Origin of the sequence: Bacillus sp. IBL03825, from assembly GCF_024712505.1 — a bacterium.
In the GTDB taxonomy this organism is placed as follows: domain Bacteria; phylum Bacillota; class Bacilli; order Bacillales; family Bacillaceae_G; genus Bacillus_A; species Bacillus_A wiedmannii.
In genome coordinates this window covers 2,397,305-2,454,975 of the sequence record NZ_JAMXKE010000001.1, presented here as the reverse complement: position 1 = coordinate 2,454,975, position 57,671 = coordinate 2,397,305, and the positions used below count along the sequence as shown (strand labels likewise).

57 protein-coding genes and 5 pseudogenes (1 of these 62 cut by a window edge) are annotated in these 57,671 nt (G+C 32.7%); 21 read left to right on the top strand and 41 right to left on the bottom strand.

Features of this window, described 5'->3' with window-relative positions:
- Nucleotides 1-124: 124 nt before the first annotated feature.
- Nucleotides 125-283: a hypothetical protein gene (locus tag NHG49_RS12605; protein ID WP_001100983.1), complete on the top strand. Its 159-nt coding sequence runs from the start codon at nucleotides 125-127 to the stop codon at nucleotides 281-283.
- A gap of 35 nt (nucleotides 284-318) precedes the next feature.
- Here NHG49_RS12605 and NHG49_RS12600 read toward each other — a convergent pair whose 3' ends face one another.
- The 3 genes from NHG49_RS12600 to NHG49_RS12590 form a co-directional block, all read right to left on the bottom strand.
- Nucleotides 319-1,188: a sigma-70 family RNA polymerase sigma factor gene (locus tag NHG49_RS12600; protein WP_064474138.1), complete on the bottom strand. Its 870-nt coding sequence runs from the start codon at nucleotides 1,186-1,188 to the stop codon at nucleotides 319-321.
- Nucleotides 1,166-2,476 (bottom strand): phytoene desaturase family protein, encoded by a 1,311-nt coding sequence (locus NHG49_RS12595; protein ID WP_149173315.1) that lies wholly within the window; start codon nucleotides 2,474-2,476, stop codon nucleotides 1,166-1,168. Before NHG49_RS12595 ends, NHG49_RS12600 begins: the two co-directional genes overlap by 23 nt.
- A gap of 94 nt (nucleotides 2,477-2,570) precedes the next feature.
- Complete coding sequence (locus tag NHG49_RS12590; RefSeq protein WP_002035104.1) at nucleotides 2,571-2,876, bottom strand: luciferase domain-containing protein; 306 nt, start codon at nucleotides 2,874-2,876, stop codon at nucleotides 2,571-2,573.
- Nucleotides 2,877-3,081: 205 nt separating this feature from the next.
- Here NHG49_RS12590 and NHG49_RS12585 point away from each other — a divergent pair, with 205 nt between their 5' ends.
- Both NHG49_RS12585 and NHG49_RS12580 read left to right on the top strand, forming a co-directional pair.
- Entirely contained in the window at nucleotides 3,082-4,470 is a 1,389-nt protein-coding gene (locus tag NHG49_RS12585; protein WP_098110721.1) for an HD domain-containing protein, read from the top strand.
- 280 nt (nucleotides 4,471-4,750) lie between these two features.
- Nucleotides 4,751-5,383 carry a cupin domain-containing protein gene (locus NHG49_RS12580; RefSeq protein ID WP_064474135.1) on the top strand — a complete coding sequence of 211 codons (633 nt, stop codon included), beginning with the start codon at nucleotides 4,751-4,753 and terminating at the stop codon, nucleotides 5,381-5,383.
- Between the two features lie 578 nt (nucleotides 5,384-5,961).
- On the opposite strand, the gene NHG49_RS12575 is transcribed toward NHG49_RS12580, so the two are convergent.
- Complete coding sequence (locus NHG49_RS12575; protein WP_098625555.1) at nucleotides 5,962-7,260, bottom strand: exosporium glycoprotein BclB-related protein; 1,299 nt, start codon at nucleotides 7,258-7,260, stop codon at nucleotides 5,962-5,964.
- 452 nt (nucleotides 7,261-7,712) lie between these two features.
- On the opposite strand from NHG49_RS12575, the gene NHG49_RS12570 reads away from it, so the two are divergent.
- Nucleotides 7,713-8,003 carry a DUF4183 domain-containing protein gene (locus NHG49_RS12570; protein ID WP_001121646.1) on the top strand — a complete coding sequence of 97 codons (291 nt, stop codon included), beginning with the start codon at nucleotides 7,713-7,715 and terminating at the stop codon, nucleotides 8,001-8,003.
- Between the two features lie 60 nt (nucleotides 8,004-8,063).
- On the opposite strand, the gene NHG49_RS12565 is transcribed toward NHG49_RS12570, so the two are convergent.
- Nucleotides 8,064-8,822 (bottom strand): DUF4183 domain-containing protein, encoded by a 759-nt coding sequence (locus NHG49_RS12565; protein ID WP_258126086.1) that lies wholly within the window; start codon nucleotides 8,820-8,822, stop codon nucleotides 8,064-8,066.
- Between the two features lie 209 nt (nucleotides 8,823-9,031).
- Here NHG49_RS12565 and NHG49_RS12560 point away from each other — a divergent pair, with 209 nt between their 5' ends.
- Nucleotides 9,032-9,601, top strand: a complete 570-nt coding sequence (locus NHG49_RS12560; protein ID WP_242289880.1) for a BclA C-terminal domain-containing protein — start codon at nucleotides 9,032-9,034, stop codon at nucleotides 9,599-9,601.
- A gap of 406 nt (nucleotides 9,602-10,007) precedes the next feature.
- Here the strand turns inward: NHG49_RS12560 and NHG49_RS12555 are convergent, their stop codons facing one another.
- Nucleotides 10,008-10,565: a helix-turn-helix domain-containing protein gene (locus NHG49_RS12555; RefSeq protein WP_064474131.1), complete on the bottom strand. Its 558-nt coding sequence runs from the start codon at nucleotides 10,563-10,565 to the stop codon at nucleotides 10,008-10,010.
- Nucleotides 10,566-10,681: 116 nt separating this feature from the next.
- Here NHG49_RS12555 and NHG49_RS12550 point away from each other — a divergent pair, with 116 nt between their 5' ends.
- The gene (locus NHG49_RS12550; protein WP_064474130.1) at nucleotides 10,682-11,266 is read left to right on the top strand and encodes a LysE family transporter; all 585 of its coding nucleotides are present in this window, start codon (nucleotides 10,682-10,684) and stop codon (nucleotides 11,264-11,266) included.
- A 219-nt stretch (nucleotides 11,267-11,485) separates the two neighbouring features.
- Here the strand turns inward: NHG49_RS12550 and NHG49_RS12545 are convergent, their stop codons facing one another.
- A complete protein-coding gene (locus tag NHG49_RS12545; RefSeq protein WP_064474129.1) occupies nucleotides 11,486-12,223 on the bottom strand; it encodes an N-acetylmuramoyl-L-alanine amidase in 738 nt (245 codons plus the stop codon).
- A gap of 278 nt (nucleotides 12,224-12,501) precedes the next feature.
- Between NHG49_RS12545 and NHG49_RS12540 the strand changes: the two are divergent.
- Nucleotides 12,502-12,762 (top strand): annotated as a pseudogene (locus NHG49_RS12540) (hypothetical protein).
- A gap of 294 nt (nucleotides 12,763-13,056) precedes the next feature.
- Complete coding sequence (locus NHG49_RS12535) at nucleotides 13,057-13,842, top strand: sulfotransferase family 2 domain-containing protein (RefSeq protein WP_064474128.1); 786 nt, start codon at nucleotides 13,057-13,059, stop codon at nucleotides 13,840-13,842.
- A 276-nt stretch (nucleotides 13,843-14,118) separates the two neighbouring features.
- Here NHG49_RS12535 and NHG49_RS12530 read toward each other — a convergent pair whose 3' ends face one another.
- The 4 genes from NHG49_RS12530 to NHG49_RS12515 all read right to left on the bottom strand — a co-directional run bounded on the left by NHG49_RS12530 (nucleotide 14,119) and on the right by NHG49_RS12515 (nucleotide 19,837).
- Nucleotides 14,119-15,915, bottom strand: coding sequence for an ABC transporter ATP-binding protein (locus NHG49_RS12530; protein WP_258126084.1), 1,797 nt, complete (start codon nucleotides 15,913-15,915; stop codon nucleotides 14,119-14,121).
- Nucleotides 15,908-17,662: an ABC transporter ATP-binding protein gene (locus NHG49_RS12525; RefSeq protein WP_088046636.1), complete on the bottom strand. Its 1,755-nt coding sequence runs from the start codon at nucleotides 17,660-17,662 to the stop codon at nucleotides 15,908-15,910. Before NHG49_RS12525 ends, NHG49_RS12530 begins: the two co-directional genes overlap by 8 nt.
- Before the next feature lie 342 nt (nucleotides 17,663-18,004).
- Nucleotides 18,005-18,889, bottom strand: coding sequence for a GNAT family N-acetyltransferase (locus NHG49_RS12520; protein ID WP_064474125.1), 885 nt, complete (start codon nucleotides 18,887-18,889; stop codon nucleotides 18,005-18,007).
- Between the two features lie 261 nt (nucleotides 18,890-19,150).
- Nucleotides 19,151-19,837, bottom strand: coding sequence for an MOSC domain-containing protein (locus NHG49_RS12515; RefSeq protein WP_088046635.1), 687 nt, complete (start codon nucleotides 19,835-19,837; stop codon nucleotides 19,151-19,153).
- Between the two features lie 263 nt (nucleotides 19,838-20,100).
- On the opposite strand from NHG49_RS12515, the gene NHG49_RS12510 reads away from it, so the two are divergent.
- Nucleotides 20,101-21,003 carry a LysR family transcriptional regulator gene (locus tag NHG49_RS12510; RefSeq protein WP_098112022.1) on the top strand — a complete coding sequence of 301 codons (903 nt, stop codon included), beginning with the start codon at nucleotides 20,101-20,103 and terminating at the stop codon, nucleotides 21,001-21,003.
- Between the two features lie 97 nt (nucleotides 21,004-21,100).
- Here the strand turns inward: NHG49_RS12510 and NHG49_RS12505 are convergent.
- The 3 genes and pseudogenes from NHG49_RS12505 to NHG49_RS12495 form a co-directional block, all read right to left on the bottom strand.
- A pseudogene (locus NHG49_RS12505) lies at nucleotides 21,101-21,363 on the bottom strand (hypothetical protein).
- 61 nt (nucleotides 21,364-21,424) lie between these two features.
- Nucleotides 21,425-22,531, bottom strand: a complete 1,107-nt coding sequence (locus tag NHG49_RS12500; protein WP_098112021.1) for a C45 family autoproteolytic acyltransferase/hydrolase — start codon at nucleotides 22,529-22,531, stop codon at nucleotides 21,425-21,427.
- A gap of 167 nt (nucleotides 22,532-22,698) precedes the next feature.
- Complete coding sequence (locus NHG49_RS12495; RefSeq protein ID WP_103655330.1) at nucleotides 22,699-23,742, bottom strand: aspartate-semialdehyde dehydrogenase; 1,044 nt, start codon at nucleotides 23,740-23,742, stop codon at nucleotides 22,699-22,701.
- A gap of 105 nt (nucleotides 23,743-23,847) precedes the next feature.
- Here NHG49_RS12495 and NHG49_RS12490 point away from each other — a divergent pair, with 105 nt between their 5' ends.
- The gene (locus tag NHG49_RS12490; RefSeq protein ID WP_098102520.1) at nucleotides 23,848-24,738 is read left to right on the top strand and encodes a LysR family transcriptional regulator; all 891 of its coding nucleotides are present in this window, start codon (nucleotides 23,848-23,850) and stop codon (nucleotides 24,736-24,738) included.
- Between the two features lie 59 nt (nucleotides 24,739-24,797).
- Here the strand turns inward: NHG49_RS12490 and NHG49_RS12485 are convergent, their stop codons facing one another.
- Entirely contained in the window at nucleotides 24,798-25,403 is a 606-nt protein-coding gene (locus NHG49_RS12485; RefSeq protein ID WP_149173313.1) for a PRK06770 family protein, read from the bottom strand.
- Between the two features lie 210 nt (nucleotides 25,404-25,613).
- Here NHG49_RS12485 and NHG49_RS12480 point away from each other — a divergent pair.
- Nucleotides 25,614-26,375: pseudogene (locus tag NHG49_RS12480) on the top strand (arginase family protein).
- 35 nt (nucleotides 26,376-26,410) lie between these two features.
- On the opposite strand, the gene NHG49_RS12475 reads toward NHG49_RS12480, so the two are convergent.
- Together NHG49_RS12475 and NHG49_RS12470 are read right to left on the bottom strand one after the other, a co-directional pair.
- Nucleotides 26,411-27,052 carry an AAA family ATPase gene (locus NHG49_RS12475; protein WP_098112037.1) on the bottom strand — a complete coding sequence of 214 codons (642 nt, stop codon included), beginning with the start codon at nucleotides 27,050-27,052 and terminating at the stop codon, nucleotides 26,411-26,413.
- A 17-nt stretch (nucleotides 27,053-27,069) separates the two neighbouring features.
- Nucleotides 27,070-27,966, bottom strand: a complete 897-nt coding sequence (locus NHG49_RS12470) for a CPBP family intramembrane glutamic endopeptidase (RefSeq protein ID WP_064474118.1) — start codon at nucleotides 27,964-27,966, stop codon at nucleotides 27,070-27,072.
- Between the two features lie 373 nt (nucleotides 27,967-28,339).
- Between NHG49_RS12470 and cspD the strand changes: the two genes are divergently transcribed.
- Entirely contained in the window at nucleotides 28,340-28,543 is a 204-nt protein-coding gene (cspD, locus tag NHG49_RS12465) for a cold-shock protein CspD (RefSeq protein WP_000176365.1), read from the top strand.
- A gap of 86 nt (nucleotides 28,544-28,629) precedes the next feature.
- A complete protein-coding gene (locus tag NHG49_RS12460) occupies nucleotides 28,630-28,815 on the top strand; it encodes a cold-shock protein (RefSeq protein WP_000286202.1) in 186 nt (61 codons plus the stop codon).
- A 38-nt stretch (nucleotides 28,816-28,853) separates the two neighbouring features.
- Here the strand turns inward: NHG49_RS12460 and NHG49_RS12455 are convergent, their stop codons facing one another.
- Nucleotides 28,854-29,405, bottom strand: a complete 552-nt coding sequence (locus NHG49_RS12455) for a GNAT family N-acetyltransferase (RefSeq protein ID WP_064474117.1) — start codon at nucleotides 29,403-29,405, stop codon at nucleotides 28,854-28,856.
- A gap of 523 nt (nucleotides 29,406-29,928) precedes the next feature.
- Here NHG49_RS12455 and NHG49_RS12450 point away from each other — a divergent pair.
- Nucleotides 29,929-30,477, top strand: coding sequence for a hypothetical protein (locus tag NHG49_RS12450; RefSeq protein WP_064474116.1), 549 nt, complete (start codon nucleotides 29,929-29,931; stop codon nucleotides 30,475-30,477).
- A 51-nt stretch (nucleotides 30,478-30,528) separates the two neighbouring features.
- On the opposite strand, the gene NHG49_RS12445 is transcribed toward NHG49_RS12450, so the two are convergent.
- The 5 genes from NHG49_RS12445 to NHG49_RS12425 form a co-directional block, all read right to left on the bottom strand.
- The gene (locus tag NHG49_RS12445; RefSeq protein WP_064474115.1) at nucleotides 30,529-31,929 is read right to left on the bottom strand and encodes a protoporphyrinogen oxidase; all 1,401 of its coding nucleotides are present in this window, start codon (nucleotides 31,927-31,929) and stop codon (nucleotides 30,529-30,531) included.
- 60 nt (nucleotides 31,930-31,989) lie between these two features.
- Complete coding sequence (locus NHG49_RS12440; protein ID WP_098111943.1) at nucleotides 31,990-32,718, bottom strand: alpha/beta fold hydrolase; 729 nt, start codon at nucleotides 32,716-32,718, stop codon at nucleotides 31,990-31,992.
- 113 nt (nucleotides 32,719-32,831) lie between these two features.
- Nucleotides 32,832-32,981, bottom strand: coding sequence for an aspartyl-phosphate phosphatase Spo0E family protein (locus tag NHG49_RS12435; RefSeq protein ID WP_000424361.1), 150 nt, complete (start codon nucleotides 32,979-32,981; stop codon nucleotides 32,832-32,834).
- Nucleotides 32,982-33,146: 165 nt separating this feature from the next.
- A complete protein-coding gene (locus tag NHG49_RS12430; protein ID WP_064474113.1) occupies nucleotides 33,147-34,094 on the bottom strand; it encodes a hypothetical protein in 948 nt (315 codons plus the stop codon).
- Nucleotides 34,095-34,128: 34 nt separating this feature from the next.
- Nucleotides 34,129-34,722: a helix-turn-helix domain-containing protein gene (locus tag NHG49_RS12425; protein WP_306461236.1), complete on the bottom strand. Its 594-nt coding sequence runs from the start codon at nucleotides 34,720-34,722 to the stop codon at nucleotides 34,129-34,131.
- A gap of 138 nt (nucleotides 34,723-34,860) precedes the next feature.
- Between NHG49_RS12425 and NHG49_RS12420 the strand changes: the two genes are divergently transcribed.
- Nucleotides 34,861-35,748, top strand: coding sequence for a DMT family transporter (locus NHG49_RS12420; RefSeq protein WP_149173312.1), 888 nt, complete (start codon nucleotides 34,861-34,863; stop codon nucleotides 35,746-35,748).
- A gap of 38 nt (nucleotides 35,749-35,786) precedes the next feature.
- On the opposite strand, the gene NHG49_RS12415 is transcribed toward NHG49_RS12420, so the two are convergent.
- From NHG49_RS12415 to catA, 3 genes are all read right to left on the bottom strand, one after another.
- On the bottom strand, nucleotides 35,787-36,299 hold the full coding sequence (locus tag NHG49_RS12415; RefSeq protein ID WP_048529052.1) for a GNAT family N-acetyltransferase: 513 nt from the start codon (nucleotides 36,297-36,299) through the stop codon (nucleotides 35,787-35,789).
- Between the two features lie 149 nt (nucleotides 36,300-36,448).
- Nucleotides 36,449-37,375 (bottom strand): GNAT family N-acetyltransferase, encoded by a 927-nt coding sequence (locus tag NHG49_RS12410; protein ID WP_064474111.1) that lies wholly within the window; start codon nucleotides 37,373-37,375, stop codon nucleotides 36,449-36,451.
- A 221-nt stretch (nucleotides 37,376-37,596) separates the two neighbouring features.
- Complete coding sequence (catA, locus tag NHG49_RS12405) at nucleotides 37,597-38,247, bottom strand: type A chloramphenicol O-acetyltransferase (protein WP_064474110.1); 651 nt, start codon at nucleotides 38,245-38,247, stop codon at nucleotides 37,597-37,599.
- Between the two features lie 198 nt (nucleotides 38,248-38,445).
- On the opposite strand from catA, the gene NHG49_RS12400 reads away from it, so the two are divergent.
- Nucleotides 38,446-38,628 carry a DUF4021 domain-containing protein gene (locus NHG49_RS12400; RefSeq protein WP_000998381.1) on the top strand — a complete coding sequence of 61 codons (183 nt, stop codon included), beginning with the start codon at nucleotides 38,446-38,448 and terminating at the stop codon, nucleotides 38,626-38,628.
- Between the two features lie 50 nt (nucleotides 38,629-38,678).
- Here NHG49_RS12400 and NHG49_RS12395 read toward each other — a convergent pair whose 3' ends face one another.
- Nucleotides 38,679-40,910 carry an MMPL family transporter gene (locus NHG49_RS12395; protein WP_064474109.1) on the bottom strand — a complete coding sequence of 744 codons (2,232 nt, stop codon included), beginning with the start codon at nucleotides 40,908-40,910 and terminating at the stop codon, nucleotides 38,679-38,681.
- 116 nt (nucleotides 40,911-41,026) lie between these two features.
- Here NHG49_RS12395 and NHG49_RS12390 point away from each other — a divergent pair, with 116 nt between their 5' ends.
- Nucleotides 41,027-41,650: a TetR/AcrR family transcriptional regulator gene (locus NHG49_RS12390; RefSeq protein ID WP_081257100.1), complete on the top strand. Its 624-nt coding sequence runs from the start codon at nucleotides 41,027-41,029 to the stop codon at nucleotides 41,648-41,650.
- Nucleotides 41,651-41,777: 127 nt separating this feature from the next.
- Here the strand turns inward: NHG49_RS12390 and NHG49_RS12385 are convergent, their stop codons facing one another.
- The 6 genes and pseudogenes from NHG49_RS12385 to NHG49_RS12360 all read right to left on the bottom strand — a co-directional run bounded on the left by NHG49_RS12385 (nucleotide 41,778) and on the right by NHG49_RS12360 (nucleotide 45,782).
- A complete protein-coding gene (locus tag NHG49_RS12385; RefSeq protein WP_064474107.1) occupies nucleotides 41,778-42,431 on the bottom strand; it encodes an MBL fold metallo-hydrolase in 654 nt (217 codons plus the stop codon).
- 66 nt (nucleotides 42,432-42,497) lie between these two features.
- Nucleotides 42,498-42,905, bottom strand: a complete 408-nt coding sequence (locus tag NHG49_RS12380; RefSeq protein WP_064474106.1) for a GNAT family N-acetyltransferase — start codon at nucleotides 42,903-42,905, stop codon at nucleotides 42,498-42,500.
- A 583-nt stretch (nucleotides 42,906-43,488) separates the two neighbouring features.
- Complete coding sequence (locus tag NHG49_RS12375; protein WP_258126075.1) at nucleotides 43,489-43,959, bottom strand: DMT family transporter; 471 nt, start codon at nucleotides 43,957-43,959, stop codon at nucleotides 43,489-43,491.
- Between the two features lie 16 nt (nucleotides 43,960-43,975).
- Nucleotides 43,976-44,670: pseudogene (locus tag NHG49_RS12370) on the bottom strand (Crp/Fnr family transcriptional regulator).
- A gap of 19 nt (nucleotides 44,671-44,689) precedes the next feature.
- Complete coding sequence (locus tag NHG49_RS12365; RefSeq protein ID WP_064474104.1) at nucleotides 44,690-45,115, bottom strand: DMT family transporter; 426 nt, start codon at nucleotides 45,113-45,115, stop codon at nucleotides 44,690-44,692.
- 181 nt (nucleotides 45,116-45,296) lie between these two features.
- On the bottom strand, nucleotides 45,297-45,782 hold the full coding sequence (locus NHG49_RS12360) for a DUF2798 domain-containing protein (RefSeq protein WP_064474103.1): 486 nt from the start codon (nucleotides 45,780-45,782) through the stop codon (nucleotides 45,297-45,299).
- Nucleotides 45,783-45,994: 212 nt separating this feature from the next.
- On the opposite strand from NHG49_RS12360, the gene NHG49_RS12355 reads away from it, so the two are divergent.
- On the top strand, nucleotides 45,995-46,597 hold the full coding sequence (locus NHG49_RS12355; RefSeq protein WP_064474102.1) for a DUF2441 domain-containing protein: 603 nt from the start codon (nucleotides 45,995-45,997) through the stop codon (nucleotides 46,595-46,597).
- A 33-nt stretch (nucleotides 46,598-46,630) separates the two neighbouring features.
- Complete coding sequence (locus NHG49_RS12350; protein ID WP_258126074.1) at nucleotides 46,631-47,572, top strand: nucleoside hydrolase; 942 nt, start codon at nucleotides 46,631-46,633, stop codon at nucleotides 47,570-47,572.
- 166 nt (nucleotides 47,573-47,738) lie between these two features.
- Here NHG49_RS12350 and NHG49_RS12345 read toward each other — a convergent pair whose 3' ends face one another.
- From NHG49_RS12345 to NHG49_RS12335, 3 genes and pseudogenes are all read right to left on the bottom strand, one after another.
- On the bottom strand, nucleotides 47,739-48,602 hold the full coding sequence (locus NHG49_RS12345) for an MBL fold metallo-hydrolase (RefSeq protein WP_064474100.1): 864 nt from the start codon (nucleotides 48,600-48,602) through the stop codon (nucleotides 47,739-47,741).
- Between the two features lie 112 nt (nucleotides 48,603-48,714).
- Nucleotides 48,715-49,345: pseudogene (locus NHG49_RS12340) on the bottom strand (immunity protein Imm33 domain-containing protein).
- Between the two features lie 48 nt (nucleotides 49,346-49,393).
- A complete protein-coding gene (locus NHG49_RS12335) occupies nucleotides 49,394-50,176 on the bottom strand; it encodes a class I SAM-dependent DNA methyltransferase (RefSeq protein WP_081257099.1) in 783 nt (260 codons plus the stop codon).
- 140 nt (nucleotides 50,177-50,316) lie between these two features.
- Between NHG49_RS12335 and NHG49_RS12330 the strand changes: the two genes are divergently transcribed.
- Together NHG49_RS12330 and NHG49_RS12325 are read left to right on the top strand one after the other, a co-directional pair.
- Nucleotides 50,317-51,054, top strand: coding sequence for a ZIP family metal transporter (locus NHG49_RS12330; protein ID WP_064474099.1), 738 nt, complete (start codon nucleotides 50,317-50,319; stop codon nucleotides 51,052-51,054).
- A gap of 81 nt (nucleotides 51,055-51,135) precedes the next feature.
- A complete protein-coding gene (locus tag NHG49_RS12325) occupies nucleotides 51,136-52,836 on the top strand; it encodes a pyruvate oxidase (RefSeq protein ID WP_258126073.1) in 1,701 nt (566 codons plus the stop codon).
- Nucleotides 52,837-52,879: 43 nt separating this feature from the next.
- On the opposite strand, the gene NHG49_RS12320 is transcribed toward NHG49_RS12325, so the two are convergent.
- From NHG49_RS12320 to NHG49_RS12300, 5 genes are all read right to left on the bottom strand, one after another.
- On the bottom strand, nucleotides 52,880-53,884 hold the full coding sequence (locus NHG49_RS12320) for an ABC transporter permease subunit (protein WP_088046882.1): 1,005 nt from the start codon (nucleotides 53,882-53,884) through the stop codon (nucleotides 52,880-52,882).
- 1 nt (nucleotide 53,885) lies between these two features.
- A complete protein-coding gene (locus NHG49_RS12315) occupies nucleotides 53,886-54,752 on the bottom strand; it encodes an ABC transporter permease subunit (protein WP_098102822.1) in 867 nt (288 codons plus the stop codon).
- 54 nt (nucleotides 54,753-54,806) lie between these two features.
- Complete coding sequence (locus NHG49_RS12310) at nucleotides 54,807-56,069, bottom strand: MFS transporter (protein ID WP_374453068.1); 1,263 nt, start codon at nucleotides 56,067-56,069, stop codon at nucleotides 54,807-54,809.
- Between the two features lie 238 nt (nucleotides 56,070-56,307).
- Nucleotides 56,308-57,339: an alpha/beta fold hydrolase gene (locus NHG49_RS12305; RefSeq protein ID WP_088046884.1), complete on the bottom strand. Its 1,032-nt coding sequence runs from the start codon at nucleotides 57,337-57,339 to the stop codon at nucleotides 56,308-56,310.
- A gap of 260 nt (nucleotides 57,340-57,599) precedes the next feature.
- Nucleotides 57,600-57,671, bottom strand: the 3' end of a protein-coding gene (locus tag NHG49_RS12300) for an FtsX-like permease family protein (protein ID WP_258126071.1). The gene runs 1,812 nt beyond the window's last position; only the last 72 of its 1,884 coding nucleotides appear in the window; its start codon lies beyond the right edge, outside the window — the gene reads right to left on this strand; the stop codon is at nucleotides 57,600-57,602.

Genomic DNA, 57,671 nt, shown 5'->3' with positions numbered 1-57,671 from the left:
TCGATTGCAGTTATTAAAAAATACAAACCCCAATTAAATGAATCGGTATTTCAAATTCAATTAAGCGCCCTTTCCGGACGCATTTTCTTTTGTTTATATATTTCTAGAAGAAAGGATGCTTACAATGAATGTGATTAGCTTAGATGCTGCTCGAAAGCGCAAACAACATAAAAAATTAATGATTACTATACCGATTATTTCACGTATTTATGAAGAAGACGGGGAAATTAAATTTGAGGTAGCCGGCGAAAAAGATGTACCTCTTGAAATGTTAGAGAAATAATAAAAAAGACGCACTTCTAAAGAAATGCGTCTTTTTTATACTATTATATTTAAGTGAATAAGTTTTTCCGGATTAACCATCATATAAATGTTTGCGATTTTTTCATTCTCAAATGTAAATGAAAGCACATAGGTCACTTTATTTTTCACTTTAACAAGAACACCTGGGGCGCCATTTACTATCTTATAATCAACATTGTATTCTCCCGGAAACTTCTTCCCAATTCCAAAGAATAAACGTATAATTCTATCTGCAGAATAGATTGGATGGATTGCAGTTGTAGCTTTACCACCACCATCAGCTTTTAATATCGCATCTGTTTTTAATACTTCTAACATGCCTTGCGCATCCCCACACTGCAATGATGATACAAATTTCTCCACATAGGCAGCCATTTTCTTCGTACTTAACTTTGACTGCTTCGGCTTATCTAAAATACTTTTTCGTGCACGTTGAAAGATTTTTCGGCAGTTCGCACTACTCTTATCTACAATTGAAGCGATTTCTCTGTAGTCATAACCGAAAACTTCTCTTAATATGAAAACAACTCTCTCCGCCTCAGACAATTGTTGTAAAAGTAATAAATATGCCGTAGAAATGGATTCTTTCATTACAAATGACTCTGATGGATCATCAGTCTCTTCCACAAATGGCTCTGGCAACCACATTCCAACATATACGTTCCGTTTATGTGCCGCCGAACGTAATTTATCAATTGAGCGATTTGTTACCATTTTACATAAATATGCTTTCATATTTTCTATAGATTGAACGTCCTCTATATTATTTAGCGAGATAAAAACGTCATGAACGATATCCTCAGCATCCATAACACTCCCAAGGATTCTATATGCTAACGAAAATAATAATGATTGATACGCTTCATATAATTGCTCCGTTTCCATGATGAATTGCCTCACCTTCGGATTGCTTTAATATGTGTAACGCTGCACGTTTTCCGCTTGCCACCGCAGCATCAGCTAATATTTCATCATGCCCAGCCCAATCTCCTGCAACATAAACACCTGGCATTCCAGGTATATTAGGGCCTGGTTTTTCAACACGGTCAATATGAGGAAAATCATATACTACCGTTATTTTCGGTAAATATTGCTGTGCAACAACTTCTCTTTTCCAATTCGGATGTAACAATTCCATCATATTTTCTAACTGTTCTTTCTCTTCTTGAATATGATTCAGTTCTAGTACAGGGTTATGGTATTTAATTAGACTCACTACAATTGATCCATCTTCACTTAATTTAGCTGCTCTCGATTGATTCGTGAAAAATATAGATTGATCTAATCCCAATGCAAAATGATGCAAAGGATTCGGTAATTGTTTTAAACCAATATCTAAAGCTGCCACGGTCACTTGTATAGATTGTTCACTCCATTTTTGCAAACTTGTTCCTTCTGTACCTTTTATAATTTTACATGCCTCTTTCGGTGGAGTTGTTACAATGACTGCACCTGCTTCAAATACTTCATCGTCAAAACAATGTATTCTTTGTTTTCCTTGACAATGCTCTATTTTCAAAACATGCTTTTTAGCCAGAAATTGTACACCACTATTATTCGCTATTCCTCTTAAATTTGTTATTATCGTCTCCCAACCACCATCTACATAAAGTACTCCTTCTTTCATAGAAAACTGTATTTGTTTTAGTACGGAAGATGCTAATTGTATTGTAGGAGCATACGTATATGTTGTTGTTCGACATAATGCATAAAATATATTTCGAACCATTGGATCTTTAATTTCATTTTCTGCCCATGTAGTTAGACTCATTTTTGGAACTTTTCCTACATCTAAATTTCCTAAATGAATCATAAGACGAGCAAACTGGACTTTTGCAGACCATGAAAGTAACGGTGTTGATAAAATAGAGCGAAAATCTGTTGGAATGGTATAAATATCCCCTTTCCATATTCCATGTGCTTTTGTAGATTGGATTCCACCTGGAAGATCTACTCCTAGCTCATTAAAAGTTATAAACGCTTCTCCACCTCTATATAAAGCATGTGCACCAAGATTCATACAAATGCCGTTTTTATTTATAGTCATCCCTCGACCACCGAAGTGACTGGACTTTTCTAATACAATAACCTTCCTTCCAGCTTTCGCTAAATATATAGATGCTGTTAATCCAGCAAGCCCACCACCAACAATTGCTATATCAAAATGTTTCATAATAAAATCCCTCCTTATCCGTTCTACATACAAGACGAACGATTAAGGAGGGATGTGACATGAAAATATATTTTTACTTATCTATTTTATTTCATTATTTTTTTATTCTGTCATATTGCATACGAAATAACTCAATTGCAAATGGAATATCCTCCTCACTCTTTATATAATAACTTATCCATCCTGATTCAGGTAATACGTGATGTGGTTTCACCAATCCTTGGCTCACTAATTCATCCCGCTTTACCTTTGGAAATGGTAAATCAACTAACTTATCGCCATGCAAATGACCAAGTTCTTTCTTACCATAATTTATTTCAATACCACCAAATCGATGCGGTTTTTCAGAAACACCTGCCCAGCCAAGTACTTCATTTCTAATCATTTCACTAAATGACATGAACCTTCACCCCTTATTAATGATTGATGTAATATTAAATTAACACGTTCATTACTTTTTTCCATCAATCCAAAGTATGAATGGATATACGAATATAGTTTAATCTCAATATCTTTATTTTTTTACACACTTAAAACAATTTCAAAGGGTATTTATTCTATTATATAGAATTATTATTAAAAATAAATTTAAGGGATGGATATATATGAGCACGGTATTATTACAAAAGGCAAATTATCTACGATCTGATGAATTAAAACTTTTGAAAAAAGCTATACATTTTGCAGAGAAAGCACATGATGGACAATACCGTCAAACTGGAGAACCATATATTATTCACCCTTTCGCGATTACAGAAATACTGCTAAATTATAAAGCTGACATTACAACATTGATTGCTGCTTTATTACACGATGTTGTAGAAGATACCGAATACTCTCTAGAAGAAATTGAATCACATTTTGGTGCGACTATTCAATATATTGTAAACGGATTAACAAAAGGAAAAAAACTACAAGATCAAAACAAAGTATTGTACGAAGCCATTAATTTTAAAAAATTACTAGTATCCTCTCAACAAGATATACGTGTTGGCATTATTAAAGTTATAGATCGCCTTCACAATATAAAAACATTGAGTGTTAAAAAACCCGCAAAACAAGTAGCTTATGCGAATGAAACATTAACACTATTTGCACCACTTGCAAAGCGATTAGGGTTATATACAATCCAGTATGAATTAGAAAATCTTGCTTTTCAATATCTACATAAAGGAAGATATACTGAAGTACATAAATTTTTAACCGAATATGTGCCACATCTTCAAAAAAATATAACTCATTTAAGAAAAGGGATACATTCTTTTTCTAATACAAACCTTTCATTTGAAATAAACTATGAGTTCCCCCCAGTATATACTACATACTCACAATTACAAGAAATACAAAATGTATCAGGTATTTCACAAATTTGTATTACAACTACAAGTGTACTAGATTGCTATAAAATTCTTGGAATAATACATCAATTATATAAACCAACTATAAACTATTTCGAGGATAATATAGCACTTGAAAATAGCCATTTTAATAACAACTTAAAAACTAAAGTCAATATGAATGATGCTGAACAAACAATTATCATTCAAACACAAATAGCAAAAACGTTGAAAGATAACGGGATTTTTTCTTTATTGAATGATAGAACTGCAAATATTCAAGCAATATCTTATAAAATAATGGATGATACAATTGTGAATAACAATTTATTAACTACAGATCCAATCACTTTCCGTAGTTTAGTATCGTATGAACTATTTGAAAATACTATTACAGCTTATACTACAGATTTACAACCAGTTTATTTACCTGATGGTGCTACAATCATTGATTTTTCTTTCTCTGCATTTCCAAAAATTGCACATAAGATGAAAAAAGCAAAAGTAAATGGGATCACTGTTCCACTTAAAACAAAGGTTTCTCATTTTGACATCATCGAAATACATTTTGATTTTAAACTAAACTTGGAATTAGATTGGCTCAATTATGCCAATACCGCTAAAGCACAATTAAATATTAAGCAAAAACTATCTTAAATAAAAGACGACTACCTTTCTAAATGGGAGTCGTCTTTTATCGTAATGAAACCATTTTTTCAAAATTGATGAAATAAATTTCTATATTCTTCAACCCTAACCCAACATCGATATTAACTGTTATATATCCGTATCAATATTAAAGTAAGTACAAAGTACAATCTATATTCTTTATGGGATATGTAAATTTATTAAGCTACGGAAAACGGCACATAACAAAGACTAGACACATATCCTAATTTTGTAACCTAACTTACCTATAGAAAGGCGGGTAATACAAATGACTTCTAATATCGACTACACTTCCCCCACAACTAATTTCACCCATGATTTAAGTAAAAGTAATTTTTTTAAGAAAAATGCCCAAAATTATATAAACGTACTTGGCATGAAACAATTAAATACGTTAGAAAATACTTCTTTATTAGATATCTATTTAAGTACAGGAAATGTTATAGAGCCGCATATTCATCAAAATGCAGCTGAACTTGTTTACTGTATTTCAGGATCTGCTGTTGTTTCCTTACTTAATCCTTTTACAAACCAAATATTAAACTTACCGATAAAACCAGGGCAAGTTGCCAACATTCCACAAGCGTGGTGGCATTATGAAATTGCTACAGCAGATGGTACTCATTTATTAGCTATTTTCGATGCCCCAACCCCAGAAGTTATTTTTGGTTCTGATATTTTAAGACTAACTCCCGCTAATATGATGGCCCATACTTACTGTCTCGATGAACAACAATGGAAACAAGCGATATCCCCTATTCAATCCACTACAGTAATTGGTCCCCCAGCAAACTGTAATCAAAACCGCGGCACGATAAACCCAACAACTCAGCCTCCTAATCCACAACAAAATTTATATTACCAAGATTCATACTATTTCCCTCTTTACTGGGGATATTAATTTATTTCATTAATAGACAATTTTTTATCTCCTCGGAAAATTCGTAGGAGATTTTTTATTGTATATCCACCATTCCTATTTTTTTCGTAACAATTAATAGAGTACATACATATAATATTTATATATTTAATTGGAGGTGATAGTACTATGAGTAATTATAACTATCGAAAAAACTACTCTAATAATAAAAATAGTAGTTCATCAGCATCCTCTCAGTCTTCGAATTCTCAATCTTCCAATTCCCAATCACAAAGAGATTTAGCCGAGCAAGGCTATGTAAAGAAAAAAGGATGTAACTGTAATAAAAACAAATAGTTTATTACTAATTTGAACTATAACATTTCAACGTTCACGATAAATACCTTACTTTCCTTGTATACCGTTTATGTAATGGATGAATTCTATTTTTAATAGAATTCATCTTTTTTATTTATAGGTAATTTTTTCAAATCATTTAACTTATTCCATAAATAATAAAGTATAAATCATACATTTTGATTTATCACCTATCTTCCCATAAAATATAGCCCTTCCTAATAAAATTAGGAAGGGCTATATACAGAATACATTACCACAAGTTATTCGATATTAATACCTGCACTTACAAATCCAGCAACTGCAGCTATTGGACTTGCTGCTGTTAATGAAACATATAACAGTATTTTATCTCCAGCAGCTACTGGAATAGCTTCAGGAATGATTCCCGATGCTGTAGCACCAATCGCTATTACAGCAAATGCTGGTGCTAATAATAAAGGTGCGCCCTGTACTGTAAACGTATTACTCGCTGCTGGTGCAGTTAATATTTGTATCTGCACTTGAACAGGTGATAATGGAGCTAATGCAGCTGTTGCACTAAAGAAACCTGCTAATGACGTAATAGTTCCTGCACGTGGTGCTACAAATGCATAATCACCTATACCTAACGCTAATGTGATACTTGTTCCACCCGTTAAAGCTATGCCAGGCTGACTAAATCCAAATCCAAGAAGAGTTCCTGTATTAGCTATTAATGCGTTAACTAACGCAGATGGTGTTGTACCTGAAGCGAATGGAATAATAGCTCCGCCACCTGTTGCTCCTGTTGCTCCTGTTAATCCTGTTGCTCCCGTTGCTCCTGTTGGACCTGTGTCTCCCGTCGGACCTGTTGGGCCTGTTGCTCCTGTCGGGCCTGTGTCTCCTGTTGGGCCTGTCGCTCCTGTTGCTCCTGTGTCTCCCGTTGGACCTGTTGGGCCTGCTACTCCTGTGTCTCCCGTTGGACCTGTTGGGCCTGTCGCTCCTGTTGCTCCTGTGTCTCCCGTTGGGCCTGTTACTCCTGCTCCTGTCGCTCCTGTCGGGCCTGTTGCTCCTGTTGCCCCTGTTGCCCCTGTTGCTCCTGTTGCTCCGCCTCCTGGACCTGTTGGACCTGTTGGACCTGTTGGGCCACCTCCTGGAGTAGCACCAATTAGTTGAACTAATAAGTTTAATAGAAGTTGTAAGCTTGCAGGATCAATAATTAAAGAGAAGAAGAATGGTGCAAGAGCACTGAAGAATTGTTGTAATAAAGAAAGTAATTGACCTAGGTCTGGGTTAGGAGATTGTAGTAAGTTAATAATACTTTGAATTAATTGTTTTAAGAAATTCCCTTCTGGAGAAGGTGCTAATTCATTTAGTAAATTCAATAGTTGAGTAAACAAATTGAGTAAAGCTAATCTGTTTGCATCACTTGGATTTGCAAAAAACGCTGCAATAGCCGCAATTAAAGAGTTTAGTAAAGTTATTAATCTTCCTAATTGTTCACTAGTAATTGGAACCGTTTGTGGATTGTTACAACAATCTGGAGTGAAAACAATCGGATTATTGCAGTTGTTATGACCAAAACAATTGTTATGTGACATTTATTTCCTCCTTACTTATCTTATATTTGAGTGTTTTCCTATTATAAGAACTATAAAATTGTGTATAGGTTTCATTCACTTAAAATAGGAAACATGAATTATAATTAAACTGAAAAAACGATATTTAATTATGTTCATGACTCACATATTAATTATATGTTTTTAATAATTGACTGCTTAGATTAAACACCTAAACTTAAGAGTTTATTTTAATTTTCCACGTTTATCTCTTAGGTCCAAAAGCACATTTTAATTTAAATCTTAAAACTAAGCATTTGCATATAACCAACAAGTAACAACACCATCTTTTCAGATAAGTAACAATATCTTTACTAAAATTATGTTCTCTCAATAATTAAGAAGCCGTTTCTATTATAGAAAACTCTCATACAATATATCGGACAAGTTATTCTACACTTCGTTCAAAAAATAATGTAGGAGGTGAGAATTAATTGCCAATCATCCAACCATTTATGGCATCTAGAAGATTTACATCTACACTAGGAGCTGGAACAGGAACAGGTGCAGCTTTTGCAATTGCTGCTACAGCTTGTTTAAACGATGCTGGTACTACTGCAACTGCTTTTCCGACTTTTACGTATTACAACTTTTATGTAAACGGTATTCTTCAACCTAGTGTGAACTCCAGTATTACTACTGGACCTACTGGTGCTATTACAATTCCTGGCGGAGATGCATTAGACGGCGGAATTCCAATTACAATCGAATTTATCGTCACTTAGTTTAACTACTTTAATGTAGAACAAAAAGACAGATTCTTGTTATTTAAGAATCTGTCTTTTTTAATTAATAATGATGAATTGCAAAATAATTGAAGAACCTTGCGTTGGTGGTTGATTATCCAATAAAGTTAGCTGACCATTACTAACTTGATATAATGGTTGTGGTTGAAGTATTCCATTAATAAACAAATTAATATAGGAAACCTCATCAGGAGGTAATATATGTGTTGTACCATATTGAGCTATCCCATCTGAATCTGTATATATAAGTTTTTCTCCATCTGAAAAAGTGTAAAATAATAAATTAGTTGTTGTTATGGGACCAATAACTCCCGTTGGACCCGTTGAACCTGTTGAGCCTGTTGCTCCTGTTACTCCCGTTGGACCTGTTACTCCCGTTGTTCCTGTTACTCCCGTTGTTCCTGTTGCTCCCGTTGTTCCTGTTACTCCCGTTGGACCTGTTGCTCCCGTTGGACCTGTTACTCCCGTTGGACCTGTTGCTCCCGTTGTTCCTGTTACTCCCGTTGGACCTGTTGCTCCCGTTGTTCCTGTTACTCCCGTTGTTCCTGTTGCTCCCGTTGTTCCTGTTACTCCCGTTGGACCTGTTGCTCCCGTTGTTCCTGTTACTCCTGTTGGACCTGTTGCTCCCGTTGTTCCTGTTACTCCCGTTGGACCTGTTGCTCCCGTTGTTCCTGTTACTCCCGTTGGACCTGTTGCTCCCGTTGGAATATAAATTGGCGGAAGAACTGGAAAGGTAGGTCCAATATTTTCAGATCTTACCATACCTTTATTCAACGATAATTTGTCATTGCGGTTCAATTTAATACCTCATTCCACATTTTTGTTTACTAATTAACAAAATATAACATCTATCATTTTGGAAAAATTCTATAACTACTTTTTCATACTAAAATGACTTTTACATATAATAAACTTTTTACCGTTGCTATAGCTAGTAGTATTAATATAATAAAATGATAGGTCCATTTCAAAATACTAAATCGGTTACGTTCTAATTTAAAAATGAGGTGATTTATATTCAAGATAAGAATGAAAAAATAAAAAAAGAACTATTATCACTGGCTCTTGAAATTATTCTTCCATACAGACTTACAGGTCCTACTGGTCCCACAGGTAATACCGGTCCCACAGGCATTACTGGACCCACAGGCATTACTGGACCCATTATTACAACAAACTCTATGTTCGCTAATAATACGTTAGGTGGTCCCATCTCAGTCATATTAGGTGGAACTAATATTCCACTTTCTAATAACCAAAGTCTCGGTAATTTTACAGTGAACGCTACAAATGATATATTTACAATTCCTGTTACTGGGAGATATTATTTAACCTACCAAGTTAATACGACAACTGCACTACTTGCTGGTACAAGGCTACTATTAAACTCTTCGACTCCACTTCCCGGATCTATTTTTTCACCCGCAATATCAACTTCAAATTATAATAATAATTTAATAACCAATTTAATTGCTGGTAATACAATTTCCCTTCAACTATTCGGCGTATTATCCATAGTTAATTTAGTTGGAGGTGGTTCAACAGGTGCCTCTTTAACAATTATACGAATCGATTAATAAATGATTCATTCTTTTTTATAATAAACATTCTTAGCTGCTAAAGTAGTAACTATTACGTCATTCCTAAACCTAATAATATTTCAATAATTTCACGACAGTGATTAAGCAATAAAAACAATTTGTACTATATTGATAGTAGAAATTATCTATACTAAATTTTCCGTATATATATTATCAATTTACACTTCTCCCTGCCAATGTTACATTGAGTAAGAAGACAGTTTATCAATTGCGAACCATCTCAATATGTATTTGATAAACCTACTCCAATCCTATACGCGAGAGCAATACTATGTTGACACTCAAACGAGTGTCTTTTTTTTATGAATTCATAAAATAAAACCATCTCTTATAGATGGTTTATCAACACACATTTCTTTATATCCTTAAAGTAATCGCAAGTTTATGAAGTTGGATAATAAATGGTCATACTTAACCGAGTTAGCGTTCGTCCGGAATTATAATACGAGTGCGATTTATCCGCCTTAAAGCGAATTGCATCCCCGCTATTTAATTTATATTGACAATCATTTATTTCAATTGTCAATTCCCCTTCAAACACCGTAATAAATTCTTCGGTCCCTTCTTTATGGCCTTCCGAACTTAATTTTCCTTCTGTTTCAATTTCAACCGTATAGATTTCAAAGTTCCTATCATCTTGAAAAGGAAAGGAAGGATACACTTTATATCTCCCATTGTCTTCTGATAATACTTGTACATCATTTCGTAAAACAACTTTCGTATCTGGTTGCGGATTATTGATTAAAGAAGTAAAAGACACTTTCAAACCATTAGCGATTTTCCATATCGTTGTTAATGTTGGGCTTGACTCTCCTCGTTCAATTTGTCCAATCATCGTTTTACTCACACCTGTTAATTGAGAGACCTTTTCTAAACTCATTTTCTCTTTTTCACGTATTGTTTTTAAATTTTTTGCTAAAATAAGTTGAATTTCTTCCATAAGAAACACCCCTACACTATATACAATATAACGACCGTTATGTATAATAAAAAGCGCACGTTATATTGTTCTTTTCGGTCATTATAACACACACTATATATTTAGGGGGTTTTGAAATGCCTATATTTTCTTTTTTGTTATTTGTTTTTATAAGTAGCTTCACACCCGGACCTAACAATTTTTTAGCTATGACATACGCCAATCAACATGGTTTAAAAAGGAGTATGCAATTTTGTTTTGGAGTAGCTTTCGGGTTTTTCATCCTCACTTCCTTATGTAGCTTCTTTAATATTGTACTAATTAATATCCTACCCATAATCGAATTCCCTTTAAAAATTTTAGGTGTAGCATACATGCTATATTTAGCTTTTAAAATACTCACTAGTAAAACTAGTACAGATCCCGATGAAAAACATAATAAAAACTTATTTACAGTGGGGATTTTTCTTCAATTTGTCAATCCTAAAGGGATACTATTCGGGCTGACTGTAGTGTCAACTTTTATTCTCCCTTACTATAATTCATATTCAAGTTTTCTACTTTCCTCATTATTTCTAGGTGTAGTCGGGTTAATGAGCACATTTAGTTGGAGCTTATTTGGTTCCATGTTCCAAAAACTTTTATTGAAACATACTAAATCATTTAACATCATTATGGCCGTTTTATTAGTTTTCAGTGCTATTTCAATTGTAATCACTTAAATTCAAATTCTAAATTTCTTTTCTTTTTAAAAATATTGCTAAGATGCCCAATGAATTTCCCACTTACATGCATTACTTATCAATTTTCAAGGCGGGCGTCTCCTATATCTAACCTTATTCATACGAGATAAAAATTTTAAAAGAGGATTACTCATTATAAGTAATCCTCTTTTTCGGACTATTGATTTTTAAATATTCTGTTCCACTAAACTAAAATCTTTACTTAACTTCATACCACCAGCCTTTACGATCAAGATAATCTGTCATTCCTTTAAGTTGCGTATCTGAAGTTGGTTCAGAGATAAAATATGTTAAACCATCAGATTGTAAGATGAAGTTAGCTGTCATTTTTAGTGACGTTAATGCTCCCATTACATCGGGTGTTTCATATGGTGAAAAAGCTCCTGATTGAATGATATTTTTTTGGGCTGGCGGAGTTGTCCCACCAGATTGCCCCGTTAATGCATATACAATTGAATTAGCAATCTTATCTGGATCCCATTTTGCCATATCTGCTTCATTATCAATAAATCCAAGTTCAATTAAGATTGCAGGTGCTTTCGTATTCGATAACACATAAAGGTCTTTTCGTTCCTTTGCACCACGATTTGACCAGCCAATATCTTTTGAAAGTTGCGCTGCTATTTTTGCTGATAAAGCTTGTTGGTCATAGTACAAAACTTCAACACCGTTAGCTTTCGTATCATATGAGTTTAAGTGAAATGAAACTACTAAATCTACATCATGTGAGTTTGTTTTTGATACAATATTATTTAAATTTTGAGCTTGCGTTGTCCCTACTTCATCAGTATCATCATACACTGTATGCCCCAATGCTCTTAATTTAGCAACAACTGCATCCTTCACTTGGCGATCCATAATATGTTCTTTCCGATTTCCATAATTCGCACCCTGTACAATACTATTGTGACCTGCATGTAAACTATATCTAGCCATTGTTCAACATCCCCTTTTTTATTACTATATTCAAAGCTCGTCTTATTGTCCGGTCAAATATCCTGTACATCTCCAGCAAACAAAATTTGGGCACTAATCTATTTTTAAATTTTTAATTCAAGATTATTTATTTTCTAAAACAAAGATCTCATAAATACCCCAACTAATATTTTTAAGTTGCGGCATTCACGTATTTAAACTATTCATTTCAAAATCTTTTTATATTAATACACAAAAATAAGCTATAATATAAGTTTCTGTTCTTTAGAAGGGGTTTAATGGCTGATCAATATAAATTTTTGATACTCATTGTTACAGTATTTTTTTCTTTCTTTTCCTAAATAAAAGATTTCCGTAACACTTCAAAAAATTTCTTTTTGGGGAGCTTTGCAATCCTAACAAGCTTTATATTATTATTAACTCACGCTTTAGAATTAACTCCAATACTTCTCTATTCAGCACAGATGGCACTTGAGATTATTACAATTCCGCGTAAATTAATACTTCCATTTGTCACTGAAGCTGCTAGTTTTTGCTAACGAGAGGTGATCAATATAAATTGGAAACAAAAATACAATCCAAAGTATCTCTTTTACCGCATGTATAGTTATATTTATAAAGCCCTTGATGATATATCATGGTCCTTAAAATAATTTAGATTGTTATGAGTACACATTTTTTGTGTGCTCTTTTCATATCCCTATAAAATAACGCTTTCATTTCAAAGTTATATTGTTATTAAATTATCTATTCTACTCCTCTTCTCTTGTTCATATGCCGAGTTGTTTATTCATAAATTAAAAATAATTGACATAACTGAATGGAGGCTAACTATGTATTTTGCAAATATTATTAAATACGGACGCGTTCCGCACTTTAACTCTAACTTCCCTTTGATTTTATTTTGGAGTCAGAAAAGTGGCTGTACTTCACTTGCACATTGGTTTTTTTATCAAATAAATTTATTTAAACAAGCCATAAAATACGATTCCTTCATCCATAATTATGAAAATGAAATATACAAAAACTCCTCCGACTACTTTATTGAACTAGCTGCGGCTTTATATACAAACGGAAAAGATTCCTATAAATTAGTAAGAAACCCCTATACAAGAGCTGTAAGTTCATTCTTTTCACTAATTGCCCCCCCTCACATAGAAAACCCAGCATGGAATCCTATTCGGAATTTTTATTATGGTAATGAATTTTGTAATAAGCCTATTTCATTTAAAATCTTTCTCTACTATTTAAAAGCGCAAATGAAAGATTTACAACAAGTAGATCCACATTTAATGCAGCAATATGAACCAGCTGAGGAGGAGTTTGTTACGAAGTATATCTACCTTGAAAATTTCTCTACTGAAATTGCGCACTTAGAACAAACATATCAATTAAAAACTTCTCCTTTACACATACTAACCAAATCATGGCATCATCAGAAGGAAAGAGCGATTTTTAGAGGTGATTTTGCAGATGCTGATATTACCGATCCTTTATTCCCACGCCTCCCAACATACGATAGTTTTTATGATTATGAAACTATCCAATTAGTACAAGATATTTTTAATAAAGATTTTAGCACGTACAATTACCCATTAACTCCTTTAAAAAATAAGTGATTTTCTAATTGTAGTTTCATATATTATAGAGAAACTTAAATTCACCTATTTAAGTTTCCTCATACAACACTTTTTTGGAACAATTTTTACATCCAAAAATTACAAGTGAACGATTGGGGTCATAAAGGTGTTTTCATAACCTTACGCATGTTTTACCTTGGATGCAAGAATACGCAGGTAAAACATTTAGTGAACAACTATTTGGATAATAATGTTTACAAATATAAAAATACGGTTTCTCTTTCCTAGAGAAACCGCATCATATTAAAGTTTTTATTAAATTTTAAACTGACTCGTATACAAATCAAAGTAAAACCCTCTATCTTCCATAAGAGATTCATGATTCCCTCTTTCCAAAACACTTCCATCTTTTATAACAAGGATTTGATCTGCTTTTTCAATCGTTTTCAGTCGATGAGCGATTACGAAACTTGTTCGACCTCTCATTAAATTGTTTAGTCCTTCTTGTATTTGTAATTCTGTTCTCGTATCAATATTAGATGTCGCTTCATCAAGAATTAATATATCTGCATCTGCTAAAATCGCCCGCGCAATCGCAAGAAGTTGTTTTTGTCCTTGACTTAAATTCGATCCTTCTGAAGCAATTTTTGTTTCATATTGATTCGGTAAATGTTTAATAAAAGAATGTGCAGATGCTGCCTTAGCTGCATTGATTACTTCTTCATCACTAGCATCTAGTCGACCATAACGGATATTATCCATAATTGTCCCAGCAAATAAATACGTATCTTGTAAAACTACCCCTATTTTACTCCGCAACGAATTCATATCATACTCTTTTATATCTTTTCCATCGATATGAATTTGCCCTTGTTGTATATCGTAAAAGCGAGTTAGCAAATTAATGATTGTTGTTTTGCCCGATCCAGTTGGACCAACTAAAGCAATTGTCTCCCCTGGCTGTGCCTTAAGACTCACTTCTTTTAAAATCGTTTTATTTTCCTCATAACCAAATGAAACATTCTCGAGTGCAACATGCCCTTGTAAATTTTGTACAATGCATGCATCTTTTTTATTTTGAATTTCCGGTACTTCATCCATAATTTCAAATACACGCTCTCCACCAGCAACTGCCGCTTGAATTGTATTCATTAAAGTTGCGAATTGACTGAGTGGTCTTGAGAATTGACGAGAATAATTAATAAAAGCCGCAATGACACCTACTGTTGTCATTCCATTTAAAACCATAACTGAACCAGTCCCAATTACAAGCCCCATACCTAAGTTATTTATAAAGTTCATACTTGGAAAAATAAAAGCTGAAAATGTATCCGCCTTCGTAGCTGAAACTCTTAGTTGTTCATTAATTTTATTGAAATTTTGTACGGTTTCTTTTTCTTTCCCATATAACGTTGTAACATCCGCTCCTGTTATAGCTTCCTCAATAAAACCATTTAATTCTCCTAAATCTCGTTGACGCTTTGCAAAGTTTTTACCACTATAAGTAACTAGTTTTTTTGTAACGAAAAACATAATAGGTACTGTAATTAAAGTAACAATTGCTAAAATCCAATCTAATGCGAACATCGCAATCGTTACACCTATAAAGGTTAATGCTGATGAAATAATTTGTACAACACTTTGTGTCAACGCTTGATTCAAATTATCTATATCATTTGTAACACGGCTCATTAAATCCCCTTGAGAACGTACATCAAAGAACCGTAAAGAAAGCGTTTGGATTTTCTCAAAAATATCTTGTCGTATTTTTTGTATTGTTTTTAATGCAACGTTAACCATGACAAATGTTTGTAGCCAAGTTAACAATACTGTTACACCGTAAATCGCGATAAGTAACATACACATTCTTGCAGTTCCACTTAAATCTTTCGGTACAATATATTGATCTATAATTACTCCCATTAAATAAGGACCTAATAATCCAAGTAACGTCGTAACAAATACTAAAAATATAACGAACGTAAGAGCAGCCTTTTGATACCCCATATAGTTCCATACTCGCATTACTGTTCCTTTAGTATTTCTAGCTTTACCCATCTTAGGGGCTTTACGTCCACCTTTATTAGCAAATTGCCCTTGAAAATTACGCATGTTCTTTCCCACCTTCTTTATGTAAATTGCCACCTTGGGAAAGATAGATTTCTTGATATACCTCACATTGTTCTAACAATTCTTCATGTGTACCATCACCAACTAATTCACCGTTATCTAAAACGAGAATTTTATCAGCATCTATTATAGATGAGATTTTAGAGGCGATTAATAATGTTGTTGTTCCTTTATATTCTGTTCTTAATGCCGATTGAATGTTAGATTCTGATTTCGCATCAACTGCTGATGTAGAATCATCTAATATAAGAATGGATGGCTTTCTCACAAGTGCCCTTGCAATTGATACACGTTGTTTTTGTCCACCTGATAAATTCGTCGCACCTTGTGTTAAATGATATTGATATGAATCTTCCAACTTGTTAATAAACTCAGTCGCACAAGCTGATGAAGCCGCTACTTCCAGTTCGTCATTCGTTGCATCTTCTTTACCATAACGTAAGTTCTCTTCTATGCTACCTGAAAACAATAATGCCTTTTGAGGTACAAACCCGATTGAAGCACGAAGTTTTTGTAAATCGTATGCTCTAACATTTATTCCATCAATGCATACTTCCCCATGATCAACATCGTATAAACGCGGTAACAGTTTTGCTAAAGTAGATTTACCACTTCCTGTAGAACCGATAATTCCTACTTTTTCACCTTTACATATGTTAAATGAAATATCTTTTAAAACATATTCATTATTTTTCGTGTAACTATAACTAACATTTTTAAAGTCAATTTGTCCCTCAATTTGATTAGGTGCAACTGCATTTGTTTCCGTCGTAATATCAACCTCAGTATTTAAAACTTGCTGTACACGATCCGCAGATGGAAATGCTCGCGCGATTTGCATAAATACCATACTTATAGACATAAGTGACATTAAAATAATATTCAAATAGTTTATAAACGCTAAAATAGCTCCTACTTGAAGCGTTCCATCAAATACTTTTTCTCCACCAATCCATAATGTTGCGACAATCCCACCGCTTACAACTAACATAATGATTGGCATCATTAAAGAAATAAGCTGCACCGCTCGAATATTTATCTTCGTTAAATTTGTATTAACATTTCCAAACTGAGTAATTTCATATTTTTGTCTTACATACGCTTTAATAACACGTACTCCAGATAAATTTTCTTGTAGCTTTGTATTCACTTTATCTAATGCTTCTTGCACTTTTTTGAACGTCCCGCTCGCTTTACTTGCAATGAATATAATCGCAAGTAATAAAATTGGAACAACTACAAGTAATATAGGAAATAACTCGCGTGCTGTTACAAAAACAATTATTATACTTCCGATAAATAACAAAGGACCACGAACAAGTACACGTAATGTCATCGTCATCGCCGATTGAATAGAAGTAATATCATTTGTCACAATCGTTAATAATTTCCCAGTTCCAAATGAATCACGATTTTCACTAGAAAATGTTTCTATTTTCGCAAATACATCTTTTCGTATGTCTGTAGCGAAATTAACAGCTGCTTTTGTAGAATACATCATACACCCAAGTCCTCCAACTAAACCGAGTGCTGCAGCTCCTATCATAAGAAGCCCCATTTTTATTACATAATTCAAATCACGATTTGCTATCCCAACATCAATAATATGTTGCATAATAGTCGGTTGAATTAAGTCCATCGCAACCTCAAGTACCATAAATAGTGGTCCAATAATAGCGAAGAACATGTATGGTTTTAAATAATGTAATAATTTGCGAAATGATTTCATACTTCATCTCCTTTTTCCTATGAAATTACCATTTAATAATTCATACCCTCCTTACTTAAGCTATATAATTTTGAGTTTTCCAGTACTTCTATTATATTATGCAAATTAATATTTAACATTATTAAATGATAAGCATTTATGACTTTCCGGTCAATAAATGTGCTTTATATTACGCAAATAGAAAAACCGTATTCTCAAATAGAAAGAATACGGTTTTTCTATTTATTTATTAGCTTGCAAAATTCAATCTCAAATTCATTTTTTCAAGTGGACTTCATATGTATAGACCTATTTTAATAGTATGTATACTTGTATCCCCCTCAAAAATATCTATATAAACATTTAAAATTCCGTTAACACTGGGAATTTAAATCCTTTAAAATCTAGCTCTTTATTACTTCGAACCATTAAACACTTACTTGACTGTAATTCTGTAAATTGTACATCCTCAATCCCTAATTGATCTGGTGAGAAGTAAAATTCGATTTCTGTAAATCTTTCAGCGATTTCCTCGCATATTTCATCTAAAACTGGAAGTACTGGTGCAAACACTCCATATAATTTCAACATTTCATTATCTACTTCATACACAATAAGAGCATCTAGCTTCTCTGAATAATACAATTTCTCATTCCATTCCGAGTCATACATATTCAAATAAAACGAAGGGTGGAAGTTTAATGTTGCAAAATTATTTGAAAGTCTTTGGCTACTATCAATAGTTTCATGTATTAACTTTCTATCCTCTTCCATATAATAATCTAACTTTCTAAGTAAAGAATCATTATTATTCTTTTTATCATATGAAATAGTCATCAAATACTCCTGCACAACTTTAAACCCAAATGATGCATATAGTTCAGGTATTTCCGTAAACAATAAAGTACATTCACATTTCTTATCGATTTCTTCTATCATTTTACTCATTAATTGTGTCATGAGTCCTTGTCTACGAAAATTAGAGTGTGTCATTACCGATTGAATTCCCGCTGCATTTATTCTTTCACCATTTACTAGCAATGGTAGCGAAAATGCCGCAACATTTGCAATTGCTTTATCTTCTTGTAAAAATGATAAAGCTTTGTATGTATCATCCCAATAACCTCTCTCTGAAAAATCATTCAATGTTTGAATTGTAATCCCAAACACTTCTTCAAATAAAGGAAATAACTGCTCTCTTTTCGGTTCTTCTAAAAGAAGTTTTTCAAAATTTTCAACATTCCCCATGTTGTCCCTCCATACGTTAATTCCATCAAATTAGATGTAGTTGTAGAACCTACTCTTAAAGTAATAGGTCTTACCAATCAATATACTATCATAAAATATAAAAAAAAAGTCTAATTTATTTTATGTTTTGACTATTTGAAAATAAGTCGAATAAAATAATATTAGGATTTTTGAATATTAATAAGTTTGTTATATAAAAATAGTGCTTTCTAAGTCGTTTTTACTAATAGAAATGCACCATTTATAAAAAATATTTTTTTATTATTTTTTTCCTTCTAGTCTCTCCTGCGTGTTAATTTCTTCTCCCCTCATTCGCCTTTCAAATGTATTTCTCCAACTCGTAGAAAGCGCCTGTACTTCTAAAATCCTTTTTAGCCCTACTACATTTTGTTTTTCTTTATGCATGATACGATTAGCAAATGCTACCGTAACACCTTTTGGATCAGACTTCAGTAATTTTAACGTATCAGTAGGTGATACCCATCCTTCTTTTAATACGCGAAAATAAAATCCTGTATATCCTGTTTCTTGAAAATATAGTGGTAACTTTGGAATATTGTATTTCTTAGCTAATTTAAAACAAGGTTGTCTTGGTTGCGTCACTTGGACAATCGCTTCTCCAATTTGAAATGTATCACCAATACAAACATCCTCTTCACACAGACCACTAATTGTTATATTTTCTCCGAATGCTCCATATACAAGGTCTTCATTCAACTCTTTTTCCCAGTATCTATAATGTTCTCCAGAATACACACAAACTGCTTTATCTACTCCGCCATGATGAACTAAGTCCGCTTGCCCATCTCCATTAAATTTTAAAAAGGATAAAAACACTGGTTCCCTTACTTGATTCTTATTTATACCTGTATGAATTACCTTTCCGCCGTATGTAACCTCTTTTGGTAACCCTATGTTTAAAGATAGTACCTCATATACTTTATTCATCTTAATCGCTCCTCTTACTTACCCCACAATTTTTCAATAGATTAATTTATACTTTCAAACTCTCTGTCTATTTTTCATTTAAAATGACAAAAGATCAGCAAATGTAATAACCACTCAAATATCCTTGCTCCGATACTTATCTATCCTTACTTCAAAAACTTTTCAATCCCTCTCTAATAAAGTGATTATAAGCTCAACAAAATCATTGTTCAATCCAATTATTTATATAATAATGATAGGTATAACCTATCATTAAACTTGAGGTGATTCCAATCGAATTACGACAACTTGAATATTTTTTAGCTGTTTCAAAAGAATTGCATTTCACAAAAGCAGCTGAGAAATTAAATATTTCACAACCTTCTCTAAGTCAGCAAATACGTGCATTAGAACATGAAGTAGGAATGCCGCTTTTCGATCGCATTGGTAAAAGAATATCTTTAACTAATGCAGGAAGGATTTTATTATTACATAGTAAAACCATTTTTCATGAAGTCGAACAAGCTCGTTCTGCTATTCAAGATTTAAACGGGTTACAACAAGGTTCCTTAACAATAGGATCATTGTTAACCGTCGTAAATTATTTACTACCACCCGCTATTTTAAATTTTAATCAATTATATCCTAATATAGAACTCTCTGTATTAGGGCTTCGTACAGGAGATATTCGCGAAAAATTATTACAAAACGAACTTGATATTGGCATTACATTTCTCCCGGTGCAAGATAAGGAGATTATTTCTATCCCTCTATACAAAAGTGAACTTACATTAGTCGTACCAACCGGTCATCGATTAGCTGAACGTAATCATGTATCTATTGCTGAATTACAGAACTACCCTTTAATTCTATTACCTAAAAATTTCTTTTTAACCGAACTAATTACATCTCATTGTCAAAAATTCAATTTTAAACCAAAACCAATTTTAGTAATTAGTACGATGGAATCTTTAATCCAAATGGTTTCTAAAGGAATGGGAATTACAGTGTTACCAAAACCGTATATAGACTTTTTACAAAATAAAAACATTCAAGCTATTAAAATAGAAAATCCTACTCCAACAATAGAAATTGGACTTATATATAGAAAAGATAAATATATGTGTGCTGCAACTCGAGAGTTTATTGAGCAACTAAATAGAACAGTACGTTCTTTACAAAGCTAAACGAACAAAAGAGATTATCCTATAAAATCGCTTCACAACGACCTAGTAGAATAATCTCTTTTCAAAATAAAACATCATATTAAGATTCATATAGATTTCAATGTACCTTTTTAGATATTGGAATATATTTCGTGAAATATGCTCCAATTAGCAATAATACGATTGAAAACAACCAAGTAAACATACCGCCAAAGCTAAACCAATATGCAAAGAAATTTAAAATCGCAATTGCAAAGAAACAAATTGAAGGTAACGCACTCTTCAATCCTTTTACCCCTGCTTTTTTCTTTTTTCATAAGTAATATACATTGAAACGACAACAAATAAGATAAGAACAATCGGTAACATTACTTTTAGCAATGGCAATCCCTCTCGTATATACACTATTACCATTTTATCTCATTTATTCTTCTTGAATCAATTAATAGCGTTCTTCTTTCCAAAAGTCAGTATACGTTTTATTATTAAATTTCACATTCAACTTAGAAAAGGATAGGCTCTCTCCAACTTTCAATGAGTACCAGTCGTTGAATAGTGGAGATCCGAAGCAAATATTCATTGTACGGTTATGCAAATCAAATAAGACAGAATGCAAAGTTCCAAACCATTCTTCATAATTATGTACTGTCAGCCCAGTAGGATACTCTTTTTCTACTAATCCTTTTAAAGACTTCATGCTCACTAGTTCATTTTGATTTAAATATTCATACAATGTGTGATATCTGTTTGTAGATTGTTCTAATCTTCTATTATTCAATTTTTGAATAGGTAAACTAATCGCATGGTTTGTTGATACGATAAAATCATGGCTTTCCTCATCAATTGTGGTTATTGATTTAAAACCGTCAAATATTTCAATACGCGCTGCGTCTAAAGGATCTGCTACAATTAGATTAATATTACTTGCAATTGGCATTTCATCAACTAGTGATATCGCCTCCTGCACATTTTTACATTTCTCCAATAATACTCGAATTACCGCAAAACATTGTAAACCATTTAACACCGGCTTTCGTAAGCCTTCAATACTCCCTACTGGTTGACCACATGCTGAAAATGTAACAGCTAACCCATGCTCATTAACACCTTCAGTTCGACCAAAATAAAAAGTAGAAAATCCACTATGGGCATACGCGCCTTCAACATGTGTAGAGCAAAAACGCATATCATCTATTTTTGGTGACAAATCATAATTTCTTAATACATATGTGTGCTTTGAATCTGTCTTTTTAGGTAATACGACACAATGACTACATCCTGCTTTTAATAGTGTTTGATAATAATACATCATATTTCTAGCAGGAATTTTCAACACTTCACAAAAACCTTCAATTTCATCATTAATTCCAGGACAATATTGATGTAATATATTTCTAGATTCTGTCCAATAATTATCTGATACTAAATGTTCTTGTTGTATAAATTGTGGAATGAGATACGGATGACTTTTCACAAACTCTCCTTGTTGCCTTCCAATATCATAATGACTTCCTTTTAATGATGAAAAATACCCCTTTACTTCATACATCATATTTCCCCCTCTCATTGATTATATCCATATCATACTAAAAGGATTTTATTCATTCTTGATGTTTTTTACTGTCTTTCAAATCAAATTTGGCTGGAATAAAGAAAACAATTCTAAAATAAAAATTAGGAAACTGTAATCATTAACAGTCTCCTAGTTTACCTATACTATATTATCCCTTCCTCCACCAACGTTTCTGCAATTTGAACCGAGTTCCAAGCGGCCCCTTTTAATAAATTATCGGAAACAATCCAAAGATGGAATCCTTTTGGTGTATCAGGGTCTTTTCTAATTCTCCCGACAAATGTATCTATTTTCCCTTCTGCATATACTGGCATTGGGTACAGCTGTTCACTAGGATTATCTTGCAGTATAACACCTGGTGCATCCAGCAACACTTCTCTTATTTCTGCAACAGTCGCTTCTTTTTCAAGTTCAATATAAACCGATTCTGAATGCCCTGAAACAACTGGAACACGCACACAAGTAGCTGCCATTTTTAAATTGAGATCTTCTAAAATTTTCTTCGTTTCTTGAATCATTTTTACTTCTTCAAATGTAAAATCATTATCTGTAAATATATCTACTTGAGGCAGTACATTAAACGCAATTGGATAATGCTTTTTATCTTTTTTCACAGGTAATATCGTACCCTTAACCTCTTCACCTGCAAGCATTGACTTAGTCTGTTCTTTTAATTCCTGAATCGCATGAATTCCTGAACCTGATACAGCTTGGTATGTGGAAACAATAATTCGTTCCAATCCGAATGCTTTTCGAATTGGCTGAAGTGCCGTCACCATCTGTAATGCTGAACAATTCGGAACTGCAATGATCCCTTTATGCTTCTTTAAAGTGTGCGCATTTACTTCTGGAACAACGAGCGGTACATCATGTACCATTCGGTATTCACTCGTGTTGTCAATTACGATAGCACCACTAGAGACTGCGTGATTGACAAATTGTCTAGAAACTTCTCCTCCAGCGCTAAAAAAGGCAATATCTACACCTTCAAAGCTAGTTGTTTTTGCCTCTTTTATTATTATCTCCCGTCCTTTAAATCGCACTACTTTACCAGCGGATCGTTTTGACGAAAGCAATGTAACTTCAACTATATTAAATTGAGTTTCTTTCTCTAACAGTTCAATAATTTTCTGTCCGACTGCACCTGTAGCCCCAACTACAGCTACATGATAGCCCTTTTTGATCATCTTTTCTCCTCCAATATCACTTAAATGAATATTTCTACAATTTCATTTTATAAAGAATTTAACCATTTGGAAAATTGAAATACGTGATATAATCATTCACAAATCATGATAATAAAAGAGGGATTGCTTATGGAAATGAGACACGTTAAAACATTTTGTGCGATTGTTAAATATGGTGGTTTTTCTAAAGCTGCTCATGCGTTAGGTTATGCGCAATCTACTGTAACAGCGCATATGAAAGCATTAGAAAACGATTTACATCTCCCTCTTTTCGATCGATTAGGGAAAAAAGTACTTCTTACAAAAGCAGGTCATCAATTTCATCCTTATGCTCTAGAATTACTAGCTATTTATGAAAAAGCGCAAGAAATCCCTCAAAATAGTGATGATTTAGAGGGAACATTAACGATTACATCTAACGAATCATTAGCAGTGTACCGATTACCACAATTATTACGTATGTACAAACAGGAGAATCCGAAAGTAAATATCGTACTGGAAACAACTACAAACGAACAAGCAATGAATAAGCTACGTGAAGGAGAATCAGATGTTATTTTCATAATTGGAGAAAGTATGGAACATAATGATTTTATTACGCGTACTTTTTGTAATGAAGCATTTGGATGGATTTTACCTCCACATTACTCTACACACTCTAATCCATTTTGTTTACTAAATGATACTCAATTTATCTTTACAGAACAAAGCTGCGGCTATAGACCAATGGTAGATCGATTTTTACGTCAAAGCGGAAATATTCCAGCTAAAACATTTGAAACTTCCAACGTTGAAGTCATTAAACAATCTGTAATGTGTGAGTTAGGAATTTCAATTCTTCCTTACATCGTTGTACAAGAAAATTGTCAAAAAGAACAACTCTGTTTTCAGCCTATCGAAACTCCAGCAGTTATTCAAAGCTATGTAATCTATCATAAATCTAGATGGATTTCACCCGTTTTACAATCATTTCTTTCCTTACTAGAACAAGACTAAAAGCTGCACACAAAAAAGAGTAACTGCCTAATAAGCACTTACTCTCTTCCAATATTATCTTATTTATTAGTCTGTCCCCCACCTGCAATTAATTTACTGCCTGAATATGTACCTTTTTGCATAAACAATTGATTAATTAACTCTTTTTGTTCCGCTTCTGACATTACACCTTTTCCTTCGCCTAAATTCCCGCTTTGTAATTTCCAAATCTTGTTGTGATCCGCGTCCATCTTTTCATATTTCCCTTGTTTCCATCTCTCTAAAATATCTGTATATGTATTTCCTTGTACTAGATCATTACTCTTTACAATATCAAGTAAACTTTCAATTCGTTCTTGTGTGATAAAAATATAGCCCCACTTTTGATCAGCTTTCGTTTTTTGATGTGCCATTTCATGTAATGCTGTCTGTATGTTCTCATCTGTCCATTTAAAATTTTTATTAAAACCGCTATTTGGTAATGAATGATTGCCATTTTCTAAAAGCTTTGCATCTTCAGCTTTTACTTTACTATCCGCTAGTACTTCTGCTGCCGGAGCAGCTGGTGATGCCTTTTTCGCAGCTGGTTTACTATTATTTAGATAATACAGCATACCATATGTTAAACCTACGCCGATTACCGCCATACCAGCTAAAATACCTATTATTTTAAAAAATGTTTTCATATTGCTTGTTTCCTCCCACATATCCCATTCATATTTTCTATTTCTTGAACCACATGTATATTTCCTTATATTGTATTTCTTTTCTTTATAAATTGAAAGATTATTCCGTCAAAAATCTCGATCTTTTTCAAATGCAGATCCATCTCTAAGCATTTCGTTTTAATTTTATAAAAATATATGCTAGCCTACATATAAAGGAGATGAATAAATATGAGTTTATTGTATATCGGTTTAACTTTTTTAAACTTTGATGATACGTATTTATTACAAAATAACCTTCATTCTTATTCACATGAAGATATTGATTTTAGTCATTTAGAGCACGCAAACCTGTATTGCGAGACTCCTTCTTTAAAGCGTATAAAACGGGAGTTATATCGTAGAAAGCAAAGAGGAATCACCTTTATCGGTTCTGGAAATTATCATTATGTATCTGATTTGCTACTAAAAGAAATAGATGAACCATTTAGCCTTATTTTATTTGATCATCACACTGATATGAACTTAAAAGAAGAAAATGAACATACTCTTATTTCTTGCGGGTCATAGGTATCATTCGCTCTTCAAAATAATTCGAAATTAAAGAAAGTAATTATTATTGGACCTTCTTCTTTAACCATTCATTCTAATGATTATTCATGCGTAGAAGTGTTCCCGATAGATACAGCTAATGAAATATCTGCACATACAATACTTTCGCATATTCATACAAAGACTGTATATGTAAGCATTGATAAAGATGTTTTAGATGCAAAAGTAACTATTACAAATTGGGATCAAGGACATATGAAACTTTCTACACTATTAAAATGTTTACATTCTCTTATTAGGAATAAAAATGTCTATGGTATCGACATTTGTGGTGAACTACCGGTTTATCCTTCTGAGCTCTTTCTAGCTAAATATGCAAATGCTATTAAGAAAAATGAAAAAGCAAACTTACAAATTATAAAATCAATATATAATACATAAAAAACAACGAGTACCTTATTAGGCACTCGTTGTTTTTATGCACGATATTCTTTTAACCACTTCGTAATCGCATCTAACCTCGAAACATCAAAACGTGTCTCTTCACACACATTTAAACTGTTTACACTTTTCACAATTTCTAATTCATTCGATTTTACACTTTTCGCATCAATCATTTTGCAGTACCCGTCTGTAACAGCATTTAAATTTTCATAATAACGTTGAAACGATTTTGATATATGTAAATGCTTTTCAAAGTTTCTTCTTCTTTTTGTCTCGTCAGATTCTTTCCTTTTTCTAAGTTCTTCATCATTCGTATATAAATAAAAATATTGATTGGGAAAACCAATTTCCCTATGTATTAGCTTTTCTTTATAAAAGTTTTCTATTAAAGATAACGGCTGATTAAATATATCAAAATGGAAACACCAATTATAACTAAGTGGTTGATAAATGTCGCCATCAAGTATTACTAATTCATATTGCTCTGATTTCTGCACTGCTATTTTCCAGCGCTCTACTTGTTTTTCAAAATACCATGTTCTATGTTCGTTTTTTGGTCTTTCAAATAAAACATTCACTTCAGGTATAATGTACGCACCATAATTTTTTTCTAATTCACGACACGTGCTACTCTTACCAACCGCACTCGCTCCCTCAAACGCTATAATCCCCATAGTTTCTCCCACTTTCATTAACTTAAATCTCTTTGCTTCGCATTTTTCCCCCATAACTGTCTCCATAAAACAATGGAAGCGATAGAAAGCATGATTGTTGTAATGATACTCCCCTCAATACCGAACGAGCCCCCATGAAGGACTTCCGATCCTTTTGTTACAGGTTTAAAAAGTGGTGTAGAATACATTGCCATTCCACTTACTGCAAATCCGAATACGTTATATTGTGCCCAATTCCAAATGGAATGCCATGCGCATATCCCCCAAAGACTACTATCTTTCAAAACGTAAAAAGCTGCAAATACACCAACTAATATTATATTCGATATTGAAAGAATTGTAATACCTGGATTTAGTAAATGAAGAAAACCAAATAAAAAAGAAGTCACAACAATCCCAATCCATATACGACTTCTAACAGATAGGACCGGAAATAACCAACCTCGAACAACAATTTCTTCTGTTGCACCTTGTATTAAAAAAGCAACTAAAGATCCCACAATTCCAATTATAGCGGTTGGCGTAATTTGTTGCATTTGTAGTTGTACAATTCCTGTTAATAAAAGTATCATTACTGGTATTGAAATGAAAACAAACCCTAATAATGCACCTCTCAAATATTTTCTTATCCACTGATTTCTCCAAAACCCAATGGATGAAATTGATCTTTTCTCTACAAATCTAACCCATAAAAAAACAAAAAATACAGCTCCGCCAAACGTCAATATCATCTCAATGTCACTATAAATCGCCTTCATTAAAAGTGTTTCTGCTTTCGGTAAAAACAACATAAATAACATGAACAATTCACCTAAAGTTAAAAATACAATTGCAAGTATAACAGCGAATACTGGATGAATTTTTCTTCTTCCTTCTTTGGCTGCTTCAATTATTTTAAATTGAATAAATTGCAATATTCTCGCCTCCTTAACAAATATATTAATACTATATATTGTTTCTCTAATGCAAACTTTCAATAAAAATGTTCTCCGTTTAGCATAAACCAAAATTAGGAATAATATATAAATAAAAGAGATGTCTTTGTGTCTTTTCCCATTATCTCCATCCTATTGCACACTGGTATTACCAGCACTTGCTATTTCCCACCATTTGTTGTAAGATAGTAATTAAGGTCAATTTAACACCATATTTCCTTTGCATATTATCAAGTATCAATCAGGATTATTTTATACTCCTTATGGGTGTTTGATAATATGTGAACTTTTATTTTTCATTCAAATAAGGCCGATCATATTGTAATCTTTTTAAATTTTAGGAGGCACTACCATGACATTAACAGGTAAAGTAAAATGGTTTAACAGCGAAAAAGGTTTCGGTTTCATCGAAGTTGCAGACGGTAACGACGTATTCGTTCACTTCTCAGCTATCACTGGCGACGGCTTCAAATCTCTTGACGAAGGTCAAGAAGTTAGCTTCGAAGTTGAAGACGGTAACCGTGGACCTCAAGCTAAAAACGTTGTAAAGCTATAATTCAAACAATAAAAAGGTTGTTACCAGCTCGGTTAACAACCTTTTTAATATATAACTAAAATTTTTTACATAAAAGGAGTGGTTATATGTATCGCAATCGAAAGAATGATGTAGCAGAAGTACCACCAGAACAAACCCCTGTCTGGGAATGTGAATCAGAGGATTGTTTAGGATGGATGAGAAAGAACTTTTCATTTGAAGAAGAGCCTAAATGCCCTTTATGTAAAAGTAGCATGAAAAGCGGAGAACGTTTATTACCTAAAATAGGTTAATTTTTACTTACCCCCTCTTTTATAAGAGGGGTTTTTTATTATAAATTTATATCCTCTATATCCGTTCGAATTATAGAATACAATAGTGCATCATGTTGCTTATTTCCTTGATGAATATATCCACGTAATAACCCTTCCTTATGAAAGCCTATTTTAGATAACATTCTACAAGAAGTAACATTTTCAGGGTATGTAATAGCTCCAATTCTAAATAAGCCTAAATCTCGAAATCCATAATGAATAATTTCTTGAGCCGCTTCTGAGGCATAACCATTTCCCCAATAACGAGGATGTAAGTCATATCCAATTTCAGATCGTTTACTCCATAGTTGTAAATTATTTAATCCAATTGTACCGACTAACGTATTTGTTTTTTTTAATACAATCCCCCATCGTATTGCCTTTTTCTCAAAGTAATTTTTTGAAAAAGATTCAATCATACGCGACGCTTGTCCAAACTCCGTAAAGGAATTCATACCGTAATAACATGTTACTTCATCCAATGAAAAAATTTCATATATTTTTTGACAATAAGATTGTTCTATTTCAACTAAACGTAAACGTTCAGTTTCTAATATAGGAAACGCCATAGAATCATTCCTTTCTTTCTACACATTCATTATAGCAGAAAAAATATTTCAAATTAGGAAAGTCCTTAATGTCCCATTAATCAAATATTTCTAGAGAAGCTTATTCTCTTAATTCAATACGAACTAAAAGTAACCCTTCTTGCTTTTACATGATTAGAAAAAATAAAGAGATGATCATAGTATTTTGACCATCTCTTTATACTCTATTTATATGCAACTAATGCCCAATGACATGGAGCTGTTTGTCTCCAGTTTATACTTGAAAAACCAGTTTCTCTAAGTAGTGTATCTAACTCATTAACAAAAGGATACAATCACATCCCCTCCCCTCCTATTATCCTGTTCTTACCTTTATTTATAAAAATTAATTGTTTTCTTTTCATCTCCATCACTCCACTCGTAATAACATATCTTATAATTTCGTTTCCACACTCACTTTTCCCTTCTAAAATAACACCCTCCTCCATACATTTATGGTAAAATATAGTTAAAATATATTTTGTTATGGAGGTGTATATTTTCTATGTATATATTCATCAGTTTATCCCTCTTACTCATATTACTCATATTTTTATTTGCAAAAAAGTTCGCTCCAAACTCATTCATGATGACTAGTTTTAAAGGCAATAGCTTTAAAACATTTTCAATTGGCATGTTAATCGCCGCCACTCTTTCACTTTCCTATGGTATCTACCACGCAGCAACATATCAACCTAAACATTTAGATATCACGTTACAAAATCAAAACTTTACTGTTTTCGGTAATGTTGGGGAGCTTGGGTATTTCTCAGAAGAATTACTAAAAAAAGATACAGAAATTGAACTATATTTTGCCTCATGGGAACCAATGCAATTAAATAATCCAGAAATAATAGTTAACTATCCTTCAGGTAAGCAAGAATCATGGAAACCGAACATAACATCACTTCCAGCCAATAAATTAAAAGAGAAACATGGCATAAAAGAGCTTTATCAACTCTCATCCTATTCATTTAAAGAATCCGGGAACATAACATTAACGATTACTGAGAATAATACAACTAATAAAAAAATCTCAATTCAAGTGAAATAAATAAAACGTCCCTCCAATATACTGGAGGGACGTTTTATTTATATATGTATTCTATTTTGACAGTTCCTTTAATGTTGCAATTATTTCATTTGCAGTGTTTTTTCCATTTCCAATACACGCACCAATTCCGACACCGTAATATGAGGCTCCAGCTAAGTATACATTAGGATAAAGATCCGTCATTTTTTCTTGTAATATTTGAACAGCTTGATTATGTTCTAAATGATATTTCGGCATTAAATCTTTCCAATTTGTAACTTCAACTACTTCTGGTTTCCCTTTAATTCCTAGGCTCTTTTCAATATCATATAAAGCGACTTGTACCAATTCTTCTTCACTATAATTTTTAATCGTTTCATATACTGGATTTGTACTCTTATAAAACATTCTTACTAATAGCTTTTGTTTTCCCGATGTATGCTTCCACTTCCGGCTTGTCCATGTACACGCATCACAATGTAAATCACTGTTTTCCGTTACGATAAATCCTGTGCCGTCCGCCGGTAATTGTTCATCAAGTATATCAAATCCTAAGTAAATACTTATAAGAGATGAGTTTTTAAATGTATGAAACTGCTCGTTTAACTCATTAGACTGTAATAAAGTTTGTGCGATATCGTGAGGAGCTGCTAATACAACATAATCAGCTTGGATTGATTCATGATTTGCAAAGGAGATTTCATAGCGATCACCTTGTTTCCTTACAGCAGTCGTTACAGCGCCTTTCTTAACGACTGTCTCAGTCAGCATTTCTTCTAAACGATAAATAATCGTAGATAGTCCACCTTTAAATGATACGAACTTTTTGTTTCCTGCTGATTGAAACTGTTTTTTATTCTCTTCAAAACCTTTAATAATACTTCCATATTTATTTTTATAATCCAGTAAATACGGTAATGTCGATGCCATAGTAAGCTCATTTAATTTACCGGAATATACACCTGAAAGCACCGGAGCAATTTGTTTTTCCACTAACTCTTTCCCTAAAAAGCTTTCTAAAAATACAGCAAGCGAAGTATCTTTTGTAAACTCTTTATTTTTCGTTATGAAATCTTTTAAAGCAACAATTTTCCCTTTCGTTGAAACTAGCGTACTGCTAAACAACGACTCCACACTCATCGGTATCCCAAATATAGTGTCAGATGGAATTGGGTGTAAAGTATTATCAGAATATATGTAAGAAATACCCGTTTCATTATATACCATTTCTTCTTCTAAATTTAAATCTTTTACAAGCGGTAAAACATGTTCATTACGAGCAACGATAGAATCTGCTCCTGATTCCATAATAAAATCCTTTTCTTCTACACTATGGATTTTTCCACCTAAGTACTCTTCTTTTTCTACAAGGATTAAATTTAAATCGATATTATTATCCTTTTTTAATTTTTCTAAATAAAACATAGTAGAAAGTCCCGTTATACCTCCACCGATAACAACAACTGTTTTCATATGTGCTGCGCTCCTAACCGATACAATTAATAATTCCTTTATTATTATACCCAAAAGTCCTTATATTCGACTAGCAGCTTGTGCATTCTGTAAGAAATTAGACAATATATTCGAATATATTTCTGGTTGATCGTTGTGCACTAAATGACCAGCAAACGGAATAATAGCAATATGAATATTTTCATTTAATTGTTTGAACATTGTAGCAGCTGTAACTTCATCTTCCGAATCTCCCCCTGCAATACAAAGTGTAGGTACTTGAAGATTAGCTACATCACCAGTTTCATCGAATGGGTACCAATCTTTAACTTGCCACGATTCAAGCAATGCTTTCCAATCACTTTTTTCATGAATTTGATTCATATAAGTTACAACTTCTTCATTTTCCATCAATTGCTGATGGCAATTCGCTTCATACTCCTGAGACTCCTCCCAATTTTCTCCCTTAAGCGGAAAGATACCAGAAAAAGTTAATGTTCTCACTTTATCTGGATATTTTTTTGTGAATAATAAAGCGACTAATCCTCCTAGGGAAACACCAGCTATATGACATCTATCAATTTGTAAATGCACTAACGTATCATGTAAATCCTTTACAGAACGTAGGAAATAATTCTCCAATGTCCCGCCTGATCTTCCATGTCCTCTTAAATCCGGACGAATGACTTGATAATTTTTTTCTCGAAAAAATGCTACCTGCTCATCAAATTCTTCTAAACCTGTCATACCACCAGAATGTAAAAGCACAATTGGTTCCCCTTCGCCTGAAATGTTAGTATGTAAAATCATATATGCCCCTCCTTTGAAACGGAATATTCCATTAATTATCAGTATGTAGAATATTCATCTGAATTTCCAAATAAAAAGAACTATAACATTTTCACATCATGTCATAGTTCTTTCTATTTCAAAAACATAAAGTAATTAATCAATTTGTCTATTTCTTGGCTTAATGCCAGTACTTTTTCATGTTGAATTCCATAATCCGATACTAAATATAACAGCTCTTCTTTTTTAATTTCTATTACTTTCTCTAATTTCACTAATTCCATGTCGTTTTATTTCTCTCCAATAATAAAATGTATGTATTTTAGTATAGCCTACTTACATAATTAGTAAAAGTAAAATAAGTATGTAAAATCTTACAAATATCAAAATAATATATTTTCAACAAAGAATTTTTTAATTTAGCCCTTTATACAGATCATTAGACTCCATTACGCATTAATAATAAATCGGAATTTCTCTAATGTTATATCTTTATATTTTGGAGCTCTCTTAATATGATCAAAATAACTATATGAGAATTTAAAGATATGTCCGAAATCCCAATCAAATGTACTATAGTCTTTTAGCCAAAATTCTTTTTCTGTTGGTAATACATGAGCTCGTTTAGATTCGACTAAAGGTAAAAAATCTATCGGTGAGTGTAAAGTTATTTTACTATTTGACGTTAATTTTTGACTAGCACGTAACACGTATACTAGTTTCAACAGCGGACGTATACCTCGTTGGAATATATCTCTATGACCTAAGTCATACATAATATTAATTGCATGAGAAAAAGTAAGTAAATGACCAATTAAATCATGATGTGATTCCGCTCTATAAATAATATTAAATTGCGAGAGCTCGTTTAAAATAAACGTAGATAATTGTTTCGGATTTCTTAATTCACTTTCTATCTCATCTTTTATACTTAATTGTTTTACTTCCTTTGTTGTAAAACCAATCCATGATCTACCAGGAATTGTTTTTCGAAACGATATTATAAGGTTAGTAATCCCTTCAATCTCTTGATTATCGCCCCATTTTTGTAACTCTTTCATAGCTAATAAACTTAATGCAGCATAAATGACATTATGCCCCACCCAATGAAGTTCATCAATTGTATGTTCCAATGATTTTATAATCATTTTTTCAGCACTTTGAAAATCAATTTCCTCTTTATCATCAATGACTTCACCTAAGTTTTGCTTGTTCAGCATCCTTTTTGTTTGGTAATACATATTATGAGTTATCTCTTCATCCATATTGTTGTCTTTCATAAAGAAATAACTAGCAATTGCAGCTGCTCCAAAATGCGCATGCCAAATATTATTTGTCTGTCTTTTACATTGAGAAATAATTGAAAGGCCACTTTTTAAAACGATTTTATTTTCCATCTATTTTTCCCCCGTAATAAAAATCATTTAATACTCATCCTAAAGATGGCGTCAATACAAATAAAATATGATTGGATTCATCACTTTTATTTAAAAACCGATGCTTCACGTTTGGCGGTATACGTACAACGTCGCCTTCTTCTAAAAAATATTCTTTTCCTTCTAACTCCACATACACTTCCCCTTTCATAACAACAGCAATTTCTTCCTTATCTTCATGTGAATAGTGACTTTCCGTTGTGTTTGCTTGTTTATTTAAATCCATTATTAACATTTCAATACGTGCTTTCATAAAATCCGGTGTTAATACATCATATACAATGTGATCATTGTTCTCCCGATATACTTTTTTTCGATCTTTTTTCTTAGAAATGAGTGAATCTGTATCAATTTCATTAATAAAAAGTGTAAATAGTGGTACATTTAATGCTTTCGCAATTAATTCCAATACACTTAAAGAGGGATTCGCATATCCTCGTTCAATTTGACTAATTAGTGAAGTACTAATCCCTGCATAATCAGCAAATTCCCGAATTGTCATATTATTTTTCTTACGATAACTTAATACAGTTTGTCCGAGTCTATCATGTATCATAATAAAAACTTCCTTTCGTCCATCATATTGCATGTTTCATTGCCTTTGTGCTGACATAGTAAACAAAAGTAAATAATCCTTTCCTATCATCTCTGGGACTTATATACTTACCTTTGTACATTATATCTTATTTAGTTCATTATAATAAACAGTCTATCGGAGGGACAAACTGTGAAATCACCTATTCTTTCATATTGCATCTTATTTTTCGGCGTATTCGCCCTATCAACTTCAGCAATTTTCGTAAAATTGGCAGATGCTCCTGCGGCTATCATTGCTTTTTACCGATTATTCTTTGCTACACTGATTCTATTACCGTTATTACTATTTAATAAAAATAATCGAAACGAGCTAAAAACAGTAACAAGAGGACAATGGGGATTCGGATTCATATCCGGGCTATTTTTAGCTGCACATTATGTACTATGGTTTGAATCATTACAATACACTTCTGTAGCGAGTTCTACAGTTATCGTAACATTACAACCTTTATTTTCAATGATTGGTGGTTACTTTCTATTTAAAGAGAGATTTACGAAAGGAGCGGTTATTGGTTACCTCATCGCTATTTCAGGAAGTAGCGTCATCGGATGGCAAGACTTCCAAATCAGCGGAGAAGCATTATACGGAGATATTTTAGCATTTATTGCGGCCGGAATTATTACCGCTTATTTTTTCATTAGCCAACATGTTCGTAAAGATTTATCACTTATACCGTATTCGGTAATTAGTTATGGAAGTAGCGCCTGTTTTCTCGGTATATTTGCCTACATGCAGCAAGAATCTTTCATCCATTACTCTATACAAACTTGGTTGTGCTTTATTGGCTTAGCTTTCATTGCTACGATTTTAGGTCAAACGATATTCAATTGGTTACTAAAATGGATGAGCGCTACTGTTATTTCTATGAGTATTTTAGGAGAAACGATTGGAACTTGTATACTAGCGTATTTTATATTAAATGAGACTATTTCTTTACAACAAGGACTAGGCATTACAGTTATTTTTATTGGCTTAGCATTATTTTTAGTGCAGCCAAAACTGCCTAACAACAACTAACAAATAAAAAGCATGACAGTATACTGTCATGCTTTTCACTATCCATTATGTATGATTAAACCATCAGGTCTAAAACGACTCATCATAATTTCATTAATGAACTTTCCGTGAGCCTTCAAATTCCCTACTTTTATTCCCTCTTCTACAAATCCAAATTTTTCATATAGCGATTTCGCCTTAGGATTCGTTGCTAAAACACCAAGCTCTACTCGCTCTAACATTAACCAATTATCAGCCAAATCAAGCATTTTTGTAAGAAGTGCTTTCCCAATGCCTTTATTATGATATTCACTATCTACCCCCATAAACAAATCACCCGAATGAGATCTACGTCCTGGGCTTTGGGTTAACCCAACAAATCCAACAACTTCTCCATCATACTCTGCAACAAATTCAAATTGATTTGGCGCTAAATTACGAATTCTATTTTCCATCGCATCTACACGCATACTAGGTAAGAAAACCATATAAGGTAAAACATCATCTTGTATGCATATACGATGAATTGCTCTAGCATCTTGTATTTCTACCGCTCTTAGTTTAATCTCCATATTTTCTCCCCTCCATATTCATAACAATACATATCATTCTAGACCCCTGGGTGAAACCCCTTCCCTTCTATATTTCTTTATGTTATTTTTACACAATTATTTCGGTATAATATCCAAATTACGACCAGCTTATCTACAATTCATGCGGGTTAACTTTTCACTTTATTATATAACTCAAGCAGATTTTCAATTGGAATACCATTTATTTTCATACCAGTTATATCACAATTTTCTATTTCCATATTTTTGAGATTACTATTACTTATCGTACTACCTTCCAAATCACATCTATTAAATGAAATAGGATGTTTATCTTCTCCAAGGCTTGTATCTTTAAAATGAACTCCACCTAAAGTCACAAAAGAAAATTTACTACCGGAAAGATTTAAATCTGCATATAAAGAACTTTTTAAATTTATATTTCTAAACTTTGATTGACTTACATTACAATTACTCATATTCATATGCATTATATTACTACCAACAAAGGAACTATTTTTTAAATTCACTTGATAATACTCTGTATTTGCTAGATTACAGTTTTCATATTGGCTATTTTTCATATCATTATTTTTAATCAGGTTCTCTTTAGCTGACTCTACAGTTATTCTTTTTACATAACAATACTCATCTTCAGATCTGAAAATTATTTCATAGCCCATTTTTTCATAAAAATGATGATTATTAATTTGTCTACTAGATGTTTCGAGATCCCAAATCCTTATGCTTAGATATTCCTCTTCTATTAATTTAATAACATGTGATCCAATTCCTTTTCCTTGATAAACAGGCTCTACAAAAATACGATCAATTCGGCCATATGACTTACCTGAGATCGTAACTATAATTCCTCCGATTATTTTTCCATCCATTATCACTTTGTAACAATCCAATTCTTCAATCGAATATTTCATCATTTCAACTGAAGAATAACCTGGTGGTTGAATGTTATAGTCAATTACATCACCTTGACCGCATAGCCATCGTTTTGCTTCTTCATCAAATGTTCTTGTCATTATTTCTGTTAACTTTTCAGCATCTAAAATTGTAGCTTTTTCTATACATATTATCGTCATTTTTGTTTTCCCCTTCATTGTTACAAAATAATAAGTTTTATGAACTTTATAGTTATAAAATAAAGAAAATTAAAATTAATCATCTCATTTACTATTAAACTACAAATCAACCTATATTTTCCATTGTAACTCAATATTAATGAATAAAGAAGAGAGCATGCAATATAAACATGTTCTCTTCTTTTATTTATTTTTAATTGTATATTATTAAAAATTAGATATTACTTTAGCCACTCGTTGCAACTATTACTTAACTCCTGTAAATCCTCTAGGAATTGACTCGCATGATACCCATCACAAACCGAATGATGGACTTGCAATGAAACTGGTAGTATAACCCTATTTTCTTCATTAAAATATTTCCCACAAGTTATAATTGGTAATAGAAAATCACCATCATTATTAATATTAAGATTAAATCCAGTAAAACTAGCCCAAGGTATACTAGAAATAGGAAAAGTATTTGGCGGAATATTCTCTTTCGTGAAGAGACCATGAACATTAGCATAGCATCTCATATCTTCTTCATAATTTTTATAGAAAATGTGGAAATCACTAGAATAATCCGTCCATATACTTGAAAAAGACTTATCATCTTTATGGAAGATTGTATAACTTGGTATCATTTCCTCCCAATAGCCTAAAACTCCTTCATCGTTAAAACATGTTCGAAATTCTTTATGATTATTTACTACTCTAGAAATTAAATATATAAAAACGGGATAAAATTTTATTCCTTTTTGATGTAATTCCTTTAACAACATCGTTATATCAATATTTACAGTTATACTAAACGTACATTTCAATTTTAAATAATGTTCAAAATACTGCTCTCTATTCCAATTTTCTATGTCAATTATATGAAACTTCATTGTAATAGCCTCCTAAAATTTTTTTATTTTAGAAGGCTAACTTTCTTGTTTTCACCATACCTGTTCACTCCTTATATTTTAAATTTATCCTCAAGTTTTTTATTTAATTATATAACATCTGCAAAAATCCATTCACATATTTATTGGAATCCAACCACATACTATTAATAAATCAACTGACGTTTGGAGGATTCAAACATGAATGACAAAAATGTAAATAAAAAAGATAATGCTATCGCAAACAATACACCTATTCAAAATAATAATACTGTAAACCTTAATGTAGAAGAACAAGCAATGAATGGCTTATATGGAATGCCAGAAACTGCTATTGAAGATGCTGATCATGCTGTAACTGATGATTTGACTTCAAAAAATTAATAAACTACTACATAGAAGAAAGCCAAGGAAAATATCCTTGGCTTTCTTAACTATGCATCCACCTTTTGTACTTCTTCACTCTTTCTTGAAAGCTTTCCTGGCCAAAAAGCAAAGCGACCTAGAACAACTGTAATTGCTGGTACAAGTAATGGTCTAACAATAAATGTATCTAATAATACACCAATTGCAGTTACAATACCAAATTGAACAAGAACTTGAATTGGAAGTGTACCTAATACCGCAAAAGTTCCTGCTAAAATTAAACCCGCGGATGTAATGACACTACCTGTTTGTATAACGCCATTTTTTACTGCATCCAAATGATTTTGTGTCTTTCTGTTTTTCCATATTTCTGAAACCATAAAGATATTATAATCTTCACCTAAAGCAACTAGAAATACGAATGCATACAACGGTATCGCACCTTGAATGGCCGGCGCTCCCATACCATAATGAAGTAATAGCCACCCTGCTCCTAGTGCCGAGAAGAACGATAATACAACAGTTACAATTAAATAAATCATCGCAACAATTGATCGTAAGTAAACAAGTAATAATAAAGCTATAATACTAATCATTACTGGAATGATAACTGCTTCATCACGTTCCGTAATTTGCTTTGTATCATATAATGACGCTGTTTCTCCGCCAATCAATAGTTGATTTTCTGCATTACTAACCCCAGCATCTTTTAATACTTTTTCTACACTGTTTTTTAATTTAGGGATTTGATCTAACGCTTCAATTGAGTATGGATTTTCAGCTAAAGAAACCTCATACATTTGTATTTGCTTATTTTCTGTGCCCACTTTTGGATCTTTCACAGTTTGTACGAAAGAAAACTTCTCTAGTTCTTCTTTAATAGGAAGCTCTTTTCCTTTCGTATCAACAACAACTTTTACTGGCGCTAATTCACCAGCTGAGAAATGATCACTAATTAACGTAAACCCTTCGCGGGAAGGCATATCTTTTGGAAACGATTCTAATAAGTCATATGTGTATTGAATACGTGGTACAAATGAAGCCAATCCACCTAATACAAATACAGTGAGCATAATTATTGTCCACGGTCTTCGTACTACAACATCTCCAAGCTTTTTACTAAAGGCACCTTTTGATTTTTTAACTTTTACGACTTTCTTTTTCTTTCTTGCAAACTCCTCATTCATAGAAGTTGTTCTCGGTATAAATGGGAAGAATGCAGCTCTACCGAAAATTAATAATAATGCTGGTAAAATTGTTAAAGCAGCAATTCCCATTATGAATACAGCAACACTAAATGGTACTGCAAATCGATGAAAGGCACCATAATGAGCAAGTAATAATGTTCCTAATCCAAGTACAACAGTAAGCGCACTCATTATAATTGCTCCACCAGAAGCTTTAATTGCAAGTTGCAGCGCCTTATATTTACTTTCTTCTTCTAGCAAGTACTCTCGATATCTTGAAATTAAAAATAAACAATAGTCCGTTCCAGCACCAAACAATAATACTGTCATGATTGATATTGCCTGAGCATCTACTTTAATCCATCCGTGATTAGCTAAAAAACCAAGTGTAGGACTAATAATACCGTATGCAAAGCCGACAACAAGTAAGGGTAAAATTGCTAAAATCGGTGAACGGTACAGTAAAATTAATAAAACTAATACGAGTAATACAGTAGCAATTAATAATTTCACATCTGCTTGACTAAATAAGCTAACTGCATCCGTTTGAATACCTACAGGTCCAGATAATCGAACGTGTAAACCAGCGTCACTTAGTTTTCGTTTGAATGGATCTTCATCGATCTTACTATTCACTATGTTTTTTAAATCATCAAGATTTCCTTTTAATATATCTGTTCCAGCTGCCTTGTTAAAGAATACTGGTGTAACAAATGATGTACCATCTTTTGATGCACTTTTTGATAATACTTGTTCTGGTAATGTATCAAATGGCGGTAACGTTGATTGCTCCTTTAAAGGACTAGCTTTTAACTCTTTATAAACGTCTTGTATGAGTTTATAATCCTGTGACTGTAATCCACCATCCTTATACCATACTACTAATAAAGGATTCCCTGCATTATTCGGAAACTCTTTTTTCATAAGTGCTTCCGCTTGCTGCGACATAGCTGTTTCAGGTAAATTTTTTGGATTCGGTTCTTTCGTACTGTTTACTTGTGGCAATGTAAATGAAAGTAATAATGTAATAAGAATCCAAATCGATAAAGTTATCCACTGTGTATGCTTCCCTGCTACAAGCCTCCCTAACATATGTAACGGGTGCTTTTTCATAAAAACCCACCTTCCTTTTTTCCTCTAACATTAATTATATATACTGGTCGGTTAATTAATCAAGAATGAATAAAACTTTGTGTTATAATTATCTCAACAATACATGTCAGGAGCGAATGGATTTGGAACAAAAACAACGTCCTCTCGGAAGGCCTCGTCAAAATAAAAATACAAAATCTACAAAAGAAACCATTTTGGAAGTTGCAACTCGACTATTTCTTACTCAAAATTATCAAGTCGTTTCCATGGATGAAGTTGCAAAAGTTTGTGGTGTTACGAAAGCAACCGTCTACTATTACTATTCAACAAAAGCAGATTTATTTACCGCTACTATGATTCAAATGATGGTACGTATACGCGAAAATATGTCTCAAATCCTTTCTACAAATAAGACTTTAAAAGAAAGATTATTGGACTTCGCTAAAGTCTACTTACACGCAACGATGGATATTGATATGAAGAATTTTATGAAAGATGCAAAACTATCATTATCTGAAGAACAATTGAAACAATTAAAAAATGCTGAAGACAACATGTATGAAGTATTAGAAAAAGCACTTGATGATGCAATGCAAATTGGAGAAATCCCAAGAGGAAACGCTACATTTGCGGCTCATGCATTCGTATCTTTATTATCAATTGGGAATTTTAAAGATGAAAATCACAATCCTATTCTTACAAATATAGATGAATTAGCCCAAGAAATCGTTTCTTTTTATTGGAACGGGTTAGGCCGTTAATCTTAAATAGATTTCATTTAATAAAAGAGCATGTTTGAATTTTTTTCAAACATGCTCTTTTATTATTTATTTACTATTAATTAGATTATACTTCAGCACAGTTTAACAAAAAATTCCTCTTCAACTTTTACAAATTTTGAATTTGAATCTTTATATTCTCCTTACTTAATCCCCCATGATAACAAACTACCGATTCAATATCTAGATTTGAATACCTCTTCAAAGACTGCTGTGCTTCCTTAACATTTAAAGTTGTTGGGGCGTGAATTCCTTCTAACTTTCCATTCACACTATACATCGAGTCTCCTGCAATAAGGGTTTTACTTTGTTTCAAATATAAACTAATATGACCTGGAGTGTGTCCTGGGGTATGTAGAATTAGTATCCCACCGCAATACGGAATTTCTTGCCCATTTATCACAGTATCACTCACTTTTCCTTTTGGTGGATTCTTTACTTGTCCATCCTTCAGTAAAGGAAACTCCCCTTCAATATAAGGTTTATCTAGCTCGTGCGCATAAACCTTAATATCACTTACACCATTCTCCAATAAATCAGGAAGGCTACCTATATGATCTATATCCTGATGTGTCAAAATCACAACTTTTAGCTTATCAAAAGATACCCCAACTTTCTCCATCTCTATTTGTATATCTTCAAATTGTCCAGGGAAACCAGTATCTATTAACACTGCCATTTCATCATCCCATAAAAGAATTGGGTGAATAATAAATTCTTGAAACTCAAGTTGTAACATTTCTACCCCTTTAGCAATCTCCATATAGTCCGTCTCCTTTATGATGAAGTTTGAAAATATGCACAACTACACCGAAAATATAAAGCCACACTATCTTTTAATAGTTTTTGTCATCCCAATAGAGAATGCCTCAAACCCTATAGATTCATAATAAGATTGCAATTTTTCTACACACATAAGTTGGGGAATAACCTTGTTTTGTTCACAGTGCTGGATTAATCTTTCTACTATTTCTTTTCCAATACCAATGGACTGATACTCTGGCAATACACAAACACCACAAATAACGCCTGTTATTACGCCATCTGATATAATACGCCCCATCCCTACTAACTTCTTATCATCAAAAGCATAAATTGCATACCAACTTTGTTTACACATTTGTTCTAACTCGTTAACCGTTAATTGAAGAGAATTCCATCCTAAAGATTCATATACAGTTAATAATCCATTGAAATTTGTTGGGTGTTTAAATGTGTAATTTATACTATTATTCATGTAAATACTCCTTATTTTCTCGTTTGTTTTTATTTCATAAAATTATCTTTACTTTGAAATTAATTTATACAAACTTCCATAAGAATAATATTATTCCTTCTCAACTTAAAATAAAAAGAAGTTAACCTCTCCTCAGTTAACTCCTTTTATATAAATCCATCATTATATTATTAACCAAAAATCATACAGCTACAGACGATCAGGACAAACAAAACTAATAAACTGTTTGAGAAATAACCCATAGAATACTACCCCTTTATTTCATTATGTTAAAGATTTTACCATAAAATTATTTACAACATAATAACTGAAAAAGACATTGTATTCATTAGTTAAATATACTAGGTAATATTTAACTTTAATCATACCCTACTTTATAGGCACTTCTCCTACTACGATAGTTCACATAACTTCAAAATAATAAGTGCTATATAAAAGATCACAATTTATCTAAGGCTTGTTTACTTATTTTTCAACTATGCTAATTGTTAACTTACGATTTCCTCAAATAAATGTGACATCTTCACAAGAAGAGCATTCACTACTACTTCTCTAACCATTTACAACTCTCCCTGTAATTTATTTAAGCTCTATCCTCATTTATATTAATATCTTTCTTATTCGAAAAAAGATCTTTAAAAATTCCTACCCCTACAATTAATATAGCTATTCCAAGTAATTTATTTATTTGTAAGGGAACCCTTTCTATTCCAAATAATCCAAATGTATCAATGCAGAGAGCAACAACTAATTGAGTAATAAGGCTAATTAGCACCGTATAAGCTGGACCTAAACTCTTTATTGCACCCATTATACAAATTATTAACCCGATGCCAAACAATTCACTTACATAAAACAAATAATTTGTAGTATACACTTTAATGCTAATACTGTTTTCTGTAATGATATAAAATAGAATAGAACTTATGAAACCTATTCCAAGAACACATGCAGTTGTTAACCACTGCCCTACATTTTCATTCACTTTCGTATTAAAAACAGATTGTAAGCTAATTAATAATCCAGCTAATATAGCTAAACTAAATCCAATCATACTCCCTCTCCCCTTTTCATTGCTCATATATATTATTTTTAGCAACTTCCTTCATTCTAAAAAAATCTTTAATTACAATAACTCCATTTCTCTTTTCAATTAATTTTTCTTTATAAAATTTTTGTAACAACCGAATTACGTGCCGATAACTTACTCCTATAAAATCCGCAATACTTGATATCGAAGTTGCATCCAAATCTTTTTTATACATATTCCCGTTACTATCAGTAGAAATAGAAAGTAAATAACTAGCTACACGTACTTCTACTGGATAAAGTAAATTAAGTGCTGTAAAACGAGTCGATATTTTTAATGTGTTTGCAATGTTTTCAAGCAAGAAGTTCATAAATATAGGATCATGTAATAACTTATTTCTAATTACAGCATGAGAAATAGAGATGGCTATAACATCTGAACAAGCTTCAACGACATTATGCGCTTTGCTATTTTGTATGAATTCAATATCGCCAACAACCGCCAATGGATTGATAAAACGAAGGATCAGTTTCTTTCCCTCTGGTGTAATCGTATAAACTTTTACTTTACCTTTAACAACAAAATATAAACGATCCATTGCGTCATCTATATTGCAAATAAGCTCGCCTTTTCAAAATGATTTACTTGAAAATAAGCTGTATCTATCTCTGAAAAAATTTCAAGCATTTTATTAGTTTTCAAATAATGGATAATTAAATCTGATCTATTCTCCATTTTCATTTCCTCCTTTCATTTACATATTAAATACAACAATACCTATAATCATTACTATTGTTCCCACAATATGATATCTCTCCATCTGTATCTTTTTTATTTGAAATAATCCCTTCATTTCAATTAGAGTTGCTGTTAATAATTGAGCAACCATAAGTGTTCCAGCTGTTAATGTAACTCCCATTTCATGTATCGCTACTGTTTCTGCACAAATAATTAATCCGCCAAGTGCACTAGCTACTAAATATATTTTTTTCACATCCTTTAAATCCGCTATTTTCTCTTCTTTCTTTAACAAAAATATTGTTGTTGCAATAAGGAATCCAATGAAATGCGTAATAATACTCGTTGACCATATACCGATATGTGAACTAAGTTTCGCATTAAATGTACCTTGAAGTGTAATAAATACGCCAGCTAAAATAGCAAATACAACGCCCTTCAAAAAATCATCTCCTAATCTTCTATTTCTGACTTAATTAAAAGCTATAATCCTATAAAGGCAAAAGGACAAATGACACATCAGTATGAAAATAGCTACAAATGAACAATAAAAAACACAACTCAAAATATTTGAGATGTGTTTTTTATTGTTTTATCGTTATATAATATTTTAACATTTATAACTACGCTATATTAACAGGTTTATTCTTCATAACAAACTTTCCAAATAAGAAACGCACAAGTGGCCCCATAATAATTAATTGTAATGGATACGCCAAAATGAAATTTTTAATAAAAATTGAAAAATACATCGATACAAATGAGTCTCCTTGTAGTCCACCATGTAAATACATCATAGCCATTCCGTAAAAAGACATAAAGAAAACCATTCCAATTACCATAGCTGTCGCCATCGCAACTATCATATTTATTTTCTTCGATTTATCAAACGGTAACATGAATACAAGTTTTTTCGCACAAGGTCCAACGATACATATTTCAATTAATAATGCAATAATGAATCCAATTAGTAGTTCTAATGTGATCTCCTTAATATGAATTGGCCCTCCTGCTCCATTCAGTAATAAATTATAAAACGTCATTACAATAACCATCCCAAGGCACATCATCATACCAAATTGGAGGTTTTCCTTTCTTGTTGTTGGCAATTTCTATCATCCTTTCTGTTTAAGTCTTTGTCATTATATCGATTATGGAAACCTCTTCGTAAGTGAACATTTTGTGAACAAATTTAAAGCGTTATCATATATTCACTATACTTTCTGATCAAATTCTCACTCTTACTTATAAAGGTTTTATATATTTCAATGTTGAATTACTAAATTTAACATTAAAATACATTACTACTAGGAGGATAACCATGAATGACATAGAATTTTACGTATACCACATCGTTACAAGGGAAAAAATGAAGATTGGACAAATCATTCATTTCGGTAAAAATCAAACTAATACTCTATATCGGTTCTTTTTTGAAAGAGAACAATTAAATTCTAGTGGTGAAGATGGCATAAAAATTATAAATAACCACTATAAAAATGAAGAATTACATATAAAGAATGAAAATGCTAAAGTAGTTATGAGTTATATCGATCAAACAATTAGAACGGTTAGAGAAACGATTGTAGAAATGGTTAGACTACAAGAATTTCCTGAATACCCTTCAAGATTATCTTGTTTATATGCTGCAAAGAGCTATGAAGATACTTTAAAATGGAAAGCATTATTTGATTCTTACAATCGAGAAGTTTTGCAGATTGTTAAACTACGAGTAATTGGAAATTGTTTTGAAGGTGACGGAAATCTTTTACCAAAAGAAGATGGTATTCCTTTCTCTCAAAAAATTGAACAAGCAAGAGAGTATTGGAAAGGAACTGTAAATAATGAACTTCCGGAATTACTGATAAATGGAAAAAGTGAAGTAGTGGAAATCATTGATGATTTTTCCACAATTCATATTTAATTCCTTACTAAATCATATAGGATGGGGATTACAATGAGGGAAAAAGTGTACTTCAATCATGATGGTGGTGTAGATGATTTAATTTCACTATTTTTATTACTCCAGATGGATAATGTCAAGCTTACAGGTGTTTCAGTTATCCCTGCAGATTGCTATTTAGAACCAGCAATGTCTGCGAGTCGCAAAATTATTGATCGCTTCGGCAAAGGAAATATTGAAGTAGCTGCATCAAATTCCCGTGCAAAAAACCCATTTCCAAAAGATTGGCGGATGCATGCATTTTATGTAGATGCTTTACCCATTTTAAATGAGTCTGAAAAAGTTGTAACACCCGTAGCAGAAAAACCTGCACATCATCATTTAATTGAAACCCTACTACAAACTGAAGAGAAAACAACTTTATTATTTACAGGGCCTCTTACCGATTTAGCGCGTGCACTATATGAAGCACCTGTAATCGAGGGGAAAATTGAGCGCCTTGTTTGGATGGGAGGAACATTTCGTACTGCCGGCAATGTACATGAACCAGAACATGATGGAACTGCTGAGTGGAATTCGTTTTGGGATCCTGAAGCAGTAGCTCGTGTGTGGGAATCAAAAATTAAAATCGACTTAGTAACGCTAGAAAGTACAAACCAAGTTCCATTAACTATAGACATACGTGAAAGTTGGGCAAAAGAGCGTAAATATATTGGTGTTGATTTTCTTGGTCAATGCTATGCAATGGTTCCTCCCCTCGTTCATTTCTCAACTAACTCTACTTACTATTTGTGGGATGTATTAACTGCTGCCTTTATCGGGAAATCTTGCCTTGCAAAATTACAAACAATTAATAGTATTATTCATACATATGGACCTAGCCAGGGGCGTACGGTGGAAACTGTTGCTGGACGACCTGTAAATGTAGTATATGATGTAAACCACAATGGATTTTTTAACTATATAACTGAATTAGCGAAGAAAGCTTCCACTTGAACCACTATCTATATGAAAAATAAATAGAATGGCATTATTTCAGACGATAAACCCCATATTTAGAATTTGTTTGAAACTACATATTTAACTATTGAAAAGAGTATTGAATTAACTTTCAATACTCTTTTTATGCAGTTTAATTATATTTGATTAGTGTAGTGTCTTACTAATTATTCATTTCATAACCATTTACAAAAAACGTAATTGTTTCTAATTCATCTTCATTTAATTCTCTATTTACGTCTCGTTTATACGCTTCCTTTATGTTTTCTTCATCGCCTTTATGAATTTCTGTATAAGTTCCTACTGTTTTTAACAAATGCATTTCTTGTAAAAACTCATCCCGACTTATAGCTGTCCCATGAGAAAGAATATAAGTTTCAGCATCAAATGACTCCAATTCTCCGATTAATTTGAACGTTCGTTTCGTCGTATAGTTCCATTTTGAAGAAAAGATATCTGCATATATACAGTCTCCTAAAAATAATATCTTTTCTTCTTTCACGTAAATAACAACTGAATCATGTGCATGATTTCCGCCGACATGTTTTAACACGCATGTCACTTCACCAAGGTCTAATTCAATTTGATCCTCGAACGTTAAGGTTGGAGGAATAATTTTAATATTTCTCGCTTTTTCTTCAAACTCTTTCTTGATGCAATCCGCACAAAATGCAATTTCAGTACCCTCTTTTACGCGTGCGTCCAACGCTTCATCTGTCCATTCATAAGATACTAGTGGCTGCATTTCTTTCTTCGTTTCTGCATGCGCAATAGTTAATGCATCTTGTAATACAGGCAATCCAAAAATATGATCCCAGTGCCAATGCGTTAATGCTACGAAATCAGGACTTGATACATTCTGTTCTTTTAGCATTTCTAAAAATAATTGTGCATGTTCTTCTGAATTCCCTGCATCAATCATTAAAGTTTTTTCTTGTCCAACGACCATTCCTAATATAGGTCTATCTGTTTCAGAAACAGGTGTCATATACCAAAATGAGTTTCCTATTTTTTTTATTTGCTGCATAATTAGTTCCTCCATTTACTACTATTCTCTTCAATTATTATCTGTAAAACCTTCATCCAGCACATAGCATGAAATAATATATATCGCTTTCTTTAGAACATAGTAACTTCATCTATCCATTTAAATAAGCATCCCAATCATAGTCTTCAATTTTATAGAATCTACCTTCATCATTTCTTTCATATGCACATAAAGGTGGTTCCTCAAGAAAGTTTAAAATAGAATCATCTATATTCAAAATAACTCCAATTGAAATAATTTGAAAGTTTTTAGGATTATTGACATAGTCATCACTTTCATAGCCACTTAAAATTGACCAACCTGGATCGCCTTCTGCTGTTGGATTATCTACTAAGCATAAAGTTAAATTCTCTGTTTTCAAGTACATCATCACTAAGAATTACCTTCGTATCAAAATAAAAATCCCAATCACTTGAAGCTGGATCATCATATTCCGTATCACATATATTTTCAATTCCAAATGAAATTTTATCACCTATTTTTAAATCTAAACGATACGGATCATTGTCCAGTTCCCCTACGAACTTCTTCTCATTTCTTTCAGTGATTACAACCCACATTCTTTCACCATGAAATCCATCTTCTTCCTCATTTTTAGATACAAAAATTAGCTTTACCAAATCTCCAACCTTTAATTTCTCCAACACTTCTGAACTAGGAAGGTAAAATGTATATGGCGCTTCTTTATTTAATTCATAAACATTATCTAAGTACCAAGTCATCTTTTTCTCTCCTTAAAAGCTTTTCACACTCATATTTTTAAAATAACACTATTTTTTCTTCCGGCAAACTACTACCATAGAATAGCAGTCTTCCCCTAACTCATTTCCTTCCCAATCATTATATATATGTAATAATTCAAAACCATTCACTACTAATAATCTTTCTAACTCTTGCGGATATGTATAGCGAAGATCGATCGTTGTTTTCAGTTCTTCTACTTTCACATCATCCTCATAAAACCTTCTTGTTGTTATGTAATGCTGTATTTGCTGAATTGAATCGTATGTCATTTCAGTATATAGATCGCATTTTCTTTCCTTTTCATCAATAATAGTTGTCCAATATTCTTCTGTAGATGGTTGTATTAATTCTTCTTTTGAAGGAAAACGTGTATCGAATATAAATATACCATTATCAGCTAACACATGATGAATAGATGTTAATAACTTATTTTGATCTGTGTTCGTAAGAAAGTGTTGAAATCCATGACCAACCATAAATGCTAACAGAATTGTTTCTTCAATCTTTAATTGTAAACAGTCTTGTTGTAACCATTTTACTTTTTTACAATCCATAGATTTTCTCTTCGCTTCAGCAAGCATACCTTCATGTATATCTACACCAATCATTTGATATCCGTTTTCTATAAATGGAATTGTAACCCTTCCTGTTCCGCAGGCAATATCTAGAATCCATTCATTTTGTATATTTAGTTTTTGTGCCCATGATAGTAAGAACGGAAAATCTGGCAGACTTTTATTTTCTATATCATATCGTTTTGGATTTTCGTATTCAGATAGACTCCATTTTGTTTGCAAACGTATTCCCATTTCATATTTCCACTTAAGTTTAATATATAAATTATAACGAATTATTAGTTTTTTCTCTATAATCAAACACAATTACTTGGACTAATCTAACTTTCCTTTTCGTAAGCTAAAAATAAGTGGAAGAATCGGAGTGTGATACGATGGAACGATTATGGATTCCTATGATAGTTACATTTTTTTCATTCGGTGGATTACTATTAGGCGGTGCTGTCGGCATTGCTACGCGCCAACTAATTGAAGAAAAAATGCATCGTTTATATGCATTATGTGGCGGAATTTTGCTTGGCCTTTTATCCCTTGAAATTATTCCTGAAACATTTGCAAGCTATGAAATAATTGGGCCTATACTTGGTATAGCTATCGGTATTTTGGTTATGAACTTATTAGATAACTATTGTCATCATCCAATGATACATAAAAAAGATCAACAAGCGTGGCAAACTTTCCTTTTTCTTTCTTTTGCTATATTTATTCATAATTTGCCGAGTGGCTTTGCATTAGGTACAGCATTTATAAATCATAATGATTCTGCCATTCCTTTCTTACTTGCGATTATAATTCACCATATTCCTGAAGGCCTAGCATTAATCATCCCCTTCCTCTTTACAAAGCATAAATGCATTTCATTTTTATTTACGACTTTATTACTTTCACTTATTCTCGGAACTGGTACTGTCTTTGGTATTTTGATGGAAGGAAAGGCTCTACATTTACAAGGGCTCATTATGGGGAGCGCTATCGGTTCACTTGGCTATGTCACAATTCATGAAATGCTTTGGAAGGCTAAAAAACAGCTCTCCTTCCTTACATTTTTAACATGGGCAACTAGCGGGTTTTTACTAATAACAGTATTTACACTATTTACTGGTCATCATTAAAGATAATAATATAATCATTTGTATATTTTTCCTTTTTCTCCAAAACATAATAGTATCTACCTATTATAAGGAGGAAAAATTATGTTTGGGAAAACAGCCGGTGAATCATTAGTTGACCTATTAATTGACTGGGGAGTAGAACACATTTACGGAATGCCTGGAGATTCTATCAATTCTATAATTGAAGCTTTAAGAAAAAAACAAGATAAAATCAAATTCATTCAAGTCCGCCATGAAGAAGCTGGTGCACTAGCAGCAGCTGCCTATGCTAAGTTAACAGGAAAACTCGGCGTTTGTATGGCAATCGCAGGGCCGGGCGCTATCCATTTATTAAATGGTTTATATGATGCTAAACTCGATAAAGCCCCTGTTCTAGCAATTTCAGGTCAAGTAGAAACAGATTTACTCGGGACGGATTTTTTCCAAGAAGTAAACTTAGAAAGATTATTCGATGATGTTGCGGTATATAACCAGCGCATTATGTCAGCAGAACAGTTGCCTGCTGTCGTGAATCAAGCGATTCGAATGGCTTATACGAAAAAAGGTGTATCTGTTCTTACGATTCCAGATGATGTTCCGAAATTCGAAGTAAAAAGTGGTGCTCGTGTTACAAATACTTCTTTTACATTACCTGAGTTATTTCCGCAAGAAGAAGATTTACATGCTGCAAAACTCGCAATAAGTGAAGCGAAAAAGCCTGTAATTTTAGCTGGAAAAGGTGCGAAACATGCGAGAGAATCTTTACTTACTTTCGCAGAACACATCGGTGCTCCAATCGTACTTACATTACCAGCTAAAGGGATTATCCCTGATGAACATCCACTTTGCATTGGCGGATTAGGATTAATTGGAACGAAACCTTCTTATGATGCAATGAAACATGCAGATACTTTAATTATGATTGGTACTTCTTATCCATTCACCGGTTTCTTACCCGAAAAAGCAAAAACAATTCATATCGATACTGATCCGGCCCAAATCGGTAAACGTTACGTAACAGATATCGGCTTAGCCGGTGATGCTGATAAAACATTAAAATGGTTAATTGAAAATGTAGAAAAACACGAGGACCATTCCTTCTTAGAGCATCATCAAGAAATGATGAAAAATTGGGAGGAAAAATTACACAATCAAGAAGACGATACATCTACTCCAATTAAGCCACAACGTGTTATGCATGCACTGCAACAAGTAGCTCAAGATGATGCAATATTATCAGTCGATGTCGGAAATGTAACAGTATGGACAGCAAGACACTTCCGTATGACAAATCAACAATTTATCATTTCTAGTTGGCTCGCAACACTTGGCTGCGGTTTACCTGGTGCACTTGCTGGAAAAATTGCTTACCCGAATAAACAAGTATTTGCAGTTTGTGGTGACGGTGGTTTTGGAATGACAATGAACGACTTCGTAACAGCTGTTAAATATAAACTGCCGATCGTGGTCGTTGTTTTAAATAATAATAAGATCGCCATGATTAAATTCGAACAAGAAGTTATGGGGAATATCGAATTTGGCACAGACTTAACAAACCCTGATTTTGCAAAATACGCAGAGGCGTGCGGAGGTATTGGATACCGAGTTGAGAATTTAGATGAACTACTTCCTGCTTTCGAAAATGCGGTAAAACAAAATAGACCGTGTATTATTGATATAGTTGTAGATGCAAACGAAGCACCAATGCCAGCAAAAATCACCTTTGGTCAAGCCGCTGGTTATACGAAGCATATGATAAAAGAATTATTTGAAGAAGGTAAGATTGATTTACCACCACTATAAACAAAAAAGAGAGCTGAAAACAATTTGTCTTCAGCTATCTTTTTTATTTTTGTATCTCTCTATAAAAGGAAAAATCATTCACATTAGTTTGTACTCGCTTCTCTTCCTTTACCTCTTTATCCTTGCTCCTTGGTGTTCTTACATTTCCTAGTTTAATCGCATCTTGCATACTATGACTAACTAGATTTCCCGCTAAAATTGTCATACTATAAAAAGCAATTGGTATAAGTACAATCCATGTATGTGTAGTTAAATGGCGGAAGTTTTGACCAATTAGGCCAGTCCATTCTTTTGTTACACTATCTGGATCCATTCCACTGAAGATTATTGTTCCACCAAAAAATAATTGCAACAAACCAAGGTGTAAAAGTAGTAATAAAGTACTTACAAATTGTTGCGCTACTAATAAAAGAAATGGCGGTAACATATGCGGCCATATATGGCGCTTCAACCTATGCCACTTACTTCCGCCGAGCACAGTAGCTGCCAACATAAATTCTTCTTTCTTAATACGCTTTACTTCTTGCGCTACATACAACATAACCGTTGGTACAGCAAGACATACAAGAACTATAATTTGAAATGCCACACGCAAATACAACGGCACAACTTCTGCTCCACTATCAAACGTTAAAACTTCATTTAACATAAAATAAGAAATCATAACCATCGGTACAATACTAAAAGGATCAAAAAAGGATGAAATAACTGGAAAAGAACGTTTACCATACATACCAAGAAGTAAACCAACTCCCCCTCCAACTATAACTCGTAAAATCGCTATAATTATACTCGCTCCAACTGTCCATTTTGCACCTTCTATTATTAATTGAACAAGGTCACGACCTTTCACATCACTTCCAAACCAAAATTTACTTGATGGCGAAAATGGTGCTGCCTCTAGTTCCCCTTTTTCGTTATACATCATCGTAAGTTCACGAATATTCCCATCAAAAAACACCGTATATCCAATACTAACAATCATTAGTACACTCAAAAAAGTAATACCTATCCAAAATCTCACATCTCTTTTTACAACTTGCCACATGTTACACACGCTCCTTTATAACATTTTGTAAAAGCGTATGTAATATACGAAATAGTATAAAAAGCGGTACGTATAATATTACTAGACTCACTGTAAATATTTCTAATTTTGGATTTTCTTTCACAAAAACAAACATACCATATGTATTAAATATCCATTCAATAATATATAAATTGGAAAGCATAAATAAAATATTTGTTTTCGCGTAATAAATTGTCGTTAATAAAACATTTCTTGAAATATGATGTGTCAAAATATGCCGGAAGCTTAGCCCTTTACTCTTGGCAAACAAACTATAATCTTTCTCTAATTCTTCTTTAAACCGAAATAACAACAGTTTAATAAACAATAATGTTGTTGGTATTGTAAGACATATAATTGGTAACAAACGTATCCTTTCTTCCCCTAATCCAGCCAGTTTGACCGGCATAAATCCTGTTTTTTGAAACATATTTACGACAAGAAGTTGCGATAATAAAATAAGTAAAATATCCGGTATACTCTCAAGCGTAAGAAAAACCCCGTTCCACATTTTCTGTTTCATATAAGAACGCTGCAATACCCAAACGACAAGTATATACGCTATAAGCAAAGATAGTAAAAACGCTGATAGAAATACAATCATCGTTTCAAAATAATGAATCCATATTTGCGGAAATAATTTTCTTGAGTCTCGAAATCCATATGTAATTTCACCCGGTTGAAGTATCTTCCCTCCAAGAAAGACAATCGTGTTCCAAAAACCGATTAAATCAATTTGCAATCCCTTAAATAAACGCGGTAGCGCGCCTAGACAGATTATACATAAAATTGCAGCTACTAGTTGTAAACAAGTAACCCCACACCATTTAGCAATTCGCATCAACATAACGATTTCCCCTTACCATCCGATAGAATATTCAGAAATCAAAAACCACATATATTACATCTCTTCAGCTATACTTTGCACCCGTTTCTTCCCACTCGGTAAAATGGTTTGATATAAACACGTAACAAAAAATAATAAACCAAATAAAATAATATACAACGTATCTGCACGAATCCATTTCGGGAACAACATCGCTATCGCACCGAGAGATAACAGCTGGAATCCTGTCGTTAATGGACTAAGTAAACTTTGAACACGTCCCATGAATGATTCTTCTACAATTTCATACATCCAGCCCATAATTGCAACATTAATAAACGGTAAAAAGAAAGTCGCAAAAGCGATACATACATAAAAAGACCATACGTGGTTTACAAAGTAACACATACCGAAAAAGACCCCTGAGCCAGCCATACCAAAGACAATAATAGGCTTGGGTGCATATTTCTTCCCTACACTTGTTGCTACTACACTTCCAATTAGTAATGAAATCCCTCCAACTACACCACCCACCATCGCTAAACTTTCATACGTTGCTGGTGCTAATTTATATTTTAATATGTAAGTTGTGGATACGCTTAAAATACCATTTAATAGTCCAAACACGATAAATCCTAAAAGTAATTTTTTTAAAGTGTCATTTTGATATATATACTTGATCCCTTTTTGAAACTCTGTTATTAACATTTTCAAATTAACTTCTTTCCATTTTGTTCTACCGTTTGGCAAACGCACTTTTTCTGGAATGGAGATCGTTTGAATCAAAATACCACTCATAATAAAAGTGAGCGTATTTACTAAAATACTCCCGTATATTCCAAAAGTCCAGTACACCATCGTTGCAATTCCTACACCAAACAAAGCATACAAACTATTCACCATTTGATTCACACCTGCTGCTGCACCGTATTGGTCGGATTGAACTACTCCCTGTATCATCGACTGTTCTGATGGAGAGAAAAATTGTATACATGCATTTTCCAAAAATAAAAATATAAAGACGAGTATAATCATTCCGTAATAAAGCGAAATTAGAATTCCGATATTACAGAGCGAACAACATATGTTACTTACCGTACAAATACGTTGTCTATCAAAACGATCCACTACTGTCCCTACTAATAGAAAAAAGATTAATGCAGGTAATGCCATCATGATTTGTGTCATCGTTGCGTAAACTGGTTGTTTTCCGTATTGGTCTAACAAATAAAACATTAAAGAAACTCCAGCAATCATAGAACCGAGTCGCTCTAAAATATTTGCTAGAAAAAAACGTGCATACACTTTGTTACGAAATAACTGTAGCATTTCTTTCATACTTCTAACCCTTTCTCTCGACAAAATTTTATTTTTTCAGTCATTTCTCGGAAGTTACATTATATTTTTCGACCATTATCCAATCTTTTCCTTCTGTATAGAGCACAATAAAAAAAAGACTCATGTTTTTTATACAAGAGTCTTTTTATTTAACTTCGCTTCACGTAATGATATGTAGCTAAAATCTTTATACGTCTCGCTAACTATTTTAATTCTCTAAAGTTCGGATATACTTTATTTATTTTATGAATGTATCGCACATCCACTCATAAAATTTTTCCTTCTCTTCAAATTGCGGATAATGAGCTGACTTTTCAAAAGTAATGAATTCTTTTTGATTCACTTCAATCATATCAAAATATTTTTTCGCTGCATGAAATGAAGTATTATAGTCGTATTTTCCCATAAGGAAATAAAGCGGTAGCTTCATTTCAGTCACCTTAGTAGGCAATGGGTTCTTTAAATCCTTTTCTAATAAGACAGTTTGAGAATGTGATAATCCAACGTTATAACGAATTACATCTAAAAAGTTATATTCATTACTGAGTAGCATCCCAATATTATCACCATCTGGATTTTCAATGAGTCTTGATGTTCCACCATATTTTGCAACATAATTCCTCGGAGTGTATGTATCACCATTTTTAATTTTTTCAGTCAACTCATTTAAATAGGCAACCTCATCTGTATTCCCAGCACTTTGTGCCTGTTCAATCACATAGTTTAAACTATCCATTTCACTTTCTACTGTATCACTCATTTGCCCTATGCCAACATATGCTTCATATTTTTCAGGGGCTTTATTGGCAGCTTGCATTCCGATATATGTACCGTAAGAATGACCAACCAATATTACTTTTTCTTTACCAAGATGTTTTGAAACATAATCTGTCATAGCTAATAAATCTTCTACAAGAAGATCTGATGTAAGATTCGAATAGTCTTCAAAGAAATGATACGACTTCCCACTCGCTCTTTGATCGTAATTAACAACTGTGAATTTCTCTTCCAATAAGTTTTGGTATTTTTGCGCATATGGTATTTCTGAAGTACCTGGTCCACCATGTACAAAAATAATAACCGGATTGTTCTTATCTTTTCCGCGTATCATAATTTCATGATCACTTCCATTTATCTCTACTTGCTCTAATGTACTTATACTGTTTTTCCCTTTTATTTGCGAGGTCCATGTAGGAAATATTAGTGCTACGATTAATAATAGTAAAATGATGACTCCAATAAGTTTTATTAATTTTTTTATCTTCTTCATAAGTAGTTTCCTTTCTTTTAAATTTATAAAAACATCAATTTAGTTCAGTAAAACTACCTCAAAAAAATATAAATATACAACAATTTCACCTTGATCTTTTGCACATTCTTAATATCCCATACACTTCTTAACTTTCCGCTATATAAACTCTTAATATTCCCTTAATTTTCAATATAAAATTCATAGAATGACTCGATCACAATGTATTAAAAATAAAGAAAAAAGCCCTTGTTTTCAAAACAAAGACTTTTTTCCTTTAACTATTTCGCAACCTCTTCTTTCGGCATTACCATACCTTTATAAAGCTGGACAGTAATCCAGTAATAGATGAA

Bases quoted from the DNA above. Each gene is read 5' to 3' on its own strand.
- NHG49_RS12605 (WP_001100983.1), top strand. From the start codon at position 125: ATGAATGTGATTAGCTTAGATGCTGCTCGAAAGCGCAAACAACATAAA.
- NHG49_RS12600 (WP_064474138.1), bottom strand. From the start codon at position 1,188: ATGGAAACGGAGCAATTATATGAAGCGTATCAATCATTATTATTTTCG.
- NHG49_RS12595 (WP_149173315.1), bottom strand. From the start codon at position 2,476: ATGAAACATTTTGATATAGCAATTGTTGGTGGTGGGCTTGCTGGATTA.
- NHG49_RS12590 (WP_002035104.1), bottom strand. From the start codon at position 2,876: ATGTCATTTAGTGAAATGATTAGAAATGAAGTACTTGGCTGGGCAGGT.
- NHG49_RS12585 (WP_098110721.1), top strand. From the start codon at position 3,082: ATGAGCACGGTATTATTACAAAAGGCAAATTATCTACGATCTGATGAA.
- NHG49_RS12580 (WP_064474135.1), top strand. From the start codon at position 4,751: ATGACTTCTAATATCGACTACACTTCCCCCACAACTAATTTCACCCAT.
- NHG49_RS12575 (WP_098625555.1), bottom strand. From the start codon at position 7,260: ATGTCACATAACAATTGTTTTGGTCATAACAACTGCAATAATCCGATT.
- NHG49_RS12555 (WP_064474131.1), bottom strand. From the start codon at position 10,565: ATGGAAGAAATTCAACTTATTTTAGCAAAAAATTTAAAAACAATACGT.
- NHG49_RS12550 (WP_064474130.1), top strand. From the start codon at position 10,682: ATGCCTATATTTTCTTTTTTGTTATTTGTTTTTATAAGTAGCTTCACA.
- NHG49_RS12545 (WP_064474129.1), bottom strand. From the start codon at position 12,223: ATGGCTAGATATAGTTTACATGCAGGTCACAATAGTATTGTACAGGGT.
- NHG49_RS12535 (WP_064474128.1), top strand. From the start codon at position 13,057: ATGTATTTTGCAAATATTATTAAATACGGACGCGTTCCGCACTTTAAC.
- NHG49_RS12530 (WP_258126084.1), bottom strand. From the start codon at position 15,915: ATGCGTAATTTTCAAGGGCAATTTGCTAATAAAGGTGGACGTAAAGCC.
- NHG49_RS12525 (WP_088046636.1), bottom strand. From the start codon at position 17,662: ATGAAATCATTTCGCAAATTATTACATTATTTAAAACCATACATGTTC.
- NHG49_RS12520 (WP_064474125.1), bottom strand. From the start codon at position 18,889: ATGGGGAATGTTGAAAATTTTGAAAAACTTCTTTTAGAAGAACCGAAA.
- NHG49_RS12515 (WP_088046635.1), bottom strand. From the start codon at position 19,837: ATGAATAAAGTATATGAGGTACTATCTTTAAACATAGGGTTACCAAAA.
- NHG49_RS12500 (WP_098112021.1), bottom strand. From the start codon at position 22,531: ATGTATGAAGTAAAGGGGTATTTTTCATCATTAAAAGGAAGTCATTAT.
- NHG49_RS12495 (WP_103655330.1), bottom strand. From the start codon at position 23,742: ATGATCAAAAAGGGCTATCATGTAGCTGTAGTTGGGGCTACAGGTGCA.
- NHG49_RS12490 (WP_098102520.1), top strand. From the start codon at position 23,848: ATGATAATAAAAGAGGGATTGCTTATGGAAATGAGACACGTTAAAACA.
- NHG49_RS12485 (WP_149173313.1), bottom strand. From the start codon at position 25,403: ATGAAAACATTTTTTAAAATAATAGGTATTTTAGCTGGTATGGCGGTA.
- NHG49_RS12475 (WP_098112037.1), bottom strand. From the start codon at position 27,052: ATGGGGATTATAGCGTTTGAGGGAGCGAGTGCGGTTGGTAAGAGTAGC.
- cspD (WP_000176365.1), top strand. From the start codon at position 28,340: ATGACATTAACAGGTAAAGTAAAATGGTTTAACAGCGAAAAAGGTTTC.
- NHG49_RS12460 (WP_000286202.1), top strand. From the start codon at position 28,630: ATGTATCGCAATCGAAAGAATGATGTAGCAGAAGTACCACCAGAACAA.
- NHG49_RS12455 (WP_064474117.1), bottom strand. From the start codon at position 29,405: ATGGCGTTTCCTATATTAGAAACTGAACGTTTACGTTTAGTTGAAATA.
- NHG49_RS12450 (WP_064474116.1), top strand. From the start codon at position 29,929: ATGTATATATTCATCAGTTTATCCCTCTTACTCATATTACTCATATTT.
- NHG49_RS12445 (WP_064474115.1), bottom strand. From the start codon at position 31,929: ATGAAAACAGTTGTTGTTATCGGTGGAGGTATAACGGGACTTTCTACT.
- NHG49_RS12440 (WP_098111943.1), bottom strand. From the start codon at position 32,718: ATGATTTTACATACTAACATTTCAGGCGAAGGGGAACCAATTGTGCTT.
- NHG49_RS12435 (WP_000424361.1), bottom strand. From the start codon at position 32,981: ATGGAATTAGTGAAATTAGAGAAAGTAATAGAAATTAAAAAAGAAGAG.
- NHG49_RS12430 (WP_064474113.1), bottom strand. From the start codon at position 34,094: ATGGAAAATAAAATCGTTTTAAAAAGTGGCCTTTCAATTATTTCTCAA.
- NHG49_RS12425 (WP_306461236.1), bottom strand. From the start codon at position 34,722: ATGCAATATGATGGACGAAAGGAAGTTTTTATTATGATACATGATAGA.
- NHG49_RS12415 (WP_048529052.1), bottom strand. From the start codon at position 36,299: ATGGAGATTAAACTAAGAGCGGTAGAAATACAAGATGCTAGAGCAATT.
- NHG49_RS12410 (WP_064474111.1), bottom strand. From the start codon at position 37,375: ATGACGATAATATGTATAGAAAAAGCTACAATTTTAGATGCTGAAAAG.
- catA (WP_064474110.1), bottom strand. From the start codon at position 38,247: ATGAAGTTTCATATAATTGACATAGAAAATTGGAATAGAGAGCAGTAT.
- NHG49_RS12400 (WP_000998381.1), top strand. From the start codon at position 38,446: ATGAATGACAAAAATGTAAATAAAAAAGATAATGCTATCGCAAACAAT.
- NHG49_RS12395 (WP_064474109.1), bottom strand. From the start codon at position 40,910: ATGAAAAAGCACCCGTTACATATGTTAGGGAGGCTTGTAGCAGGGAAG.
- NHG49_RS12390 (WP_081257100.1), top strand. From the start codon at position 41,027: ATGGATTTGGAACAAAAACAACGTCCTCTCGGAAGGCCTCGTCAAAAT.
- NHG49_RS12385 (WP_064474107.1), bottom strand. From the start codon at position 42,431: ATGGAGATTGCTAAAGGGGTAGAAATGTTACAACTTGAGTTTCAAGAA.
- NHG49_RS12380 (WP_064474106.1), bottom strand. From the start codon at position 42,905: ATGAATAATAGTATAAATTACACATTTAAACACCCAACAAATTTCAAT.
- NHG49_RS12375 (WP_258126075.1), bottom strand. From the start codon at position 43,959: ATGATTGGATTTAGTTTAGCTATATTAGCTGGATTATTAATTAGCTTA.
- NHG49_RS12355 (WP_064474102.1), top strand. From the start codon at position 45,995: ATGAATGACATAGAATTTTACGTATACCACATCGTTACAAGGGAAAAA.
- NHG49_RS12350 (WP_258126074.1), top strand. From the start codon at position 46,631: ATGAGGGAAAAAGTGTACTTCAATCATGATGGTGGTGTAGATGATTTA.
- NHG49_RS12345 (WP_064474100.1), bottom strand. From the start codon at position 48,602: ATGCAGCAAATAAAAAAAATAGGAAACTCATTTTGGTATATGACACCT.
- NHG49_RS12335 (WP_081257099.1), bottom strand. From the start codon at position 50,176: ATGGGAATACGTTTGCAAACAAAATGGAGTCTATCTGAATACGAAAAT.
- NHG49_RS12330 (WP_064474099.1), top strand. From the start codon at position 50,317: ATGGAACGATTATGGATTCCTATGATAGTTACATTTTTTTCATTCGGT.
- NHG49_RS12325 (WP_258126073.1), top strand. From the start codon at position 51,136: ATGTTTGGGAAAACAGCCGGTGAATCATTAGTTGACCTATTAATTGAC.
- NHG49_RS12320 (WP_088046882.1), bottom strand. From the start codon at position 53,884: ATGTGGCAAGTTGTAAAAAGAGATGTGAGATTTTGGATAGGTATTACT.
- NHG49_RS12315 (WP_098102822.1), bottom strand. From the start codon at position 54,752: ATGTTGATGCGAATTGCTAAATGGTGTGGGGTTACTTGTTTACAACTA.
- NHG49_RS12310 (WP_374453068.1), bottom strand. From the start codon at position 56,069: ATGAAAGAAATGCTACAGTTATTTCGTAACAAAGTGTATGCACGTTTT.
- NHG49_RS12305 (WP_088046884.1), bottom strand. From the start codon at position 57,339: ATGAAGAAGATAAAAAAATTAATAAAACTTATTGGAGTCATCATTTTA.